The sequence below is a fragment of the Bacteroides sp. AM37-9 genome, assembly GCF_003603455.1.
GTDB classification, from domain to species: domain Bacteria; phylum Bacteroidota; class Bacteroidia; order Bacteroidales; family Bacteroidaceae; genus Bacteroides; species Bacteroides xylanisolvens.
The window spans coordinates 1-43,929 of the sequence record NZ_QTNF01000044.1 but is presented as its reverse complement, the minus strand read 5'-3'; the positions used below and the strand labels follow the sequence as shown (position 1 = coordinate 43,929).

Sequence of the window (43,929 nt, the reverse complement as noted above, 5' to 3'; positions counted from 1 at the left end):
TTAGACTGGCTAAGATTTATGCATACCCCCAATGATTATCGGGTGAGCCATAACATCTTCCAACCTGCCCGCTTCTTCGCGTCAGCAGGCATATTGAATATACAGACACTCACGCCGCTATTCACAAAAGGCAAAAAGACCAATATAGCCGGAGCTTTCAAAACCGGCTCCTGGGGATTAATCAATCCCTCCCTGCTACTGGAACAACAATTCAATAAGACATGGAGCATGTCAGCCAATGGCGAATGGATGTCCTCCGACGGACATTATCCATACACACTACATTATGGAAATGCGGCAGAAGACTTGTCCTCACGTGAAAAACGAAAGAATACAGACGTACAGACATTCCGTGCCGAAGCCGGACTTTACGGCAACTTCTCCGATAAAGAACAATGGCGGTTGAAAGCCTACTACTTTCAGTCCTCCCGAGGACTACCCAAAGCTACAACCTTCTATAACGACCATTCCACACAACACTTGTGGGATAAAAACACATTCATACAAAGTCAATACAAGAAAGAATTCAGCCGGCAATGGGTGTTCCAAACCTCTGCCAAGTGGAATTGGAGCTATCAACGTTATCTGGACCCCGATACCAAGAACTCTTTAAAGAAAACGGAAAACAGCTATTACCAGCAGGAATATTACCTTTCCGCCTCTGTATTATACAGACTGTTGAGCAACCTCTCTTTCTCACTTTCCACAGACGGAAGCATCAACACCATGAACGCCGATCTAGCCAACTTTGTACACCCCACACGTTACTCATGGCTAACAGCATTCGCCGGAAAATACGTAAATGACTGGTTAACAATCTCCGCATCCGCATTGGCAACCGTTATCAATGAAGATGTGAAAAAAGGCGGTAGTGCCGGCAATCACCGTAAGCTAACCCCTTATGTAAGTGCCGCTTTCAAACCTTTCCGGCATGAAGAATTCCGTGTCCGCTTCTTCTATAAAGACATTTTCCGTCTGGCAAGTTTCAACGACTTATATTACGAAGAAGTAGGCAACACCCAACTAAAGCCGGAAAAGGCCAAACAATACAATATCGGACTGACATACAATAAAAATGTATGCTCGTTCCTACCCTATCTGTCAGTAACCGTTGACGCCTATTATAACAAGGTGACAGATAAAATCATCGCCTACCCTACCAAGAACCTTGCCGTATGGAGTATGAAGAACCTAGGTGAAGTTGACATCAAAGGCATTGATGCCACAGGAAGCCTGTCCCTCCAACCTTGGGATAAAATACGCATCAACCTCTCGGGTAACTACACATACCAACGAGCTTTAGATGTCACCCCGCCCGATCCGAACACGTATGAATCGACATACAAACATCAAATAGCCTACACTCCCCGCGTCTCCGCTTCGGGACAGGCAGGCGTCGAAACACCGTGGATCAATCTGTCTTATTCATTCCTTTTTTCCGGAAAACGCTATGCGTTAGGACAAAACATTGCCGAAAACCGATTGGATAGTTATAGCGACCACAGCATTTCTGCAAACCGTGACTTTCAGATCAGAAAAATCACTACCTATTTCAGCGTAGAAGTATTGAACCTGATGGATAAGAATTACGAGATTGTGAAATATTTCCCAATGCCCGGACGATCCGTAAGGGCGACAATAAAAATAAGATATTAACTATTATAAAGTAAGATATTGACGTGAAAAGGAAACTAATATATATATTCTCGTGCTGGCTGTCATTCCTAATCTTATTCGTGGCATGTGATGATATGGAGGACAAACCCTTCACATCAGGCATTATAGGCGATCCGACAGAAACGGGTACCGCCGAATTATATGTATTATGCGAAGGACTGTTCAATCAGAACAATAGCTCGCTGGCACGTTTTTCTTTCGGCAACCAGCAAATAGTTCGTGACTATTTCAAAGCAGTCAACCGCCGGGGATTAGGAGACACAGCCAATGACATGGCCATCTACGGAAGCAAGATATATGTGATAGTCAATATCTCCAGTACGGTAGAAGTGATAGACTTTCGTACGGGAAGCTCATTGAAACAGATTCAGATGTTGGCAGAAAACGGAAATTCCCGTCAACCACGCTACATCGCTTTTCACAAAGAAAAGGCATACGTATGTTCATACGATGGAACCGTTGCACGTATAGACACAACCTCCCTATCCATAGAAGCTATCACATCAGTGGGACGCAACCCCGACGGTATTTGTGTACAAAACGAAAAGTTGTATATTTCCAATTCCGGCGGATTGGACTATTCATCAGGACTGGGGGTAGACAACACGGTATCTGTTGTCGATATTGCCACATTTAAAGAAAGTAGCAAACTAACAGTAGGTCCGAATCCCGGTAAAATAGTAGCAGGTCCGGACGAAACCGTTTATGTTGCCACCCGTGGCGAAGATGTAGAAGCCGGCGATTATAACTTCGTCAAGATAGACTGCCGGACAAACAAAGTTACTCAATCTAACGAGAAAGTACAAAACTTTGCCATCGATGGAGAGATTGCTTATCTATACAATTACAATTATAACACGCAGACCTCTTCTATCAAGATGTTCAATCTGAAAACAGAAGAGACAATCCGTGAGAATTTCATAACTGACGGAACAGTGATAAAAACGCCATACGGCATCAACATCAATCCTTACAGCAACAATGTATATATCACCGAAGCCCGTGATTACACCACCTATGGAGACTTACTTTGTTTCAACCAACAAGGACAACTCATGTTCCGTCTGAACAACATCGGACTTAATCCGAATACAATTGCATTCAGTGACAAAGCCTCACAAAGCGATATTGATGACAACGATGATGATAAGGAAAATCCTCTGGCTTTCGCCAATAAAGTATGGGAATATCGCCCTGCGCCCGGACAGTTTATCAACACTACCACTTCAGCATATAAGGAGGGCTTTACTTATGATGATATACTAGAAGAAGCAACCCGCAGAATCCAGCAGAAATCACTCCTTACATTGGGAGGATTCGGCGGTTACATTGTTTTAGGATTCCCACAATCCATTCCGAATGTAACAGGAGAATATGACTTCAAGATAAAAGGCAATGCTTACTATAACTCCAAAACCGGAACAGGAGCATTGGGCGGAAGTGCAGAACCGGGAATCGTATTTGTATCTAAAGATGTAAATGGCAATGGAAAGCCTGATGACGAGTGGTATGAATTGAAAGGAAGCGAATACAGGCAAGACACTGAAACACGCGGATACGAGATAACCTATCACCGTCCGAATCCAGCCAACCTAAAAGTTTTTTGGAAAGACAATCAAGGCAACGAAGGATATATCTTCCGCAACAGCTTCCATAACCAAGAATCATATTATCCACTTTGGATAGAAAGTGATGAAATCACATTCCAGGGAACACGTCTAAAAGATAATGCCGTTTTAGAGAACGGATTATGGGTAGGATATTGCTATCCGTGGGGATATGCAGACAACCATCCTAACAGCAAGGAAGGAAGTAATTTCAAGATAGATTGGGCTGTGGATAGTAATGGCAGTCCGGTAGACTTGGATCAAATCGACTTCGTGAAGATTATGACCGCAGTCAATCAGGATGCAGGACAAATGGGTGAAATATCAACCGAAGTTACCACCATTGAGAACTTACATTTCAAGAAATAATCAATAATTAATTAATAACTAAAATCAGAAAAGAACATGAAGAAATTATCTTTATTATTACTGTTATCAGTATTTGTATTTTGTGGCTGTAGCGATGATGACGATACAAAAACATACGTGCTTAGCCTGCCCAATTACGAAACTCATACACTTGATATGGGCGATCAAGAAAATCCGGATGATTCATGGTCTGTTAGTAGCGACTGGGGGACAACTAACTACAAATATAATCTATTAACTGACGCTAGTGGTATCTTTGAATTTGACTGTGTATCTTCAACATACGGTTTCTATTCAGATAGTTTTGCATTTACAAATTGTACAGAAAAAGATTGCCCAGACTTCGCAACTTATGATTATCGCGCTATCACTAAAAAAGGAGTAATCAATAATACATACGTTATCGTGGGAGCTGCCGGATATAAAATTGGAAAGAATTCTGATAAAGAAGCTGCAATCCGTTTCAGAGACCACGACAATTCAAACAAATTGGAATCCTATAGAGTAAAAGGACTATATTTAACAAACTGTGTCTATGCTTACAATAGTATGAAGGAAGGTAGTTCTATATTCGAAGGAAAAGATAAATTTGGAAATACAGATTCTTTCAAAATCATCATCTATAATATGGCTAAAACTCAAAGTGTAGAGTGCACTTTAGGTGAAGGAACCCAATTTGTAACTACATGGAAATGGGTAGACCTAACTTCATTAGGCGAAACAGAGGGATTGAAATTCAATATCAAGACTACCAAAGAAGACCAATGGGGTGCAATGACCCCAACCTATTTCTGTCTTGACGGTATCACTATTGAAGACTAAATAACCAACTTGTTTGATTGGTTGAGATTAAACATCAATTGACCGCATAATTTTAAAGAGCCGGATATTCTTTTGAGAAATCCGGCTCTCTTTCTATCTACTCACTACATCTTGATATATTACCAGCCCATAGAGAAGTAAATCCAATAGCTCTCACTAACAAAAAGACACTACATATTTGCTAATCACACAAATTTTATCTACATTCGTCGTTCAAAACTATTAAATCTACGACAATGGAATTACCTTTTGCTGAATCATGGAAAATAAAGATGGTAGAACCCATCCGGAAAAGCACACGTGAAGAACGCGAGCAATGGATTAAAGAAGCACATTATAATGTCTTTCAACTCAAATCAGAACAAGTTTATATCGATCTCATTACCGATTCCGGAACCGGAGCGATGAGCGACCGTCAATGGGCGGGAATGATGCTAGGCGATGAAAGTTACGCCGGAGCAACCTCTTTCTTTAAGTTGAAAGAGATGATTACGAAACTGACAGGATTTGAATATATCATACCTACCCATCAAGGACGTGCCGCAGAAAATGTGCTTTTCTCTTATCTCGTGCATGAAGGAGACATTGTACCCGGCAACTCACATTTTGACACCACCAAAGGACACATCGAAGGACGCCATGCCACCGCATTAGACTGCACTATCGATGCAGCAAAACATACCCAACTGGAAATCCCGTTCAAAGGAAATGTAGACCCTGATAAATTGCAGAAAGCCCTGACAGAATATGCAGAACGAATTCCTTTTATCATCGTAACCATCACCAACAATACAGCCGGAGGACAACCCGTATCCATGCAAAACCTGCATGAAGTACGTGCCATTGCTGACAAATACGGCAAACCCGTACTTTTCGACTCTGCACGCTTTGCCGAAAACGCCTATTTCATCAAGATGCGTGAAGAAGGTTATCAAGACAAAACCATCAAAGAAATCACACGGGAAATGTTCTCTCTAGCCGATGGCATGACAATGAGTGCCAAGAAAGACGGAATCGTCAATATGGGTGGATTTATCGCCACACGACGTTCAGACTGGTATGAAGGCGCAAAAGGTTTCTGCGTACAATACGAAGGCTATCTCACCTATGGAGGAATGAACGGACGGGACATGAACGCTCTTGCCATCGGCCTGGATGAAAACACCGAATTCGACAATCTCGAAACACGTATCAAGCAAGTAGAATACCTTGCAAAGAAACTGGATGAATACGGAATCCCTTACCAACGACCGGCCGGAGGCCACGCCATCTTCATTGATGCACCTAAAGTACTGACGCACGTTCCCAAAGAAGAATTCCCGGCACAGACGCTGACCATAGAACTTTATCTGGAAGCTGGTATTCGTGGATGCGAGATCGGTTATATCCTTGCCGACCGTGATCCGGTGACTCATGAAAATCGTTTTAACGGTCTTGATTTACTCCGTCTCGCCATTCCCCGCAGAGTATATACAGACAATCATATGAATGTAATAGCCGCCGCTCTCAAAAATGTATATGAACGTAGAGAAAGCATCACTCACGGAGTGCGTATCGCCTGGGAAGCGCCTTTAATGAGACATTTCACAGTTCAATTGGAAAGATTATAAACTTAGAAAAAATAACAAATATCAGTTGAAGAAGTAATAGAAAGAGATTGAAAAGACCAGTGCCAGTATGAACGGGCAATACTTTCTCCATTAACAAGAATAATTGTTTGCATAAAACAAAAGTGTTTCCCAAGTGTTTATATTATAATCGAACTTAATACGTAAAATTATGGCAGAAGATTATAAATTAATAGACAACGAAGAAAAACATCGATATGAATTTCAGATCGATGGCAAAATAGCCGAAATAGACTATATCAAATCAAACAATGGAGAAATATACCTTGTACATACAGAAGTACCCGCCTCATTAGGCGGCAAGGGAGTAGGATCACAACTTGCAGAAAAAGCACTGACAGACATTGAACGACAAGGTTTACGCCTGGTACCGCTTTGCCCGTTTGTAGCCGGATATATTCACAAACATCCGGAATGGAAGCGCATTGTAATGCGTGGTATTCATATTAAATAAATACAGATATGGAAAAGAAAATAGAATACACCAATGGTGAACTGACCATTGTATGGAAACCGGAATTATGCCAGCATGCCGGAATATGTGTAAAGATGTTACCCAATGTCTATCATCCTAAAGAAAGACCCTGGGTGCAAATAGAAAATGCGACAACGGAAGAATTAATTACACAAATCAGTAAATGTCCGTCAGGAGCATTGAGCTACCGACTTAACAAAAAAGAGAAGTAAACCAACCATAAAAGAACCCGTCTGAAAAGCCGTGAGTTCATAAAATCATGAGGGCGTCCGAATATAAAGTGAACCCCGAAAGTCATACAAAAACTTTCGGGGTTTATTTATTATGTCAAGACATCACACATTACAAAGAAAAGAGAAACAGGTAGAGGCACTTCATTTCCTCCCCCATTCAACTCAATGTCCATGTCAGTACAAAGTCCGGGCAGATACGATAACCGACAGAGTAAAGTTCCTGCTGCTCCGTCGCCAACTCCTGAACCTGAAACGTTCCTTGCTCTTGAGGAATAAAATGCGTCAAACGGAGTTTACGAAGGTCAGCGTCAGCGTTTTCCATCCGCTTAAAAACAGCTTCTTTTGCCGACCAATGCAATAACAGTCCCCAAGTCATATCTCCCTGATAAGGTTCCGTTTGTTCGTCAGAACGGATATACCTATCGGATACCTTGTGAACGCGTTGAGCATATTGCTCAATATCAATGCCTGCCGGAGTGAAAGAAGCAAGCATCACAGCTACATAACCTTTCGTATGGGAAATGCTGATAAAAAAAGAATGATCCGTCAGATACGGTTTTCCTTCGGGAGAATAACCGATTTCCTTATCCTCCTGCAACATAGAATACAACAAAACACGAACGGACAACCATTCCATCTTACGGCGTTCGGAGACAAAACGATTCAAATCCTGTTCACAGAAAACTCTGCGCGCATCCGGCAAAAGAGCCAACAGAACCTCCAAAGACTCTTCCATCTTCCAGACAGCCCACTGTATATCATCCGTCTTATGTTGCAGAAATAACGCCATCTTACGTTTGCTTGATTATGCTTTCAAAATTATGATTCCAAGATTATTCCTTCTCTTCCGAGCCTTCCATATTCGGCAGAATTGTAAACTTCACTTTCAGGATACGACGACTATCCATTTCGAGCACTTCAAACTCATAATGGTGATAAGTCACTTTCTCATGCAATGCCGGGAATTCACCTTTAATTTCGAGCAGCATACCCGCCAATGTATCCGCATCTCCCACCACCTTTTCAAACTCGTCTTCGTCTACTTTCGCAATCTTATAGAAATCCGTCAACTGCGTCTTCGCTTCAAATATCCAGGTATGGTCATTCAAGACCACGTATGTACGTTCTTCATCATCATATTCATCATGAATCTCACCCACAATCTCTTCAATAATGTCTTCCATCGTCACCAGTCCGGAAGTTCCTCCAAACTCATCCACAACAATGGCAATATGAATCTTATTCGCCTGGAAGTCACGCAACAGATCATCAATCATCTTTGTTTCCGGCACAAAATAAGCCGGACGGATCAATGACTGCCAACGGAAATTATCCCCCTTGTTGACATGAGGCAGCAAGTCTTTAATATACAATACCCCCTTGATATTATCCCGCGAACCGGAATAGATAGGAATACGCGAATAAGCATTTTCAATGATACATTGCATCACCTCCTTGAAAGAGGTACGGATATCCAGATCGACCATATCCAGACGTGATGTCATCACCTCCTTCACAGTTTCACCGCCGAAACGGATAATACCCTCCAAGATATTATTCTCTTCAGAGAGTTCCGCTTTATCTGTCAGCTCCAATGCGTGCGACAGTTCGTCGACAGAAATATTATGGCTCTTCTTTACAAAATGTTTATTCAGAAAAGTAGTTGAACGTACAAGCACAGTAGCCACCGGACGGAACAGCTTTTCCAGAAAGTAAATCCCCGGTGCCGAAAAACGGCAAAAAGCCAAAGTCTTCTGTGCCGAATAGATTTTGGGCATGATTTCGCCGAACAACAACAATAGAAAAGTCAGGATGACGGTCAGTATCAAGAACTCTGCCAATGGAGAATGAAAAACAAATACATTCATAAAGAAGAAGTTGCAGAGCATGATAATGGTTACATTCACAAAGTTGTTCGTAATCAATATCGTTGCCAGGAGGCGTTCTGAATCCCCCAACAGGGCACTTATTTTTTCATCGGAAGGATGATTCTGTTCATCAATATCATTCCGATCGGAAGGAGTAAGTGAGAAAAAAGCTATTTCGGAAGCCGAAGCAAAGCCGGAAGCAAGCAGGAGTACACCTGCCAATACTATGGCAATAATAGCAGAGATAGAAGGAGTGTTTACGGTAATACCGTTGAAAATGTCAGCCAATTGGCTTAAATAACCATCTGAGTCCAAAGAGTCTATATTTTAATTAAACAAAAGATAATGTGCCAAGAAGCTCGCGAAAACCTATTGGCACACTATCACATTATCTAGAACGGCAAATCATCTGCCGGATTATCTTGTGCGGGTTGTGCCTGCGACTGCTGCGCTTGTTGCGGCTGGCCGGCAACCGATTGTTGCTGTTGCCCCGTAGTCGGTTGTCCGGAAGCAGAAGCTCCTGCACCCGGATTAGCTCCTTTCGGAGACAGCATTTCCATATTATCCACATAAATTTCGGTGATATAACGCATAGCACCCGACTGGTCGCTATAAGAACGTGTTCTTATCTTTCCTTCCAGATACAGTTTGTCACCTTTGTGCACATACTTATCCACAATCTCCGCCAAACGGTTGGATGCAACGATATTATGCCACTCTGTTCTTTCGGGAATCTGGGTTCCATTAGCCAACGTATATCCACGATCCGTTGTAGCCAACGGGAAAGTTGCTACTGCCGAACCTGTATCGAAGTATTTTACCCGAGGATCTTGTCCTACGTTTCCTATCAATATCACTCTATTTACTGACATATCTGTATCAAGTTTATGATTCTTAAAATTAAATCTGCTGCCAAAATTAAACAGAATAACAATAGGATGCAAGATTTTAAGTATAAAATCAAGTATTAAGTTTTAAGTATTAAGTATTAGGCTGCGCCATAAACTGCATGGGTAATACTCAATACTTATTACTTAATACTTATTCTAATGCTTATTCTAATGCTTGTAGCAAGTCTTGTACTAATTTAGAAACAGCGTATTGCTCCAGTTCGTCCACCCTTATTTTCAGGAAATCACTGAAAGAAGTCAAATTTTCAGACAAGGTCACTTCATATAGATTAGCATAGATAACCCGGTGAGACAATACATGCTTCACCTCCCTGCAAACCGAACGTACCACCGGTACTTCCCCCGGCGCAAAGAGTGCACGAAATTCCGGTAAAGTCAAAAAATCTTCTTCCGAAAGAGCCGTCGGAGTTTCTATCAAGGGCAGTTCGAACAGATTTTTCCAAATATCATTGCCCGTCCGTTTATTTATAAAGGTATACGCGCCCGCACGTACATAAATATAATTAAAGTAACGGTTCGTTGTCTTTGTTTTGTGTTGCTTCACCGGAAGTTTTGCCACCAAGCCTTTCGAAAGTGCCGAGCAACTGCCCACCAACGGACAGAACAAACAATCAGGCGACTGCGGAGTGCACTGAATCGCCCCGAAATCCATTATTCCCTGATTGTAAACAGCCGGATGCTTCTTATCCAGCATCTCATCCGCCAATGCTGCAAAGAGCTTTTTTCCTTCTGTCGAATCAATCGGAGTATCGATGCCGAAATAACGGGAAAGCACCCGGTACACATTACCGTCCACTACCGCATAAGGCATACCGTAAGCAAACGAACAGATCGCTGCCGCTGTATACTCCCCCACTCCTTTCAGAGCCAGCACTTCCGGATACGTTTCCGGGAAAACCCCATTCATGCTTTTGGCGGCGGCATGAAGATTGCGGGCACGTGAGTAATATCCCAGTCCTTGCCAGTATTTCATCACTTCATCCTCCTCCGCAGCGGCTAAAGTCCGCACATCGGGAAAACGTTTGATAAAACGAAGAAAATAATCATACCCCTGCGCCACCCGCGTCTGTTGAAGAATGATCTCCGAAATCCAGATCAGATACGGATCGGCAGACTCCCTCCAGGGCAGTTCACGTTTATTCTCTTTATACCACTCTACAATCGTTTTAGTAAACTCGTTCATATCCTCGTTCCTAGTGTATTATCTAACATTTATCTTGCCTATCCTATCCAAAAGGCACACAAAAGTAACTCTTTTGGTTCTAAGAAAACCCTATGCCACTATTTTTTTAGAAAAATGTGCAGAATATATTTTTTTAGGAGCTTAAAAAGCTATATATTTGCAGTCCAAAAAATTAGCAATAACATAGTAATAATATTTTTTTTAAGGAAAAATGACTAAAGCAGATATTGTAAACGAGATTACAAAGAAAACTGGAATTGATAAGCAGACAGTTCTTACAACAGTTGAGGCATTTATGGATGCAGTAAAGGATTCATTGTCTAACGATGAGAACGTATACTTGCGTGGGTTTGGTAGTTTCGTAGTAAAGAAAAGAGCACAAAAGACTGCTCGTAACATTTCTAAAAATACTACGATCATTATTCCGGAGCACAACATTCCGGCTTTCAAACCGGCTAAGACATTTACAATTTCAGTAAAGAAATAATAAACAAGAGTATTAACCCATAAAATGTGAAGCTATGCCAAGCGGAAAAAAGAAAAAAAGACATAAAATGTCTACGCACAAGCGTAAAAAAAGACTAAGAAAGAACAGACATAAAAGCAAAAAATAATTTTTAAGTCTGGATCACACAGAAATAAAGAACAAACTTGCGAAGCTAATGTCTTTCAAGTTTGTTCTTTGTTTAAGTAGCTAACCCAAAATGAACAATTTGTCAAAAAAGTTGTTCATATAAATGAGATTCAATCAATAATAAGGAAACAAAACAGTGACAAGTGAACTAGTAGTTGACGTACAGCCCAAAGAGGTCTCCATCGCCCTTCTCGAAGATAAGAGCCTGGTGGAACTTCAAAGCGAAGGAAGAAATATTTCTTTCTCTGTGGGCAATATGTATTTGGGACGTATCAAGAAATTGATGCCCGGACTGAATGCATGCTTTGTAGACGTTGGTTACGAGAAAGACGCTTTCCTTCATTATCTGGACTTGGGTCCTCAATTTAACTCACTCGAAAAGTTTGTAAAGCAGACTTTAAGCGACAAAAAGAAGCTGACCTCCATCAGCAAAGCAACCCTGCTTCCCGATCTTGACAAGGATGGAACAGTATCCAACACCCTCAAGGTAGGACAAGAAGTAGTGGTGCAAATCGTTAAGGAACCGATCTCCACTAAGGGACCGCGACTGACGTCCGAAATTTCGTTTGCCGGACGCTATCTCGTACTGATCCCTTTTAATGACAAGGTTTCTGTTTCACAAAAAATTAAATCGAGCGAAGAACGCGCCCGCCTGAAACAATTGCTGATGAGCATCAAGCCGAAAAACTTCGGTGTCATCGTCCGCACGGTAGCCGAAGGCAAACGCGTAGCCGAACTCGACGGAGAGCTTAAAGTCCTGGTTAAGCATTGGGAAGATGCGATGGTAAAAGTACAAAAAGCCACCAAGTATCCGACGTTGATTTATGAAGAAACCAGCCGCGCCGTAGGTTTGTTGCGCGACCTCTTCAACCCTTCTTTTGAGAATATTCACGTCAACGACGAGGCTGTGTACAATGAAATTAAAGACTATGTATCACTGATTGCGCCCGACCGGGCTAATATCGTGAAACTGTACAAAGGTCAACTTCCCATTTACGACAATTTCGGTATCACCAAGCAGATTAAATCATCGTTTGGTAAAACAATCTCTTACAAGAGTGGTGCCTATCTGATTATTGAGCACACTGAGGCGCTTCACGTAGTAGACGTGAACAGCGGTAACCGCACCAAGAATGCCAACGGGCAGGAAGGTAACGCACTCGAAGTAAACCTGGGAGCCGCCGACGAGCTGGCCCGCCAATTGCGATTAAGAGATATGGGTGGTATCATTGTCGTGGACTTCATCGATATGAATGAAGCCGAAAACCGTCAGAAGCTTTATGAACGAATGTGTGCCAATATGCAGAAAGACAGGGCACGGCATAATATTCTGCCGCTTAGCAAATTCGGGCTAATGCAGATTACACGCCAACGTGTGCGTCCGGCAATGGACGTCAACACGACCGAAACCTGCCCTACTTGCTTCGGCAAAGGCACTATCAAGTCGTCCATTCTTTTTACGGACACTTTGGAGAGTAAAATTGATTACCTGGTCAATAAACTGAAGGTTAAGAAATTCTCGTTACACGTCCATCCGTATGTTGCCGCTTATATCAATCAGGGACTCGTTTCCCTGAAACGGAAATGGCAGATGAAATACGGATTCGGTATCAAGATTATTCCAAGTCAAAAACTCGCATTTTTGCAATATGTGTTCTATGATACACATGGAGAAGAAATCGATATGAAGGAAGAAATCGAAATCAAATAGACAGAAAAGGCGGCCCGGTCAAAACGAGCCGCCTTTTTGTTTTATCTGAATCCGTTCCCTCAAAACACCCAGCTGATAATCCCAATAAACCGGATGGCAGGAAAAATAAATCTTCAAAAAGAGGAAAATCAAACTATATATTTTTAAATATATAGTTTATTATTTAGATATTTATAATAGTTCGGCATAGCGTTCAGAGCGTGTTTTCAAAACGAAGATAACAGACTGTTGCATAGTAAGTTATCCACTACTTCAAAGTATTCCGCTATGCGTTTGCAAAAAACAGTCCTATCCGTCCGTTGATTTTTGAGTTACATCTGTTATTCTTATAATGCCAGACGGTAAATCTCTTTACTATCCTTTTTCGTTAATTTGACATAGTTGCCAACCAACTCGCCTTTATTCCGATGAAGGCTATCTGCAAGACGGTCGATATCCGGATTTTCAATACCGAGTTCTTTGAAAGTAACAGGCAGACCGATGGAAGTAAAGAAGGTTTTCAGGCGGGAAATACCTTCAAGGGCCACCGCCTTTTTATCAGCTGAATCTGCCACTCCCCACACGCGGATTGCATATTGGGCTATCTTATCTACATTATGTTCTGTCATCCATGTCATCCAGGCAGGGAAGATAACGGAAAGTCCTGCACCATGAGTTACATTGTAAATCGCACTGATTTCATGTTCAAGGAAGTGAGAAGCCCAGTCTTCTTCACAGCCTACGCCACAGGTTCCGTTATGGGCAATCGTTCCGCACCACATCAGATTGGCACGGGCTCCGTAGTTTTCAGGGTCTTTCATGACGGTGGTTGCCTCTTTGATGATGGCAAGCAGGGTGCCTTCGCACAGGCGGTCGCCTATTTCTACTTCTTTGGTATTGGTGAAATAGCGTTCCATGATGTGCGCCATCATATCGGCAACGCCGCAAGCGGTTTGAAAAGGAGGAAGTGTGTAGGTCAATTCCGGGTTCATCACGGCGAAAACAGGACGCAATACAGAGGGAGCACGGAGACTTAATTTCTGCAATCCATCGACTTTGGTGATTACAGTGTTACCGGAACCCTCGCTTCCGGCTGCAGGAATCGTCAATACAACAGCTACTTTCAGTGCTTCCGCAATAACGGCTTTTCCGATGTAGAAGTCCCAAAAATCTCCGTCATAAGGCACTCCGGCTGCAATGGCTTTTGCCGTATCGATTACGGAGCCACCACCCACGGCAAGCATCATGTCTACACTTTCTTTCCGGCAAAGGTCGATTCCTTCGTACACTTTCGTATCTATCGGATTAGGCTGTACACCGCCCAGCATACAATAGGGAATGCCTACTTCCTGCAATGATTTCTCTACACGAGCCAACAAGCCGCTACGTATCACAGAACCGCCACCATAAACAATCATGACTTTACGTGCACCGTATTTCTGTACTAATGCTCCAGTCTGCGCTTCCGTATCCCGACCGAACACAAATTCGGTAGGGCTGTAAAAGATAAAATTATTCATTATCGTTTTCTTTATAAGTCTTTTCGTTAGTCTTTTCTATATAGATCCAAATATAACTCCTTTTGCAAACGAATCTTTCTATAAATCCTTTGATGGATTCTTTCATAGAAGGAACTTATAGGTCAGACAAAGTTATAAATTTAAGCAGAATATTTTTCTTTTGATTGTTTAAAATTTCCTACTTTCATAAGTGCAAGGCCGATTACAATCCAGACCATCTCGCGTACCCGGGTAATCAAAGCGGCATAAACTCCGTAAGCTCCGGAAAGAGAAAGACCTCCCACGGCGAGGGCAAATCCGCCTTCACGACCTCCCAATTGCATGGGTAGGAAAAACAGAAGATTGGCAAGTAAAGAAGAAAAAGCCGCAATCAGACAGCAGTCGGCAAAGCTGACATTAGTAGTCAGTACGTTCAGTATCAGCCATATTTCAAGACAACTGACTACACGGGCGGTATATTCCAACAAAAGGGCACTATAAAAGGTTTGTTTCTTTTGTTGGTGGAGAAGGGCGATTTGTTTGTCTATATTTTCCAACTTCTCTTTATGCACGCTTGCAAAGTGAAGGACTTTCTTTTTCAGAAAAGGGATGCGACTACCCATACGGACAACAGCCACAGCCATCCCATGCCGATAACCTTTTATAAAAAGAGTAGCAATCAGCAGGCAAAAGACAGTAATGGCTCCCAGAATGACTCCCATCACCCACCCCACCGGATACAGACAAACGTAAAGTAACACCGAACTTAACCAAAAGCAAAAGTGGGAAAAGATATGCATCATCACATAAAGAATCACGGAAGAAGTGGCACGTTCTATTCCGATATAGGGTTTCAGCTCCATGATGCGGTATGGCTCGCCACCCATCAGCCCGACGGGAGTCACGTAATTAAGTGCAAAACCTGTTACTGTGAATTTGTAGAGCCGGGCAAATGAAAAACCGGTCTTGCCAGTACTGCGGATGATTATGTACCACGATACTGTATTGATAAGGTAGACAAATAGCCACAGCAACAAAACCAAAGGCAAATATACCCCTGCACGCTTCAGATTCGCCCAAAGCTCCTGATAATCCATATCGAAAGTGAATATCATTATCAGGACGGCAATAATACCAAAGGCGAGGAATATATTTCGGTACTTGTTCTTCACTATTTTGTAGGACTTATATCTATTTTATATAGGTATATATCTGCTTTTATATGAGTATATAGTTACTTCTTAGATGAGTATATGCTTACTTCTTGATGGATATATATCACTCTATTCACATATAACCTCACTTTATATACGCATAATATCTTTCGAAAAATCTTTTGAACGCCGGAATTCTCATCAATACATATTCAAATACCAGCCAGCCGATTAATGCGCAAGAGATGCCAAGTAATACATCAATGATATAATGATGGCAGGAATAAATAGCTGTTCCCCAAATGCCGACCATGATAATGGAGAAAAGGGTAATCACATACCATCTGCATTTACCAATAATGGCATACACCAATGCAACTACCATATAGGCCGCGTGCAGTGAAGGCACTGCCGCAAATACATTTGCATTACGCCCGTAGATTGAATCAAAGATAGTCACTTCGAAGAATGCATCAAAGCGACCCAATCCTGCAACATTGCCCGGTGTGTTCAATATCGGTTCGAAACCGTAATTAATGGCATACCAAGGCGGAGCAGCCGGATGAATATAATAACCAGCAAAACCAATCAAGTTGACGAACAAAAATACCAACGCAAAACGGAGGTAGGTTTTTCTTTCCTTCTTGAAATACAGGCAAAGACCGAACAGGATAGGAACGGGAACCCAACAAAGGTAGAAGATTCCGGCAAAAACGTCCGCTATCGGCCAGTTGTGTACAGCGAAGTATTCGCAAGGAGTAACCAGAAGACCATTATCCATTACTCCGAAAAGGGACTTTTCGAGATGATACAGTCCGGCCACGTCAATCGGGTTCACCTCGTAGTTAGGGCAAATACGCATCCAGTCATACGAAATTCCAAAAATGGCGAAAGGTAGCAGGGCTACTGCCAGCTTACGAGTAGGCAATCCGGCAAAGAATAAGACTAAATAGAGTACCGCCATCAACAGATGCTCGGAACGAAGTCCGATGAAGATACCTGTCAATAAAAGGAAAAGAGCCATAATGACTACCACAGTCAGGGCTTCTCTTTTCGACGGCATTTGAATGTTCTTTATCATTATAACGTTTTGATTAGACGATTAGACTATTTACTATTGGACTATTTACGATGTACTATTTAGGATGTACGATGTAAATAGTAAATAGTCCAATAGTAAATTAATTCATTCTTTCATCGCTTTATAGCAATGTCTCACTCGTGCAAAAGCCGTAATATTGGCAAACAGAGCAACGAAAGCCAGAGGAACAATCAGAATCAGGATTGGTTCGAAAGCGGTAATATCTTTGAAAACACCACAGAACAAAGCTCCGAGGCTGGTTAGTACTACACGCTCCGGACGTTGCATGAATCCTACTTTACATTCGATTCCCAAGCCTTCGGCACGGGCACGCACGTAGCTTACCATCAGCGAACCGATGAGTGCCACGAAAGCAATAAGTGCATAAAAGAAATAATCTTTCATTGACAAATAGTAACAGATACCGAAGAAAGTCATCAATTCACTGTAACGGTCGAGTACCGAATCATAAAGCGCACCGAACTTGGAACTCATATTGCCCAGGCGAGCCACACGCCCATCCATCATATCGAACAATCCGGCAAACAGAATCACACCTCCTGCCCAGCCGATAATGGCCAGATCGTTTTGTCCGCCATAAATACCGGCATACACAAACATACCTGCCGCTACTACATTGAGCACAAATCCGGTAGTGGTGATAAAGTTGGGAGTGATCCCTATTTTAATCATTCCGCGTATCAAGGGATTGATAATCTTATAAATCAGCTGTTGTAAATAATCTCTGTAATTCATCTGTTTAAATCTGTTTATATCTAAATCTTCTGTTTTTTCAATCTGTATATATCTAATTCTTTCGTTTTTTCATCAGTCTTTTCAATCCGTTTTTTCAGTTTCTTTTTCCGAATAAACTTCTGATATCTATATTCCGGTAAACAAAAAAGCGCTGCATATTATAATTCCAAAACAGTGCCACGATGATTGCCACTACCACTTTAGGGATAATGAAGAAATCTCCGAAATACAGGCTAAGCGTGTTGCGTACCCAGGGAATCTTCGCTAATGATTCCGTCAGTGCATACGTTCCCCACGTATTGAGCCAAACGCTGCAAACCCATACAAGGATAAATTTTACAGCAACGTGTGTTTTCTTTCCTTTCGATTTAAAAGTCCATTTATAGTTGATAACGCAATTAACGATTCCTCCATAGATAGCTCCCGCCAGGGTGGCATATACATAGTAGACATCAAACAGCCTGACCAGAAGAATCGTAACGAGAAAGTCTGCAATAGTTGCCATTTGAGCAGAAAGCTGCGCCCTCAAAAACATGAAGATGCCGCCTTTCTGGGAAATCATCCGTGCAACTTTTTTCAGCCAATCACCCATCTCGCTCCCACTAACAATATAAAACTATACACTCCCGCCAAAACATCGTCCATCATGACCCCTACCCCACCTTTCAGGCTTTCCATACGACGTATGCCCAACGGTTTGGCTATATCAAAGATGCGGAACAAGGCAAAAGCCGCAATCACGTACCAAAACCATTTGTCATCATTGGGAACAGCCAACAACGGTATCCACACTCCCACCATCTCATCCACTACCACACGCGAAGGATCTTCTCCCCAATAAGTCTCCAGCTTATCGGCAGCCCAAATGCCGGCGAATGTAAATACAATCACCAAAGCGGCAGTCAGCCATAATACCCAAGAGAAAGGAAGGAGAAAATAAAGTGCAATCCAAATGATAGAAGCCAGTAACGCCCCAGCCGTGCCGGGAGCAAAAGGAGAAAAACCGGAGCCAAAGCCCGTGCCTATAAAAACAGGTAGAAAGGGAGGACGCTTCATTTATTACTAATTACTAATTACAAACTACGAGTCGGTTGTGTCACGAGTCCCCCAAACGAATGGGGAATTTGTACAATAAAAAAGTAAAAGTTGAGGTTGAGTATCCACCAGTCTTTATAGGATGGTAAATCTCAATCTCAACTTATTATTTGGGGTTACTGATTAAGCTAAGTAATCAGGTTCTTTTTCACCAATCATGTTACGCAATGTCTGTTTTACCATTCTCCATTGTGTAAACAAGTCGTGTTCGGGCTGATGTTCGAAATCGTGCATCGGGCTCTTGCAGAAGAATGACAACCAAGTCTGGATGCCACACATGCCTGCACGCATTGCCAAGTCGCTGAACAACACAAGGTCAAGAGCGATAGGAGCTGCAAGGATAGAGTCGCGGCAAAGGAAGTTCACCTTGATTTCCATCGGGTAGCCCATCCATCCGAAGATGTCGATGTTGTCCCATGCTTCTTTGTTGTCTTTGCGGGGAGGATAATAGTTGATACGTACTTTATGATAAACATCTCCGTAGAGATCCGGATATTTTTCAGGTTCGAAGATAGTATCGATTACAGACAGCTTGCTGACTTCTTTTGTCTTGAAGTTGTCCGGATCATCGAGCACTTCACCGTCGCGGTTACCGAGGATATTGGTAGAGAACCAACCGTTCACACCCAGCATACGGGTTTTGAACATCGGAGCCAATACGGTTTTCATCAGTGTCTGACCACTCTTGAAGTCTTTACCGGAGATAGGTACATTCTTTTGTTTAGAGAATTCCCACATAGCAGGAGTATCCACACACAAGTTAGGAGCCCCCATTACGAACGGAGCACCTTCTGCAATAGCAGCATACGCGTAACACATACTCGGAGAAATCACGTCTGTATTGTTTTCCTTCATTGCTTTCTCTAAAGCAGCGAGTGACATGTGTTCGTCAGACAGCGGAATGTAAATTTCAGTACTTGCAGCCCAAAGCACCACTACGCGTTCGCAGTTGTTAGCAGCTTTGAAGTCGCGGATATCCTGACGAAGTTGTTCTACCATTTCCCAACGGGTAGCAGCCTTCTTCACGTGTGTACCGTTCAGACGTTTTGCCCAGTTGTGATCGAAAGCAGCCGGCATCGGTTTGATAGCTTCCAACTCTTCTTTTACTCCATTCAGGTCTTTTTCTTTCAAAACCTCGGCGTACATAGCAGCTTCGTATGCGTTGTCCGGGAAAATATCCCATCCTCCGAAAACAATGTCTTCCAAATTCGTCAAGGGCACAACGTCCTTGATGAGTTTTTCTTCGTTGTTCTCCATGCGCATTGTAGCTAACTGTGTAATAGATCCTATCGGTTTTGCCAGTCCCTTGCGAGAGGCTAGTGTACCTACAATCATCGTGGTAGCTACCGCACCACCCACTCCGACTACCAGTACGCCAAGACGCCCGGTAGCGGGTTTAATTTCTTGTTTCATTTCTATTCTATTAAAATTAAACTAAAATTGATGCAAAAATAAGATTAATTAATTACTAATACAGTCTTTATTTGTCATATAAACATTGCAATTAGCAGGATTTAACTTTTAAAAGGTCATGTGGAGACTTATTCTCAAGCCTGATCTGTCAATCCCGGGCGAATCACGATAAGTGAGCCTCCAGATATAGTCCAAACGTAACACCTTGAAAATGTTTTCGATACCTACACCCGCCTCCACATAAGGTGTTTTTCCCATTGTTTGTGTGTTCTCTATCGGAAAAGCGAACAAACCGTCACTCAAAGCCGGGTTGTTTTTATCGCTCAAATGTCCATATAATCCACGACAGGAAACTATTTCCCTCCATTTAAGTTTTTTCAACAACGGCACCCGGTTGAACAACCATCCGTTGAGGAAATAAGTAACATCCCACGAGAAATACTCATCATTCATAAACTCCATCGCATTCATCAACGAGTAAGATTCCGGTTGGATGGTATAAGAAAGGTTGGCATTAGGCATGATAAGCAACGGAAAAGGTACTTTATCCCACACTTTACCTGCTTTTAGTATAACGTCCGTATAGCCAAACGCGGAAAACCAGAAACGTTTCTGAATACCGGCTTCGGTATGATTGTAGGTGTAATCGCTGCCCAACACTCCTTTTCCGGCAATGGTATGCGACAAGGTAAACACCGGTGCATCCAACGATACGGGAAAACGGTTCCATTGGGTCTGGAAAAATTTCTCATTCGGAGCATAACGCAACTTCAACTCTGCAGCACTGATAGAGAAATCTTTTACTGGGGTGTAGGTATCTCCTTCTTTCTTTAAAAAAGGAATCAGGCAGGAGGACTCATCTTTCCGTGTACGTGCTGTCAACTGGAAAGAAAAGCCGGAATAAAACTCATTGGTATAGGTCATCTCCGCCTGCCGGAAATAGCCGATACGGTCGTCCTTCTCACGTTTCAAGGCCAGGAACACATTGTCTTTGCTTGTATACAGGTAATTTTGTCCGTACTGGTTCACATCTGATTCGTAACGCAATTTCAATGAATGGATAGGAAATTCGTTGGCGTATTCTTTCTTCTTTTTGAAAGAATATTCCAGTTCCGCCAATCCTTTCACTCTTTCATCTTTAAACCCGTAAGCCACATATCCTTTGCCAAACAGGTGCGGATTGAGCCAGGCGGTAGTCATACCTCCGGCACGGATACGAGGACCTTCCAATGTGTTACCGCTAATAGTGGCATTCATCGGGCCGATATAGAAAAGTGGCGCTTCTTTGGAGGTGGGGATATATCCCGTAAAGAGAATGGAAAGCACTTTCTCCGTCCAATAATACACCGGATAACTGCGTAATTGTGTCATCAGGCGGTCTACCGAGTTTTCCTGCTGGGAGATGGCGGCTTGCGGACGATTCTCCGCCCAGAATGTTTCGGGACGCGACAGGGCTTCCGTCTCTTCAATAATACGTTCGGGTTTGGTAAAGGCTTTGTCGGCTTCGGCAGTCGGCGTAAAGGTGTAGTTGCTGTAATCCGCTACACGACGGGCAAAAATACCGTCCTGTCCTTCGGTCAGTTTAAACTCAACAGTGATACTTTCATGATCGAGCAGGCGTGTGCCGTCTTCGGCACGCTTAAATTCCTGTTCGAGCAACATGTAGTCTACAAAGTTCAGGTTTATCTTTTTGGGAAAGTTAAATACGGCACGTTTGACAAAGTAGGTAGAGTCGAGCGTCACATACAGGTGTCCGTTAAAACCGAAAGACTCGGAATTAAAAGGCGTGAAAGCGAGGTCTGCACAAGGCTCTCCGGCAATCTGCAACGTGTCCATCAGGTAATATTTATAAAAGCCTGTACCGATACGGGACAAGGGACTGACAAACTTATTTGTAAACAGGGAAATGTTGTTTTCGTAAATGTCGACGTCTTTAAAGACTTCATTGATGGCTGCCTGCATCCCTTGTTTAGAGAGAAACTCATCGACACCGGCCTGTTTGCGCCCTTTCACCCATTGCTTCTCGGAACGGGGAGATTTCCGGTAATAGTCTGTGGCAAGCAGTTCACGGGCTGATACCGTCAGAATCGGTTTACCGGTAACGGCTGAAGTATCTACATATTCCGTCAGGAAATCAAATTTACGATATAGCCATTTTTTCTGTTTCTCTTCATCGAAGTTATTCAACGCAAAGGTGGTCTTTTCATAACGTTCGCGTTGCCAGAAGTCTTTCTCGTAGGGAGAGTAGTTGTCACGGCTTTCAATCATACGGCGGACAAATTCTACGGCAGGATTATCTTTCTTCCGGTAGTGCTCACGTTTGGGTTTGACTACCACTTCACCAAGCGCGTATTCGGTAGGCGCAAGCGCTACTTTATAGGATGCATTACGGGCAGGGCGAATGGTGCGGATATAGTCATTATAACCGATTACAGAGATTACAAGCACTGCTTCGGAGCGGTGGGTTTTGAAGTAAAAGCGTCCGTCGCTTCCGGTAGTAGTTCCTTCGGTCGTGTCTTTTAAGCGTACAGATGCATAAGGCAAAGGTTCTTTGGTCAGAGAATCAGTCACCACCCCTTGTACCACATACTGCGCACAAAGCGGAATACTGATAGCCAATAAAAGAAAGAGCGTCAATGTGCCTTTTTTCATTAATCTCATACCTTAAATCCTATTGAATTGAGCGGGGCAAAGGTAGGAGTGATTTTAAGACAAAAAAAGGTCTATTTGACGGAAGAAATGTTCTTATTTGACACAATTAGGGGAAAGTAATACGGAATCGGGTCAGTCCGTCGGCATAGGTTCGCAAAGAGAATGTGCACCCATGACGCATCAGTACTTCGCGAATAAAGATAAGTCCGATTCCCTGACCGTTCGGTTTGGTAGAGAAGAAAGGACTGAACAGTTTAGTTTCTGTTTCTTTGCTGATTCCCTGACCGTTATCTATCACTTCAACAGTGGCCGGAGCGAGGGTGCGGACTATTATTTCCCCATCGGTTTCAATGCTTTCCGCTGCATTTTTGATGATGTTTACGAGTACTTGCTCAAACAAAGCGGCATCCAGCATCACATCTTTCAGACTTTCGTCTATTTCCATGCGGAGTGTGATGCGACGGTCATTACACATTCCTTCCATAAACCGCTTGCAGGTGAAAACCAAATCATTCAGATTGACAGAAGAAAGTGTCGGTTCGGGAATTTTCACCACATCGGCAAAACGGGTAATGAAACGACTCATCGAGAAACAACGGTCGGTACATACACGCATCACATCGCAGATGTCTTCCATTCCTTCTTCGCTGGAAAGAGCTTGTTCTACCGTATCCAGTGTGGAAGTAATGCCGGCAGTCGTGTTGTTCACTTCGTGGGCAATCATGCGAATCACTTTCTCGTATGCTTTCTTTTCCGCTTTCATCACTTCGTCAGTGAGGGTTTCTACCAAGTAGAAGGGATGCTGAAATCCACGATCAATGAAAGAAGAATGAGTACATCGGTAGATATTCGAGTCGTTCAGACGGACGGTTACCTTCTCTCCTTTCGGGAGGTTGGCTAATTCCACCGCTAACGGAGAATCAATCTCTTTCATCTTCTTGCCTTGTACGTCTTCCAAACGAACACCCAGCATTTTCAAAGCCATCGGATTCAATTCCGAAAGGTCTTCATCAAGGGAAGTTATAATCACTCCCATCGGAGAAGCTTTAATCAGCAAATCGAGAAAATTATTCTGTTCACGCAGGCGGAGACGTTCATTCTTGAGCTGTTCCATCATGCGGTTGAAGATATTCACCACACGATCGGCCTCATATTGGCCTACAGGACTAAGACGGCTACTGAAATCCTGCTCACGCAACAATTCCATACCGCTTCCGATTGTATTCAACGGCTTCACAATCTTACGATAGAAAAAGGTCAGATAAATGAGGATGAAAAGTATCAGCCCCTCCCCTATGTAGAAAAAGATTGTATTCAGTTGACTGGAAAGGAACAGCAATACACTACCTAATGCCAGCAGCAGAAAGACTAGTATGTAAAAGAATCCTTTTATACGCACGTTATCTGTGGTTACGGTTAATCTTAATTTTATTAGGCACGTGCCTAAATCTATCACATTGTTATATTATATTTTTCGAGACGACGATAGAGTGCTGCACGGCTGATACCCAATGCCGTAGCTACCTGACTCAAATTTCCTTTGTAACGGTCCAACGCCTGGAGAATGGTCTGGCGTTCTATTTCATCCAAAGTCATACCAGCCAGAGTTGCGCCTTCGGTCACTCTTGCGTCATCGTGGCGAATATACTGCGCATCAAAGTCGGAAGCATCAAGCAGCGGTTTACCACTTACCAGAATGGTACGTTCCACCAAGTTCTTCAATTCACGAATATTCCCCGGATAGGGCAAACGGCTCAAGAATTGCAGGGCATCGGCAGAGAACTCCGTACGAGGCAATCCGTTGGTTACCGCCTGACGGTCGGCAAAATGACGTGCCAGCAAGGGAATATCTTCGCGACGTTCGCGCAAGGCCGGCAGCTTCACAGTTATCAGATTGATACGATAGAAGAGGTCTTCACGAAAAGTACGTTCGCCTACCATTTTGCGCAAATCGGCATTGGTGGCTGATACTACCCGGATATCCGTCTTACGCGGACGGCTGTCGCCGAGCACTTCAAATGTCTGATCCTGCAATACACGCAGTAACTTCACCTGGCACGAAGGATCGAGATCACCTATTTCATCCAGAAAAATCGTCCCTTTGTTTGCCATTTCGAAACGTCCGATACGGTCTGCGGAAGCATCGGTAAAAGCTCCTTTCTTGTGCCCGAACATTTCACTTTCGAACAGGCTTTGAGAGATACCTCCAAGATTCACTTTCACAAAGGGGTGTTTGGCTCGCTGACTATTAATATGAATGGCCTCGGCTATCAATTCCTTACCTGTTCCGCTTTCCCCTGTAATGAGAACAGAGGCATTGGTCTTTGCTATGCGGGCAATCGTATTCAACACATCCATCAATCCCTGGCTACGCCCGATGATGTGGCTGCGGTCGAAAGAATCGCTCTGTTCCTGCGTTGGTTCCTGTGGAGTGCCCGAAAGTTGGAGTGCCGTTTCGATGCGTTGCAACAAGGCGGCATTATTCCAGGGCTTCGTTATGAAATCAAAAGCTCCTGCCTGCATTCCTTGCACGGCAAGTTGGATACTTCCCCAAGCAGTCATCAATATCACCGGTGTTTCGGGACGGAATATTTTTACTTGTTTGAGTAGGGTCAAACCCTCCTCACCCGTTGTAGAAAGAGTGAAGTTCATATCCATCAGGATTAAATCCGGAGCTACGGAACGTACTACTTCCATAGCTTCCCGCGGACCGGGAACGGTCTGTGCTTCATATCCTGCCCGCTTCAACATGAAGCTAAGCGAAGAACGCACTGCGCTGTCGTCATCAATTATCAGAATCATAGTTAAAATTGCAAGATTCCTCTACCAAGAAAACTTCTTCTGTTTTTTCAATCTTCCAAGAAGAAGTATTTCTTTTTTTATTTCTTTCTTTATTTATAATGGGGGATGAATTTTTCTGTATTATTTACGTATTTTTCATTTCCCGAGTGTTAAAATCGAGTTTCAAAGGTACTATAAATAGTTCGTAATACCAAATGAATCAGGCATAAATACGCAATAGTCTGTTTGCAGACTTGAAAAACTTTTCCCATAATCTCCGGCAAGTTCCTCCATAAGATTCAAAAGCTTTTTCCTCCCCTTTCTATTGCCGGATGATTTCATCAAAATCAGCTTCAAGTTCGGTATTGGTACGAAAATCCCATAGTGTCAGACTGCGAATCTGATAATAATAATACCAATAATAATAAAGTTCGGAAATATGTTTCTGTCTCGCATCATCTTTAGAGTTCTGCGCATCATTCAAATCCAAGGTATTGATTTTACCTATCAGGAAAGTTTCAATACTTGTTTTATATCGTTGCTGGGCTATCGCATCGGCTTCTTTGGCTATGTCCAATTGCTGTGCCTGATTATTGAAATGCTCCACCAACAGAAAAATATCCTGGTTGAAGTTTATCTGTTCCTGACGAATTTTTGAAAGCACTACATCCCGGTTACTCTTGGCTACCCGGACTTTCCCACGGCGTTTTCCCCAATCGAGAATCGGAATCTTAACGCCTACCTGAACAATCTGATTGTCCTGCAAGTTCCTGTAAACGGCCGGAAAATTCCGGTTCTCACCCGTATACCCTACGCTTGCAAACAAATCGACACTACGCAAATTTCCGCGTGCAGTAGCTACTTCATAATCGGCTTCCAACTGGCGGCGACGGATATTCTGTGCAAAAGAATTACGTTCCAATGCTTTATTTAACACCTGATTGTACTCCATCCTCGGGCCATCCACAGCTTCGGGAAGAACCGGGTTTAGTACTTCATCCTCTCCTACTCCCAAAAAGGCACGGAGCTGGAACATCTTGGCATTGAGATCACTCTCTGCTTCCGTCAATGCAGCCTTCGCATTTAAAGCGGAGAGCTTCAACTGCAAGAGTTCATTCTCGGAAATTTGCCCCATTTTGCGTTTGGCAAGGGCTACTTCATAAAGGTGGTCGGCGTTTGTCTGGTTCTGTTTCGCCGTGCCAAGATTTTCTTTTGCCAACAAAAGATTAAAGTAATAAGTGATGGCACGCATCGTCACTTCTTCGGTAGCAGTGATAAAAGCTGCTTTCGCTTCGGCATAACGAACCGGTTCGATGCGTCTGTTCCACTTTATATTATTGACTCCAAAGATGGGTTGTGTAAGTTGTAATGTGACAGGAACCGACATAAAATGCCGGTCTCCTCCGGCTCCCAATTGCTTGATATAGTCGAGAGAGGAAGTCAGCGAAAGTTTACCACCGGTAAGCCAGATGTTTTGATCGATAGAAAGATCACCGGTAAGCCCCAATGTGTTATTACGGACGAAACCGTAAGAACCGTCCGAATTTTGATAGGAACTATATGATTTGTTATAATTGGGCAGGGTTCCGGTCAAGTTGACTTCCGGCAGAAGATCGGCACGAAAGGTACGAAACTCCCAATAGGCCGTTTTCAATTCATTCAAGGCAACAGCAGCGTCAACAGATTGAATACGCGCCATAGCAATGGCTTCATTCAAGGTTATTTCCCTTTCCTTCTGTGCCGACAATGCCAACGGCAGGCAAACGGCAGCAAGAGCAAACAATATACTTTTCTTTTTCATTATGCACAGTATTTTCCACTATGAGAGAATCAAACGATGTGCCAAAAAAGTAAAGTTTTTATTATCAACAGATTAGAAAATAAGAAAAGTGTCCATTTTCGGACACTATGCCCAAAAGTGAACGTTCGATTATTCGCAGTAGTTAGGAAGGCGCACAGTGAAACGAGTGCCTTTACCTACTTCGGAGGTGACGGAGATGGTACCATTCAGACGTTCGATGATGGTCTGACAAATACTTAATCCCAAACCTGCTCCTTGGGTGAAATTATCGACTTTATAGAATCGTTCGAATATATGACGGATACCTTCTTCAGAAATACCGACTCCGGTATCCTCCACAAAGATGCGGGTGTAGCCGGGAACCTCATCATCTTCATAGCCAAAAGTAATGAAACCGCTACTCGTAAATTTAGCAGCGTTATTTATCAGATTATTCACGACTTGCTGCAAGCGTACATTATCTGTCGTAAGGTATTTCTTATCACTTTCGGGCATACGCAACACCAGTTCTACTCCCGGTGGCATATTCAAGCGTTGAGAATCATGGACGGTCTTTAATAACAGCGGCAGGTTATGCTCGGCGAACATAAATTCCATGGTTCCCGATTCGATACGTGACAAATCAAGAATATCATTAATCAAAGCCAGCAACAGGCCATAATTCTTATTAATGGTTCCGATAAACTGGGCAATCTCTTCGCTTGTAAAACCACTCGTATCGCTTAGCAAATCGGAGAAACCTACAATCGCATTCAGCGGAGTCCGAATCTCGTGACTCATGTTGGCAAGGAACGCCGATTTCAGTTTGTCAGCCTGGAGGGCTTTATCACGGGCCTCTCTCATCTCCTGCTCGGCAGTCTTATATCGCTGGATACTCTGACAAACACCTAATATATTGTACAATGAATCTTGTGTCAATCCCGTGATTACGGAAGAACGATATTCCCACCATTCATACTCTCCGTTGACATTCCGCTGACGGAAGTTCAGACGGGTATTGGAATCTTCCCCGGTCAATGCTCTATTAAATAACGGACTTATTTCCTTCAAATCATCAGGATGGATAGTGCGATCCATTTCATCACGGGAGATGGTAGTAACCGATTCATCGTATCCAAGACGTTTCAAGAAACCTTGCGGGAAAATGAAACAGTTCGTTTCCATATCAAACTGCCACGGATATATGGAGCTTTCGTCTACCGCCATATCAAAGAAACGTTTCTGCATTTCTTCATCCGAAATATTCCGCGCAGAAAGTGCCATACCGGTAATTGCGTCCTTTGAACGGATCGGAACTATTTCCCCCGACACAGGGAAGTACTTATCACTATGCACTTCTTTCATGAAAGCTCCCTGCGGTATCTTCACACTTTCTCCTTTTGAAGCTACCTGCTTCAGCATTTTATGAAGAATGTCCTGACCGTTATAATATATTTTGAAGATACTGCCAGCCATCATTCCTTCATAAAAACGCCCACCTGCCTCATACGGCAAATGAAGCATTTGTAATAAGGAACGGTTTGTGAAATGAATGTGCAAATCGGTATCATACGTTATCACACCATCACGGATGGAATGAAATACATTATCGAACTCATTACGCTGTTCCACCAGTTTATTCTGTACCAGCAGACGGGTCTGTGCCTGAATCCGTCGTTTGGATTCACGCCGGTTGGCACGCATCAGCCACACGATAGAGGCTATCAACAATGCGAGGATAGACGGATAGAGAAGTATAAAAAGGTATTTATATTTCTCCCAATATGGTTCATTGACAATGGTTCCGCTAGAGGATACTTTATCAGAGTCGACATGGAAAAAATCTAATTGCTTGTAGTCAAAGATGAATCCTTGTGTAATTTCCGTCACTCCTATATCCCGGGGAGAGGTACCTTTCAAGACCGAAGCAGCCCTTTGAGCAGCCAATGATGCAGAAGTATAGCTGTCGGCATCATAAGCACTAAACACACCGTTAGTCAATCCTACATTTTGAGTTGAAAATACGGGAGCTTTTGAGTTTTTACCTACAAATGAAAGGAAAGGCGACCATTTAGGAGCAACAACCAAACGTTCGTAGCTGTTACGAGGGTAACAAATTGCCGCAATGATATGACTAGTCGTATGATTTTGGGTATTATAGATTTTCATTCTATAATCCGGGTTATCTTTCTGAAAGATTTTCCACTCTTCTTCAAAATCTTCAAGCCCTTTGTTACTTAAAAAGCTGTTATCTATCACACAAACCACTTCTTTCCGGCGGGGAAATATCTTTTGTGCCTGACGTAATATGACGTCGAAATCCGGATTGGCTGTGAATCCACAAACATTGGGATGAGCAGTAATCAACTTCGTATCAGGATACTTAATACCGAAAAACACCACCGGAATCTGCAAAGGCAACGAATCTCCACACGCAAAAAGGGTATAAAAAGCTTCATCACTCGCAGTTACAATCAAATCTGTCTGCCTGTCGCGGGCACGCTGACAAAAACGACGCATGATTACCTTCTCGGAATTGAATGCCCAAAAATCCGCATCAAGATATTCCGTTGTTATGTTCACCTTCAAACCACTCTCTTTAAACCCTTTAGCCAAGCCCTGATTAAGGTCACTGTGCCAAGGAGTCTGCGAGGTGTAAGACTGTATAAAAAGGATATTGAATGTACGTTCCGCTGCCGCCGCCTGCGTAAGAACAGCAAAAAACAGAACTATAAACATACAATAATAGCGTCGATTCATATAGTTAAAACCTGCGGTGTTTTCAATATTATGCCGACAAAGATACGTTAAATCTATTGAAAACAAATAGATAGCCCAAGTTTTTTATTCTTCGCGCAGCGCTTCGGCAGGCTGTATGCGGATTACCTGACGGGCAGGAAACCAAATACCTATAAGAATCATTAAAGACATCAGGAAGTAGGTTATGACAAATGTAATAAGAAAACGTACTACTCCCCACTCCATATACCCTTCAGTCAACTCCAGATGGCCGATATTATAACAGATGGCGGCGGCAGGCAAAGCAGCCAGAGTCAATAATAGCAATCCTTCTTTATTTAAACGTTGCCAAAGCTGCATCCGGCTGGACCCGACTGCTATACGAAGCGCAGACTCGGTACGACGGTGCTGCGTACGGAACCAGAAGGTGCCGACAATACCCAACAGGATATTAAGCAATAAGAAGCCCATCATCCAGAAACGTACCTGTACCTGATTATAACTTCCTTGCTGGAAGTCATTCCGCAGATCTTCATAATCATGCACTTTCAGGATGAATAAGTTACCGACACTCAACTGGTTGGCGGACAATTTCATCAAATGTTCCGCAAAGTCTCTGGAAGTCCCCGGTTTCACTCGCAGACAAACTTCTACACTCGAAGGATAAAGTTCATCGTCAAGTTCGACCATTATCTTTTCAGTAAGTTCAATGGCTACATACCGGTCACTGTAGTTAGGCCAAAAGTCATTGTAACGCACTTTCTTCGAAACTCCCCCTATCTTGTACACTTTTGTAGAATCATCCACATCGACCATTTCTTTACCCAACAGCGTACGATCGCCTTTATAATCTTTGGGCCAGAAATTTTCACCAACAACGACATTGCCATTCCTTAAAGCTTGCACCAACGGCTGATAACCACGCCCATCAGCACTTTGATAACGGAAGACCTGAAAAAAGTCAGGGGTTACCGAACGCCGTAGCGGACTACTAACCAATGTATCGATACGCAACATACTACCGGAATTACTCCCGATATAGGGACGCGCATTATTGGATATTGAAACGGCCTCCACTTCCGGCAATCTCCGGAGACGATTGGTCAACTCGATAATATCTTGTCCTAAAGATGTACTCTTTTGCTCTTTCGAAAGATAGGAATTACTCTTGTCGTTTTTCAGGCTTAGCTCCAAATAATACGTATCGGTAATATCAAATCCTACCGGTTCGTAATAAGTACGCGCTGTCACATACGTCCAGTCGACCACATACCACAGGACCACAAAAACAATTAATAGTTCTGACCATAACCATCCGTTTGACCGGCGCTCGTTCCATATTTGTTTTAATAGTTGCATTTTCTTTAGAATTTAGATGAGTTGAAGAATTATCTTTCGTTGATGGCATCCACAATATTGGTGCGAGTTACTCTCCATGCCGGAATGGCGGCACTTAATAAATTGAGTAAGAAGCAAGCCAGAAATGCCAGCAGGAATACGGTAGGATCGAACAGTAAGTCGACACACATGGTCCGCAAATCTTCCACCCCATTGGATACAAAGTCTACGGAGAAAAGCATTCCTCCCAAAAGGAAAGCGGCGACATAACTTAATACCAGTCCGAGAATTCCTCCGAACAGGGAATAAAGCATATTTTCGGATAGTACCTGCATCATAAGCTCCCGTCTGGGGGCACCAAAGGCTTTTCGCACTCCTATTTCGGAGATACGCTTACGCATGCGTGACAAAGTAAGTCCGGACAAGTTGACGGCAGGAACAATCAATAAGACAAGTAATGTCAGTATGTATTGCCGTACTGCTTCTTTCACAGCAGGAGGATTGTTGGCGGAATAGCGTTGCGCGGCTACGAAATAAGTATCAGGCTGTCCGCGATAGAGTAAATCGAAATTGGGATGCCCTGCCATAAAGATAGCCCGCAAGCGGTCTGCCTCCTGACGAATAGCCGGAAAATCGTCTTTCGATTTAGCCAGTATATAGACGGCAGTCATACCCATGATATTGTCATCGCCCCAAGTGGCTGTAAAGGCACTTGTTGAACTCAAAGGAATCCAAACTTGCGCATAGGCGTATTTCGCCAGTTTAGAGACCGGACGTACCACTCCGCAAACAATATAAGCCGAATGATTCAGAAGGAATGTTTTTCCAACCACTTCTGATGTTCCGAACAAGCGGCGAGCCATATCTTCGGAAATCACAGCTTTTGCTGCTCCGGCATCAAAATCGGCATTATCATACGGCTTACCGGATAGAAACTCAAATTCAAATATTTTCCAGAAAGCATCGTCTGTTTGCAACACACTACAACTTTCCATCTCACCTGCCGGTTTAGCAGCCAGCATTGTTTCCTGCCAGATATTGGTTATGGAAACAACTTCGGGAATTGTCATTGCTTTGAAACAAGCCTTTGCCGTATTGTATCCGATAGGGCCATTGCTTTGCCAATTCACGTTGGACTTATTTTGAAGTCCGGCAAACCGGAAAATAAGCATCCGGTCACGATGGGTTTCCGGTGCAAAGGGAGCAATAGTCGCACGTAAAGTAATCACAATTACCATTATCATAGCAATAGCCAAAGCTGTACCAATAATGGAAATAGATGAAAGCAGTTTATTTTCTCCCAACAGATGGAATGCTTGTTTAAAATAGAGTTTTATCATGATCGTTACCAGTATAGAGTTCAGTATATTTCTTACCCGTCTTTTTTATTTTTCTTCGATTAGGTTCCACAGAAGTTCGTCAAAGAACGTTCCATATTAGAAATTCCATCCCTTCTTTGTTATATCCTTACATTTCAGGCTTTTGTGATTGATTTTACCAACACCATCCTTTTTAAAGAAAGCAGTATCAGCCTTACCTGATAAAGTGATATTACCTACTCCATCCACTTTAGCCTTGATAAGGCCACAGTCAACATTCATTTTCATATTGCCTACTCCGTCGACATCGAGTTTCAGTTCATCGCAATGAAGATTTTTCACGTTGCAATTTCCCACTCCGTCAAGTTCGAAAGCTATATTTTTAAGATTCAATTTTTCCTTTGCATCAAAGTTCCCTACCCCGTCGATTTTCACTTTACTCAAATCGGGAGCAGTGATGTAAAAAATCAGATTCTTGACATTCTTTACGTTCTTCTCTTTATAATCGATAACCAGTGTGCCGTTCTTCACCGTTACCCGGGTTTTCTCTACAAATTCAGAAGGCCCTCCCAAACGGCAGGTACATTCTGCCGATTGAGCGAAAATAATATTTCCGACAGATTGCAGGTTGATGGCAGAAAAGTCGCCTACATTATAATCTTTACTCACATTTTGTGCCGATAGCGAACAAAAAGCAACACTTAACAGGACAGCTATCGCAACGATGAAAATATTCTTTGTCATGGTGGTTTTTAATTTAGAGATGTATCAATCTGTTTTTCTATTTAGTTTCATGTATAAAACGCAGGTTCTACTGCACTTGTCGTCCGTCAAAGAAACGAATGGTACGCGAAGTCTGCTTCGCCTGTTCTTCATTATGGGTAACCATGACGATGGTGCGTCCGTCTTCTTTATTCAGTCGGTGAAGCAGTTCCATGACTTCGGCTCCCATCCTTGAATCCAAGTTACCTGTCGGCTCATCGGCAAGGATTATTTCAGGATTACCGATAATAGCACGGGCAATAGCTACACGTTGGCACTGACCACCGGAAAGTTGTGTAGGAAAATGTCTCATACGATGGCTTAACCCTACTTTTTCCAATACCTCTTGCGCCAACCGCTTTCGCTCACTACTGCCAACACGGCGATAAAGTAAAGGCAACTCCACATTATCCGTCACATTTAACGAATTAATCAGATGAAAAGACTGAAACACAAAACCAAGCGTTTTATTACGAAAAACGGCCAATTCTTTGTCTTTCATTCCTTCGGTACGTATTCCATTGATTTCCACTATTCCCATGGTAGGTGCGTCAAGTAATCCCATTATATTCAACAATGTAGATTTTCCGCACCCGGAAGGTCCCATTATACTTAGGAATTCTCCACGTTCTACCGTCAGATTCACATTTTCCAACGCTACCGTTTCAATCTCATCAGTACGGTAAATTTTGGAAAGAGAGTTCAATGTTATCATAACTTCTAGTGTTTAATTTATTTAATCTTCAGCTTATTCTTGTTCTTATATGCACTCATATCACTTACCACTACCCTGTCACCCGGTTGCAATCCACTCAAAACTTCTACATATTCAAAGTTTGAATCACCCAACTGTATCTTACGTTTGACCAGTTCATTGTCAGAGTTGCAGACAAACAATTCGTATTCACCACGCCCCACATAGAAAGAGCCATTGGCAACACGCATCACATCTTCCTTTACAGCATTCATCACATAAACATCCGTCTTCAATCCGGAGCGCAGACGACGATGATTATCTTCCTTCAACTGAACCGTGAATGATATGACGCCATTTTTGGATAACGGTGTTACACTGCTGACCGTTCCTTCCAGTTTATCGCTTCCTATCTTAACAATTGCTTTTCCTCCAGCTGCCACACGGTCGCCATACGTATCAGCAATCTCGCCTTCCACCTTAAAATGACTTAAATCAGAAATGATAGCGACTTGTCCACCTTCGGAAATCTGCGCACCAATCTGGTTGTTAATATAGGTAAGAATAGCTCTGCGCGGAGAACGGATTTGCGCGTCATCCAAAGTACGTTTCTTTTCGGAAAGACTCTTACGGAAGATATTAAAATCAAGTTCCTGTACTTTCAGTTCGGCAGCAGCCACCTCCTTCTCATTTTTATATTGTTGCCGGAGTTGTTCGTACTCTAACTGGGCAACATTATAGCTCAATTCAGCCTGGCGCACTTTATCCGTTGTTCCCGCACCGAGACTGTCCAAATAGTGTTCATTTCTCAACTCCACCTTCATCCGGCTTAATTTCATAGCCGAAACTTTGATCTGCATCGCCATATCCGAAAGCTTCGTCTGATTATTGACACGAAGCTGATCGAGCTTATACCGACGCATCTGCTCTTCGTCCAGCAACTTTTTATATTCGGTTTCCGTACTCTGAAGATCGAGTTTCAGAATCGGAGTACCTACATCTACGCTATCTCCTCCTTTTTTATAAACTTCAAGAATACGACTGTTGATTGGAGAATTGATAATTTCTTCAAATGCAGGAACCACCTTGCCGGAAGCACTGACACTTACCTCAATAACTCCTGTATCGACTGTGGAAAAGACAAGATCTTTTGCCTCCACTCCTGCCCTTAGTACAGATATAAGTACACCAATGACAACAATACTTGCCACCCCGATGGATGAATAACGAATGATCTTCTTGTTACGTTCTTTCTGACGTATTTCTTTAGGAATTTCTCTGTCCATATCTGATCGTTTACGATTTTATCATGTATCAATTTAGCATTTTATATACCAAATCTATGCCAAAACCGTAAGTAATTGATAAATAGAATGTAACAAAAAACAAAGGGTGTCCGATATCGGACACCCTGTACGAATTTACTGTTCAGAATATGAATCTATCCACCTGTCGGCGGAAGGTCAGTATACCTGGATAATGACGGATTGTCAACTACGGTATAATGACTTCTCATTGACTATTTTTTCTCTAGTTCGGAAGCTTGCTGAATCTCCTGCGGAGAGTGTTGCTTCGGTTCCTGTATCAGTTCTTTTCCCCAATGATTAGTCTCCTCCAGCTTTTCACGATCGCGAATTTCTTTTGCTTTACGGGCATAGACAATCATACGCATGGATTGATCGTAAGTGAAATAATTCCAGATCCAATTTAAGAGCACAATCACTTTATTACGAACTCCAAGGATAGAACGCAGATGAACAACCAGCCACATCACCCAAGCAAACCATCCCTGCATCTTTACTTTACTAAACTCTGCCACGGCACGATTGCGCCCGACAGTCGCCATCGAACCTAAATTGCGGTAATGGAAAGGTTTCATTTCCTGTCCTTTTTCCATACGAATCAGATTCTTTGCCAATAGTTCTCCTTGCTGGATCGCCACTTGTGCCAGTTGAGGATGCCCGTTCGGGTAATTTTCATCAGCTAACTGAATACATTGGTCGCCAATAGCAAACACATTGTTCATCCCTTCTACACGGTTGAATGAATCGACTTTAATACGTCCTCCACGCCCAATCAGAGAGGCATCCAGATTGCCGATAGTCACACCGGTAACACCACTCACCCAGATAAAAGTACGCGTGGCAATCTCTGTACCATCTTCGAGTACTACTTTATGGTCACGATAATCCACAACACGTTTATTCAACAGGATATTTACTCCCATTTCACGGAGAAACTGTTCAGCATGTGCAGAAGATTCTTCTGACATTCCGGCAAGCAATCGCGGCCCGGCTTCAATCAAATAGATATGCATCAGACTGCTGGGCATATCAGGATAATCATTCGGCAAGACAAATTTCTTCATCTCGGAAAGTATTCCGGCTACTTCTATCCCGGTAGCTCCACCTCCTACAATTACAATATTCAATAGCTCTTGTTGTTCCTGCTTTGTTGAACAGGTCAGCGCTCGTTCCAGATTAGCCAGAAGAGCGTTTCGCAATCCCATCGCTTCTGACACATTTTTCATCGGCATGGCTTCCTCTTCAATATGTTTATTACCGAAATAGTTGGTTGTAGTACCTGCTGCTAACACCAGATAGTCATATTCTGCTTTTCCGATGGAAGTCTGTATCATATTCTTTTCCGGGAAAATGGCACGTACTTCCGCCATACGGAAATAGAAATCTTTCCGATGCTGGAATATTTTACGGAAGGGGAAGGATATGGAAGTTGGCTCCATACCAGCCGAAGCCACCTGATAAATCAAAGGAGGAAACTGATGATAGTTGTTTTTATCTATCAATACGACTTGAAAGCCTGACTTTTTCAGCTTGTTAGCCAGTTTCAAGCCACCGAAACCACCGCCTACTATGACGACACGTTTCTTATTACTTTTTGCAATGTTTAGACTCATATTCTAATCATGTTTTATCAAGATAATAACACATGAATGAGTCATTAAGTTTCCGAAATTCGAAACTTTTGAGAGAAGTCTCTACCGCAGACGCAATCTATCTCCGATTTCCGGAACATACTCACCATCCTTACGATTCATCTTATACAGATTTTTGAGGCGGATACCATATTTTTGAGAGATGCCATGCATGGAATCTCCATCTTTCACAACATATACAGTATAAGGTTTGGAAGCCTTTTTCTTCTTGCTCTTCAGGTAGATGATATCTCCTTCCATCAAGGTATAATCACGCTGCAAGTCGTTGTACTTCACAAGTTTTTTCCAACTAATATCGAATTCGTTGCCTAAATCTTTAAAGGTATCACCGTTGCGGGCTACCACATAAGCGATATCATTAGCGATATACACCTGATGCGGGCTCATCAACCAAGGATTCTTTTTCAGCTTCCGTTCCGAATATACACCCTTACGGTCGTATTTATACAAGTCATAATCTTCGATAATCGTAATCAGACGGTTAGCATAAGAAGGATCGGTAGCATAGCCTGCTTTTTTCAGTCCACGCGCCCAGCCTTTATAATCGGTGATATCCAGTTTGAAAAGAAAAGCGTAACGGGCACCTCTTCTAAGGAAGTCGGAATGATCTTCGTAAGAGTCACGCGGATGCTTATAAGCACGGAAACATTCGTTGCGCGCATCATCATCATGACGAACCGTACGTCCCCGCCAACTGCCACCACACTTAATACCAAAGTGGTTATTACTCTTTCGTGCCAACTGGCTGTATCCGGCACCGCTTTCCAGCAATCCTTGCGCCAACGTGATACTCGCCGGAATCTTATGAAGCTTCATCTGTTCAACAGCCAAATCACTATACTTATTTATATACTCGACGTAACGGGCATTCCGTTTCTGTGCCTGCACTCCTACAGCAAAGAAAAAAACAACGGTTAAAAAGATAAGTCTATGCAGTTTATTCTCCATTTTTATTCAGATGTGAATTAGATGGCACAAAAATCCGAAAAATAATTGGGATTATCAATCTCTTTCCTAACTTTGTAACATTAATTGTAGAAACCAATACCCTGACGTATATGAAAGACCTCACAATTACCGCTATTATTAAAGTATATCAATATGATGAGTTGAATGAGGGCGATCGGTCACTTATAAAGACTGCCATGGAGGCAACAGCTCGTAGTTATTCTCCGTACTCCCATTTCTCCGTAGGTGCCGCTGCGCTATTGGGCAACGGGACAGTAGTGACAGGAACCAATCAGGAAAATGCGGCCTATCCGTCGGGGCTTTGTGCAGAACGTACTACATTATTCTATGCCAACTCCCAATATCCCGACCAACCGGTTGTCACTCTTGCCATTGCGGCACGAACGGAAAAGGACTTCATCGACCATCCGATTCCTCCCTGCGGTGCTTGCCGGCAAGTGATTCTGGAAACGGAAAAGCGTTACAAACACCCCATCCGCATCCTATTATATGGCAAAGAATGTATCTACGAAGTAAAAAGTATAGGTGATCTACTGCCATTATCATTTGACGCATCAGCAATGGAGGATTAATTATGTTACAACAATATCACACGAAACTAAAAGGAACACTCGCACTTACAGACTCTTATCTGACAGAAAAAACACTGCAAAAAGAAAAAGGGCTTTATAAATTTATATGGGTACGCAACGGAAGCATCACGGTAGAAATCGACCATCAGGAAATGACGCTTACCCAAGATGAAGTGATTTCACTCACTCATCTGCAACACCTCGAATTTAAATCGATTGATGGTGAATACCTGACTTTATTGTTCAACAGCAATTTCTATTGTATCTATGGCAACGACCATGAAGTGTCATGCAGCGGCTTCCTGTTCAACGGTTCATCTCACCTGATCCGTTTCACACTGAACGAAAAAGAACGTAAAGAACTCGACACTATTACCGAAGCACTGGAAAATGAGTTCACCGTTTCCGACAGCCTGCAGGAAGAGATGCTGCGCATCCTGCTGAAACGTTTCATTATCCAATGTACCCGGATTGCACGTCATCGCATGAATATCACCCGTGAAAAAGAATCCGGATTCGAGATTGTCCGCCAATACTATAACTTGGTCGACGAGCATTACCGGACGAAGAAACAGGTGCAGGACTATGCCGATATGTTGCATAAATCTCCCAAAACACTATCGAACATCTTTTCTACCTGCAAACTGCCTTCGCCGCTTCGGGTTATCCACGAACGGGTGGAAGCGGAAGCTAAACGTCTCCTGCTTTACAGCAACAAAAGCGCCAAAGAGATTGCCGATATTCTGGGATTTGAAGACCAGGCTTCTTTCAGCCGTTTCTTCAAAAATATGACCGGACAGAGCGCCGTGCAATTCAGAAACACACAGGAAGGGAAAAATTGACAAGGCATACGGAAGTATTGCCATTTTGGGGGTAGTGGAAATGGACGACCTTTGCGACATAAGATAAATCCATTAAAACCCCAACAAAATGAAAGAGAAATTGATCGTTTTACTGACCTTCACTTCAAGTCTGAAAAGTTTTGGTATGAAATTTATCCGCATTGCCATCCTGGTAGTATTTGTATGGATAGGCGGATTGAAGTATTTCCATTATGAAGCCGACGGGATTGTTCCGTTTGTTGCCAACAGTCCTTTTATGAGTTTCTTCTATGCTAAAGGTGCACCCGAATACAAAGAACATAAAAATGCGGAAGGTGCTTTTGTCCCGGAAAATCGTGCATGGCACGAAGCAAACCGCACTTATACTTTCTCTTACGGACTGGGAGCTCTTATTATGGGTATCGGCATACTGGTATTCTTGGGAATCTTTTTCCCAAAAGTGGGATTGGCAGGCGACACCCTCGCCATTATCATGACGCTCGGCACACTTTCTTTTCTTGTCACCACCCCGGAAGTCTGGGTTCCCGACTTGGGAAGCGGAGAATTCGGTTTCCCATTACTATCCGGTGCAGGGCGGTTGGTGATTAAAGACATCGTGATCCTAGCCAGTGCCGTAGTGTTATTATCCGACTCGTCACAACGCGTACTCAAAACACTTAAAAAAGACTAAGACAACCACTAAAGAGGATTCTGACTTCTTGCCATTGCGGAACAAATCGTATTTTCAGACTGTTATATAGTCTCATACAAATCGTTAATACAAGAAGTTATGAAACAATATGATGCAATTATTATAGGATTCGGCAAGGCAGGGAAAACCCTGGCTGCCGAACTTTCCAACCGCGGATGGCAAGTGGCCATCGTAGAACGTTCCAACATGATGTATGGAGGAAGCTGTCCGAATGTAGCCTGTATCCCAACAAAGACGCTGGTGCATGAAGCCGAGGTTTCCGCTTTGCTTTACCACGATGATTTTCCGAAGCAGGCGAATATGTACAAACAGGCCATCGGCCGAAAGAACCGCCTCACTTCCTTTCTTAGGAATGATAATTACGAAAGACTAAGTAAACGTCCTAATGTGACTATCTATACCGGAACGGGGTCTTTCATATCCGCCGATACCATAAAGGTGGAACTTCCCGAAGGAGAAATCGAACTGAAAGGAAAAGAGATATTTATCAACACGGGATCTACTCCCATTATCCCTGCAATAGATGGTATTCAGCAAAGTCAGCACGTATATACCAGTAGTGCGCTTTTGGACTTAAGCGTACTTCCTCATCACCTGATTATCATAGGTGGAGGATATATCGGACTGGAGTTCGCTTCTATGTATGCCGGTTTCGGCAGTAAAGTGACGATACTCGAAGGAGGAAACAAATTTATGCCTCGTGAAGATCGGGATATTGCAAACAGCGTCAAAGAAGTGATGGAGAAGAAAGGTATTGAAATCCATCTGAACGCTCGTGCGCAGTCTATCCATGACACGAATGACGGAGTGACACTAACTTACTCGGACGTATCCGACGGTACTCCTTATTATGTAGATGGAGATGCCATTCTTATCGCAACGGGACGTAAACCGATGATTGAAGGATTGAACCTGCAAGCAGCGGGTGTAGGAGTTGATGCCCACGGAGCTATCATCGTAAACGATCAGTTACGCACTACTGTTCCTCATATATGGGCAATGGGAGATGTGAAAGGCGGATCGCAATTTACATATCTCTCGCTGGATGATTTCCGGATTATCCGCGATCAGCTCTTCGGCGACAAGAAACGTGATATCGGAGACCGTGATCCTGTGCAATATGCAGTGTTTATTGATCCGCCATTGGCACATATCGGAATCAGTGAAGAAGAAGCTCTGAAAAGAGGATATTCATTTAAGGTTTCCCGGTTGCCGGCTTCCTCCATCGTCCGTACCCGTACATTGAGACAGACTGATGGTATGCTAAAAGCTATCATCAATAATCATAACGGGAAGATTATGGGCTGTACTCTATTCTGCGCCGATGCTTCAGAAATCATCAATATCGTAGCTATGGCGATAAAGACAGGCCAGACGTCTACATTCTTGCGCGATTTTATCTTCACGCATCCCAGTATGAGTGAGGGATTAAATCAACTGTTTGATGTATAAGAATAAGAAAGAGTATAACTCACTTCTAAAACAGAGCCTCTGAATAGGGTAAACAGAGGCTCTATTTGGAGTAATCGGAGGCTCTGAATGAGGTAAACGGAGCCTCTAAATAAATGAAGTTCATTCTTTTTCAGTCTTAATAGAGTGAAATCTAATAGAAAGTGTTATCTTTGCAGCCAAGTTAAACTATATACCTACCACAATGAGAATTACTAAGTAAGACAACACTTCTAAGTAAACATCACTTTTCTTATATGCTTTTTCTATTTTGTTAAGCATCACGAAATCCGTGTTGTTTAGCCAGTATTGTGTTTGTCGTTCCCCCTATCCTGTGTTTTTTTTCACTCTATTTTCAACCTCAAACCCAATAGATCATCATGTCTATCAGTATCCAACAAATCAGCTATATCCATCCGGATAAAGAAGTATTATTCAGTGACCTCAATTTCGCCATCAGTAAAGGGCAGAAATTGGGATTAGTCGGTAACAATGGTTGTGGCAAATCTACTTTGCTACAAATTATTGCCGGACAGTTATCACCCTCTTCCGGTGTCATTGTCCGCCTGGACGACCTATATTATATCCCGCAACATTTCGGGCAATATGATTCACTGACCATTGCACAAGCTCTTCAAATAGAGCGTAAACAGCAAGCTCTGCACGCTATCCTGGCAGGAGATGTCTCAAACGAGAATTTCACCATTCTAAATGATGACTGGAATATCGAAGAACGTTCCATCGCCGCTCTCGATTTATGGGGATTAGGACAGTTTACGCTATCCTACCCGATGAATCTGCTTAGTGGCGGCGAAAAGACCCGCGTATTCCTGGCAGGTATGGACATTCATCATCCATCTGTCATACTTATGGATGAACCGACCAATCATCTCGACTCTTCCGGCAGACAACGTTTATATGACTGGGTAGAGAAATATCGTTCCACCCTGTTGGTGGTAAGTCATGACCGTACTCTGCTCAATCTTCTCCCCGAGATTTGCGAACTAGAGAAGCATCAAATCAATTATTATGGCGGAAATTACGAATTCTACAAAGAACAAAAAACGCTGATGCAGGAAGCATTGCAACAACGTATTGAAGAAAAAGAAAAGGCACTACGTATTGCCCGTAAAGTGGCTCGCGAAACGGCCGAACGCAGGGACAAACAGAATGTACGCGGCGAAAAGAGTAATATAAAAAAAGGAGTTCCACGCATTGTATTGAACGCACTCCAAGGGAAATCCGAGAAGAGCACTAGTAAACTGACTGGCGTTCATCAGGAAAAAGCCGAGAAGTTAACAGATGAGCGCAACCAGCTTCGAGGTTCGCTCTCTCCGACTGCTGCATTAAAAACCGACTTCAATAGTTCCTCGCTTCATACCGGGAAAATATTAGTGACAGCAAAAGAGATTAATTTCAGTTATCATTCCAATTCGATTAACAATAATATTCTGACAAATGATGAAATAAATTTGTCTGACACAGGTTATCATCCCAATCCGAATAGCAATGATATTCAGGAAAATAGTATCTCAAAACAACAGCTTTGGCAAGCTCCTGTCAGCTTTCAACTAAAGAGTGGAGACCGCCTCCGTATAGAAGGAGCCAACGGTAGCGGGAAAACAACTCTATTGAAATTAATCACCGGCCAACTTCAACCACAGGAAGGAACCCTGACACGGACGGACTTTAGCTATGTCTATTTGAATCAAGAGTATTCGATCATTGACGACCGGAACAGTATTCTTGAACAGGCTTACGCTTTCAACAGCCGGAATCTGCCGGAGCATGAAATAAAGATTATTCTAAACCGTTACTTGTTTCCTGCATCCGAATGGGACAAATCCTGCCGGAAACTTAGTGGTGGTGAGAAAATGCGTCTCGCTTTCTGCTGTCTGATGATTAGTAACAATACCCCTGATATGTTTATCCTGGATGAACCTACCAACAATTTGGACATACAAAGTATTGAAATTATCACTGCTACTATCAAAAATTATGCAGGTACTGTGATAGCAATCTCACACGACAATTATTTTATTCAGGAAATTGGTGTCGAACAATGCATTTTATTGAGTTAGTCTATTGATATTTTATCCAGGGCAACCGCACCAAAATTTAATTCATATCCGCACAGTTTTGAATAAAATAATGGAGTATTCTGGAAACGTTGTGGTAAATCAGAAAAAGATGATTGAGTTTTTAAGATTCCCCGTTATCTTTTTATTATAAGATACGGGTCAAAGGTGAGGGTTGGTGAGGGTAGATTTATAACTTTCGTATTTTTTTT

Annotated in this window: 36 protein-coding genes; 13 read left to right on the top strand and 23 right to left on the bottom strand. The window is 42.8% G+C overall.

The window, feature by feature from the left end:
* From DW862_RS22690 to DW862_RS22665, 6 genes are all read left to right on the top strand, one after another.
* On the top strand, positions 1–1,656 hold a 1,656-nt coding region (locus DW862_RS22690; RefSeq protein ID WP_120070593.1), incomplete at its 5' end, for a TonB-dependent receptor domain-containing protein.
* Positions 1,657–1,679: 23 nt separating this feature from the next.
* Complete coding sequence (locus DW862_RS22685; RefSeq protein ID WP_120070586.1) at positions 1,680–3,653, top strand: YncE family protein; 1,974 nt, start codon at positions 1,680–1,682, stop codon at positions 3,651–3,653.
* Positions 3,654–3,689: 36 nt separating this feature from the next.
* Positions 3,690–4,475 carry a DUF4465 domain-containing protein gene (locus tag DW862_RS22680; protein ID WP_120070583.1) on the top strand — a complete coding sequence of 262 codons (786 nt, stop codon included), beginning with the start codon at positions 3,690–3,692 and terminating at the stop codon, positions 4,473–4,475.
* 236 nt (positions 4,476–4,711) lie between these two features.
* A complete protein-coding gene (locus DW862_RS22675) occupies positions 4,712–6,085 on the top strand; it encodes a tryptophanase (protein WP_117809067.1) in 1,374 nt (457 codons plus the stop codon).
* Between the two features lie 169 nt (positions 6,086–6,254).
* Positions 6,255–6,557, top strand: a complete 303-nt coding sequence (locus tag DW862_RS22670) for a GNAT family N-acetyltransferase (protein WP_004316210.1) — start codon at positions 6,255–6,257, stop codon at positions 6,555–6,557.
* Between the two features lie 8 nt (positions 6,558–6,565).
* Positions 6,566–6,790: a (4Fe-4S)-binding protein gene (locus DW862_RS22665; RefSeq protein ID WP_087321934.1), complete on the top strand. Its 225-nt coding sequence runs from the start codon at positions 6,566–6,568 to the stop codon at positions 6,788–6,790.
* A gap of 178 nt (positions 6,791–6,968) precedes the next feature.
* On the opposite strand, the gene DW862_RS22660 is transcribed toward DW862_RS22665, so the two are convergent.
* From DW862_RS22660 to mutY, 4 genes are all read right to left on the bottom strand, one after another.
* Positions 6,969–7,601 carry a 4'-phosphopantetheinyl transferase superfamily protein gene (locus DW862_RS22660; protein WP_120070580.1) on the bottom strand — a complete coding sequence of 211 codons (633 nt, stop codon included), beginning with the start codon at positions 7,599–7,601 and terminating at the stop codon, positions 6,969–6,971.
* A 43-nt stretch (positions 7,602–7,644) separates the two neighbouring features.
* On the bottom strand, positions 7,645–8,994 hold the full coding sequence (locus tag DW862_RS22655; protein ID WP_120070577.1) for a gliding motility-associated protein GldE: 1,350 nt from the start codon (positions 8,992–8,994) through the stop codon (positions 7,645–7,647).
* Between the two features lie 77 nt (positions 8,995–9,071).
* Positions 9,072–9,551, bottom strand: a complete 480-nt coding sequence (locus DW862_RS22650) for a single-stranded DNA-binding protein (protein ID WP_009039928.1) — start codon at positions 9,549–9,551, stop codon at positions 9,072–9,074.
* Between the two features lie 181 nt (positions 9,552–9,732).
* The gene (gene mutY / locus DW862_RS22645; protein ID WP_008644690.1) at positions 9,733–10,773 is read right to left on the bottom strand and encodes an A/G-specific adenine glycosylase; all 1,041 of its coding nucleotides are present in this window, start codon (positions 10,771–10,773) and stop codon (positions 9,733–9,735) included.
* Between the two features lie 211 nt (positions 10,774–10,984).
* Here mutY and DW862_RS22640 point away from each other — a divergent pair, with 211 nt between their 5' ends.
* Positions 10,985–11,260 (top strand): HU family DNA-binding protein, encoded by a 276-nt coding sequence (locus tag DW862_RS22640; RefSeq protein ID WP_004300646.1) that lies wholly within the window; start codon positions 10,985–10,987, stop codon positions 11,258–11,260.
* A gap of 283 nt (positions 11,261–11,543) precedes the next feature.
* Positions 11,544–13,118 carry an Rne/Rng family ribonuclease gene (locus tag DW862_RS22635; RefSeq protein WP_004316204.1) on the top strand — a complete coding sequence of 525 codons (1,575 nt, stop codon included), beginning with the start codon at positions 11,544–11,546 and terminating at the stop codon, positions 13,116–13,118.
* A gap of 326 nt (positions 13,119–13,444) precedes the next feature.
* Here DW862_RS22635 and DW862_RS22630 read toward each other — a convergent pair whose 3' ends face one another.
* The 19 genes from DW862_RS22630 to DW862_RS22540 form a co-directional block, all read right to left on the bottom strand.
* Positions 13,445–14,617: an iron-containing alcohol dehydrogenase gene (locus tag DW862_RS22630; RefSeq protein ID WP_120070574.1), complete on the bottom strand. Its 1,173-nt coding sequence runs from the start codon at positions 14,615–14,617 to the stop codon at positions 13,445–13,447.
* A 140-nt stretch (positions 14,618–14,757) separates the two neighbouring features.
* Positions 14,758–15,768: a lysylphosphatidylglycerol synthase transmembrane domain-containing protein gene (locus tag DW862_RS22625; protein WP_120070571.1), complete on the bottom strand. Its 1,011-nt coding sequence runs from the start codon at positions 15,766–15,768 to the stop codon at positions 14,758–14,760.
* Positions 15,769–15,895: 127 nt separating this feature from the next.
* Positions 15,896–16,813: a phosphatase PAP2 family protein gene (locus tag DW862_RS22620; RefSeq protein WP_120070589.1), complete on the bottom strand. Its 918-nt coding sequence runs from the start codon at positions 16,811–16,813 to the stop codon at positions 15,896–15,898.
* Positions 16,814–16,936: 123 nt separating this feature from the next.
* The gene (locus tag DW862_RS22615) at positions 16,937–17,587 is read right to left on the bottom strand and encodes a CDP-alcohol phosphatidyltransferase family protein (RefSeq protein ID WP_120070568.1); all 651 of its coding nucleotides are present in this window, start codon (positions 17,585–17,587) and stop codon (positions 16,937–16,939) included.
* Between the two features lie 94 nt (positions 17,588–17,681).
* Positions 17,682–18,149: a GtrA family protein gene (locus DW862_RS22610; protein ID WP_004311318.1), complete on the bottom strand. Its 468-nt coding sequence runs from the start codon at positions 18,147–18,149 to the stop codon at positions 17,682–17,684.
* A 14-nt stretch (positions 18,150–18,163) separates the two neighbouring features.
* Complete coding sequence (locus DW862_RS22605; protein WP_004326579.1) at positions 18,164–18,643, bottom strand: phosphatidylglycerophosphatase A; 480 nt, start codon at positions 18,641–18,643, stop codon at positions 18,164–18,166.
* Between the two features lie 162 nt (positions 18,644–18,805).
* Positions 18,806–20,095: an inositol-3-phosphate synthase gene (locus DW862_RS22600; RefSeq protein WP_004314280.1), complete on the bottom strand. Its 1,290-nt coding sequence runs from the start codon at positions 20,093–20,095 to the stop codon at positions 18,806–18,808.
* Between the two features lie 108 nt (positions 20,096–20,203).
* A complete protein-coding gene (locus DW862_RS22595; protein ID WP_120070565.1) occupies positions 20,204–22,756 on the bottom strand; it encodes a DUF5686 and carboxypeptidase-like regulatory domain-containing protein in 2,553 nt (850 codons plus the stop codon).
* Positions 22,757–22,853: 97 nt separating this feature from the next.
* Positions 22,854–24,146 carry a PAS domain-containing sensor histidine kinase gene (locus DW862_RS22590; RefSeq protein WP_120070562.1) on the bottom strand — a complete coding sequence of 431 codons (1,293 nt, stop codon included), beginning with the start codon at positions 24,144–24,146 and terminating at the stop codon, positions 22,854–22,856.
* 53 nt (positions 24,147–24,199) lie between these two features.
* Positions 24,200–25,549 carry a sigma-54 dependent transcriptional regulator gene (locus tag DW862_RS22585; protein ID WP_120070559.1) on the bottom strand — a complete coding sequence of 450 codons (1,350 nt, stop codon included), beginning with the start codon at positions 25,547–25,549 and terminating at the stop codon, positions 24,200–24,202.
* 301 nt (positions 25,550–25,850) lie between these two features.
* Positions 25,851–27,329, bottom strand: a complete 1,479-nt coding sequence (locus tag DW862_RS22580; protein ID WP_004326575.1) for a TolC family protein — start codon at positions 27,327–27,329, stop codon at positions 25,851–25,853.
* A gap of 129 nt (positions 27,330–27,458) precedes the next feature.
* Positions 27,459–30,068 (bottom strand): PAS domain-containing sensor histidine kinase, encoded by a 2,610-nt coding sequence (locus DW862_RS22575; protein ID WP_120070556.1) that lies wholly within the window; start codon positions 30,066–30,068, stop codon positions 27,459–27,461.
* Between the two features lie 84 nt (positions 30,069–30,152).
* A complete protein-coding gene (locus DW862_RS22570; protein WP_120070553.1) occupies positions 30,153–31,406 on the bottom strand; it encodes an ABC transporter permease in 1,254 nt (417 codons plus the stop codon).
* Between the two features lie 29 nt (positions 31,407–31,435).
* Positions 31,436–32,725, bottom strand: coding sequence for an ABC transporter permease (locus DW862_RS22565; RefSeq protein WP_117809076.1), 1,290 nt, complete (start codon positions 32,723–32,725; stop codon positions 31,436–31,438).
* Positions 32,726–32,821: 96 nt separating this feature from the next.
* A complete protein-coding gene (locus tag DW862_RS22560) occupies positions 32,822–33,448 on the bottom strand; it encodes a GIN domain-containing protein (RefSeq protein ID WP_120070550.1) in 627 nt (208 codons plus the stop codon).
* A 67-nt stretch (positions 33,449–33,515) separates the two neighbouring features.
* Positions 33,516–34,181, bottom strand: a complete 666-nt coding sequence (locus DW862_RS22555; protein ID WP_008644652.1) for an ABC transporter ATP-binding protein — start codon at positions 34,179–34,181, stop codon at positions 33,516–33,518.
* A gap of 17 nt (positions 34,182–34,198) precedes the next feature.
* Complete coding sequence (locus DW862_RS22550; protein ID WP_117610451.1) at positions 34,199–35,446, bottom strand: efflux RND transporter periplasmic adaptor subunit; 1,248 nt, start codon at positions 35,444–35,446, stop codon at positions 34,199–34,201.
* A 233-nt stretch (positions 35,447–35,679) separates the two neighbouring features.
* Entirely contained in the window at positions 35,680–37,077 is a 1,398-nt protein-coding gene (locus DW862_RS22545) for an NAD(P)/FAD-dependent oxidoreductase (protein ID WP_120070546.1), read from the bottom strand.
* Positions 37,078–37,158: 81 nt separating this feature from the next.
* Positions 37,159–38,064 carry a glucosaminidase domain-containing protein gene (locus tag DW862_RS22540; protein ID WP_004314292.1) on the bottom strand — a complete coding sequence of 302 codons (906 nt, stop codon included), beginning with the start codon at positions 38,062–38,064 and terminating at the stop codon, positions 37,159–37,161.
* Between the two features lie 110 nt (positions 38,065–38,174).
* Between DW862_RS22540 and cdd the strand changes: the two genes are divergently transcribed.
* The 5 genes from cdd to DW862_RS22515 all read left to right on the top strand — a co-directional run bounded on the left by cdd (position 38,175) and on the right by DW862_RS22515 (position 43,720).
* Entirely contained in the window at positions 38,175–38,657 is a 483-nt protein-coding gene (gene cdd, locus DW862_RS22535) for a cytidine deaminase (protein ID WP_004314293.1), read from the top strand.
* A gap of 2 nt (positions 38,658–38,659) precedes the next feature.
* Positions 38,660–39,499 (top strand): AraC family transcriptional regulator, encoded by an 840-nt coding sequence (locus DW862_RS22530; RefSeq protein WP_004314294.1) that lies wholly within the window; start codon positions 38,660–38,662, stop codon positions 39,497–39,499.
* 88 nt (positions 39,500–39,587) lie between these two features.
* Positions 39,588–40,169 carry a DUF417 family protein gene (locus DW862_RS22525; RefSeq protein WP_117809080.1) on the top strand — a complete coding sequence of 194 codons (582 nt, stop codon included), beginning with the start codon at positions 39,588–39,590 and terminating at the stop codon, positions 40,167–40,169.
* Positions 40,170–40,268: 99 nt separating this feature from the next.
* Positions 40,269–41,642 carry an FAD-dependent oxidoreductase gene (locus DW862_RS22520; RefSeq protein WP_118407349.1) on the top strand — a complete coding sequence of 458 codons (1,374 nt, stop codon included), beginning with the start codon at positions 40,269–40,271 and terminating at the stop codon, positions 41,640–41,642.
* 377 nt (positions 41,643–42,019) lie between these two features.
* Entirely contained in the window at positions 42,020–43,720 is a 1,701-nt protein-coding gene (locus tag DW862_RS22515; RefSeq protein ID WP_120070543.1) for an ABC-F family ATP-binding cassette domain-containing protein, read from the top strand.
* The last annotated feature ends 209 nt before the right edge of the window (positions 43,721–43,929 follow it).

What these genes read in the sequence shown, in the direction of transcription:
- DW862_RS22680 (WP_120070583.1), top strand. Translation starts at nt 3,690, where the DNA reads ATGAAGAAATTATCTTTATTATTACTGTTATCAGTATTTGTATTTTGT.
- DW862_RS22675 (WP_117809067.1), top strand. Translation starts at nt 4,712, where the DNA reads ATGGAATTACCTTTTGCTGAATCATGGAAAATAAAGATGGTAGAACCC.
- DW862_RS22670 (WP_004316210.1), top strand. Translation starts at nt 6,255, where the DNA reads ATGGCAGAAGATTATAAATTAATAGACAACGAAGAAAAACATCGATAT.
- DW862_RS22665 (WP_087321934.1), top strand. Translation starts at nt 6,566, where the DNA reads ATGGAAAAGAAAATAGAATACACCAATGGTGAACTGACCATTGTATGG.
- DW862_RS22660 (WP_120070580.1), bottom strand. Translation starts at nt 7,601, where the DNA reads ATGGCGTTATTTCTGCAACATAAGACGGATGATATACAGTGGGCTGTC.
- DW862_RS22650 (WP_009039928.1), bottom strand. Translation starts at nt 9,551, where the DNA reads ATGTCAGTAAATAGAGTGATATTGATAGGAAACGTAGGACAAGATCCT.
- mutY (WP_008644690.1), bottom strand. Translation starts at nt 10,773, where the DNA reads ATGAACGAGTTTACTAAAACGATTGTAGAGTGGTATAAAGAGAATAAA.
- DW862_RS22640 (WP_004300646.1), top strand. Translation starts at nt 10,985, where the DNA reads ATGACTAAAGCAGATATTGTAAACGAGATTACAAAGAAAACTGGAATT.
- DW862_RS22630 (WP_120070574.1), bottom strand. Translation starts at nt 14,617, where the DNA reads ATGAATAATTTTATCTTTTACAGCCCTACCGAATTTGTGTTCGGTCGG.
- DW862_RS22620 (WP_120070589.1), bottom strand. Translation starts at nt 16,813, where the DNA reads ATGCCGTCGAAAAGAGAAGCCCTGACTGTGGTAGTCATTATGGCTCTT.
- DW862_RS22615 (WP_120070568.1), bottom strand. Translation starts at nt 17,587, where the DNA reads ATGAATTACAGAGATTATTTACAACAGCTGATTTATAAGATTATCAAT.
- DW862_RS22610 (WP_004311318.1), bottom strand. Translation starts at nt 18,149, where the DNA reads ATGATTTCCCAGAAAGGCGGCATCTTCATGTTTTTGAGGGCGCAGCTT.
- DW862_RS22605 (WP_004326579.1), bottom strand. Translation starts at nt 18,643, where the DNA reads ATGAAGCGTCCTCCCTTTCTACCTGTTTTTATAGGCACGGGCTTTGGC.
- DW862_RS22600 (WP_004314280.1), bottom strand. Translation starts at nt 20,095, where the DNA reads ATGAAACAAGAAATTAAACCCGCTACCGGGCGTCTTGGCGTACTGGTA.
- DW862_RS22595 (WP_120070565.1), bottom strand. Translation starts at nt 22,756, where the DNA reads ATGAGATTAATGAAAAAAGGCACATTGACGCTCTTTCTTTTATTGGCT.
- DW862_RS22585 (WP_120070559.1), bottom strand. Translation starts at nt 25,549, where the DNA reads ATGATTCTGATAATTGATGACGACAGCGCAGTGCGTTCTTCGCTTAGC.
- DW862_RS22580 (WP_004326575.1), bottom strand. Translation starts at nt 27,329, where the DNA reads ATGAAAAAGAAAAGTATATTGTTTGCTCTTGCTGCCGTTTGCCTGCCG.
- DW862_RS22575 (WP_120070556.1), bottom strand. Translation starts at nt 30,068, where the DNA reads ATGAATCGACGCTATTATTGTATGTTTATAGTTCTGTTTTTTGCTGTT.
- DW862_RS22570 (WP_120070553.1), bottom strand. Translation starts at nt 31,406, where the DNA reads ATGCAACTATTAAAACAAATATGGAACGAGCGCCGGTCAAACGGATGG.
- DW862_RS22565 (WP_117809076.1), bottom strand. Translation starts at nt 32,725, where the DNA reads ATGATAAAACTCTATTTTAAACAAGCATTCCATCTGTTGGGAGAAAAT.
- DW862_RS22560 (WP_120070550.1), bottom strand. Translation starts at nt 33,448, where the DNA reads ATGACAAAGAATATTTTCATCGTTGCGATAGCTGTCCTGTTAAGTGTT.
- DW862_RS22555 (WP_008644652.1), bottom strand. Translation starts at nt 34,181, where the DNA reads ATGATAACATTGAACTCTCTTTCCAAAATTTACCGTACTGATGAGATT.
- DW862_RS22550 (WP_117610451.1), bottom strand. Translation starts at nt 35,446, where the DNA reads ATGGACAGAGAAATTCCTAAAGAAATACGTCAGAAAGAACGTAACAAG.
- DW862_RS22545 (WP_120070546.1), bottom strand. Translation starts at nt 37,077, where the DNA reads ATGAGTCTAAACATTGCAAAAAGTAATAAGAAACGTGTCGTCATAGTA.
- DW862_RS22540 (WP_004314292.1), bottom strand. Translation starts at nt 38,064, where the DNA reads ATGGAGAATAAACTGCATAGACTTATCTTTTTAACCGTTGTTTTTTTC.
- cdd (WP_004314293.1), top strand. Translation starts at nt 38,175, where the DNA reads ATGAAAGACCTCACAATTACCGCTATTATTAAAGTATATCAATATGAT.
- DW862_RS22530 (WP_004314294.1), top strand. Translation starts at nt 38,660, where the DNA reads ATGTTACAACAATATCACACGAAACTAAAAGGAACACTCGCACTTACA.
- DW862_RS22525 (WP_117809080.1), top strand. Translation starts at nt 39,588, where the DNA reads ATGAAAGAGAAATTGATCGTTTTACTGACCTTCACTTCAAGTCTGAAA.
- DW862_RS22520 (WP_118407349.1), top strand. Translation starts at nt 40,269, where the DNA reads ATGAAACAATATGATGCAATTATTATAGGATTCGGCAAGGCAGGGAAA.
- DW862_RS22515 (WP_120070543.1), top strand. Translation starts at nt 42,020, where the DNA reads ATGTCTATCAGTATCCAACAAATCAGCTATATCCATCCGGATAAAGAA.